53 protein-coding genes, 1 tRNA gene and 4 pseudogenes (1 of these 58 cut by a window edge) are annotated in these 55632 nt (G+C 71.0%); 35 read left to right on the plus strand and 23 right to left on the minus strand.

The genetic code is table 11. The annotated features are described in order from the left end of the window. Positions 1 to 218 precede the first annotated feature (218 nt). Positions 219 to 2642, plus strand: coding sequence for a non-reducing end alpha-L-arabinofuranosidase family hydrolase (locus tag ACFC8N_RS11615; protein ID WP_376287991.1), 2424 nt, complete (start codon positions 219 to 221; stop codon positions 2640 to 2642). A gap of 126 nt (positions 2643 to 2768) precedes the next feature. Here ACFC8N_RS11615 and ACFC8N_RS11620 read toward each other — a convergent pair whose 3' ends face one another. The 11 genes and pseudogenes from ACFC8N_RS11620 to ACFC8N_RS11670 form a co-directional block, all read right to left on the minus strand. Further along, positions 2769 to 4427, minus strand: a complete 1659-nt coding sequence (locus ACFC8N_RS11620; RefSeq protein WP_376287992.1) for an RICIN domain-containing protein — start codon at positions 4425 to 4427, stop codon at positions 2769 to 2771. Between the two features lie 578 nt (positions 4428 to 5005). Further along, positions 5006 to 5293: an SCO5918 family protein gene (locus tag ACFC8N_RS11625; RefSeq protein WP_376287993.1), complete on the minus strand. Its 288-nt coding sequence runs from the start codon at positions 5291 to 5293 to the stop codon at positions 5006 to 5008. Between the two features lie 34 nt (positions 5294 to 5327). Beyond that, a complete protein-coding gene (locus ACFC8N_RS11630) occupies positions 5328 to 5663 on the minus strand; it encodes a CBS domain-containing protein (RefSeq protein ID WP_356039800.1) in 336 nt (111 codons plus the stop codon). Between the two features lie 151 nt (positions 5664 to 5814). Next, complete coding sequence (locus ACFC8N_RS11635) at positions 5815 to 7293, minus strand: DEAD/DEAH box helicase (RefSeq protein ID WP_376287994.1); 1479 nt, start codon at positions 7291 to 7293, stop codon at positions 5815 to 5817. 218 nt (positions 7294 to 7511) lie between these two features. Further along, a complete protein-coding gene (locus ACFC8N_RS11640) occupies positions 7512 to 7718 on the minus strand; it encodes a cold-shock protein (RefSeq protein WP_020943091.1) in 207 nt (68 codons plus the stop codon). Positions 7719 to 7950: 232 nt separating this feature from the next. After that, the gene (locus ACFC8N_RS11645) at positions 7951 to 8289 is read right to left on the minus strand and encodes a MerR family transcriptional regulator (protein WP_356039786.1); all 339 of its coding nucleotides are present in this window, start codon (positions 8287 to 8289) and stop codon (positions 7951 to 7953) included. 306 nt (positions 8290 to 8595) lie between these two features. Then, positions 8596 to 8733, minus strand: a pseudogene (locus tag ACFC8N_RS11650) (DUF5994 family protein); the annotation flags it as partial. A gap of 110 nt (positions 8734 to 8843) precedes the next feature. Next, positions 8844 to 9233, minus strand: a complete 390-nt coding sequence (locus ACFC8N_RS11655; RefSeq protein WP_376287995.1) for an STAS domain-containing protein — start codon at positions 9231 to 9233, stop codon at positions 8844 to 8846. 70 nt (positions 9234 to 9303) lie between these two features. After that, a complete protein-coding gene (locus ACFC8N_RS11660; protein WP_376287996.1) occupies positions 9304 to 9798 on the minus strand; it encodes a DUF5994 family protein in 495 nt (164 codons plus the stop codon). 133 nt (positions 9799 to 9931) lie between these two features. Beyond that, positions 9932 to 10246: a hypothetical protein gene (locus tag ACFC8N_RS11665; RefSeq protein ID WP_356039774.1), complete on the minus strand. Its 315-nt coding sequence runs from the start codon at positions 10244 to 10246 to the stop codon at positions 9932 to 9934. Positions 10247 to 10324: 78 nt separating this feature from the next. After that, on the minus strand, positions 10325 to 10585 hold the full coding sequence (locus ACFC8N_RS11670) for a hypothetical protein (protein ID WP_376287997.1): 261 nt from the start codon (positions 10583 to 10585) through the stop codon (positions 10325 to 10327). 288 nt (positions 10586 to 10873) lie between these two features. On the opposite strand from ACFC8N_RS11670, the gene ACFC8N_RS11675 reads away from it, so the two are divergent. After that, positions 10874 to 11575 (plus strand): hypothetical protein, encoded by a 702-nt coding sequence (locus ACFC8N_RS11675; protein ID WP_376287998.1) that lies wholly within the window; start codon positions 10874 to 10876, stop codon positions 11573 to 11575. 11 nt (positions 11576 to 11586) lie between these two features. After that, positions 11587 to 11820, plus strand: a pseudogene (locus ACFC8N_RS11680) (VapC toxin family PIN domain ribonuclease); the annotation flags it as partial. A 296-nt stretch (positions 11821 to 12116) separates the two neighbouring features. Here ACFC8N_RS11680 and ACFC8N_RS11685 read toward each other — a convergent pair. Beyond that, the gene (locus ACFC8N_RS11685) at positions 12117 to 12506 is read right to left on the minus strand and encodes a hypothetical protein (protein WP_356029850.1); all 390 of its coding nucleotides are present in this window, start codon (positions 12504 to 12506) and stop codon (positions 12117 to 12119) included. Positions 12507 to 12545: 39 nt separating this feature from the next. Further along, a complete protein-coding gene (locus ACFC8N_RS11690; protein ID WP_356029849.1) occupies positions 12546 to 13232 on the minus strand; it encodes a TNT domain-containing protein in 687 nt (228 codons plus the stop codon). Between the two features lie 341 nt (positions 13233 to 13573). Here ACFC8N_RS11690 and ACFC8N_RS11695 point away from each other — a divergent pair, with 341 nt between their 5' ends. From ACFC8N_RS11695 to ACFC8N_RS11710, 4 genes and pseudogenes are all read left to right on the plus strand, one after another. After that, positions 13574 to 14512, plus strand: coding sequence for a DPP IV N-terminal domain-containing protein (locus ACFC8N_RS11695; protein ID WP_362822382.1), 939 nt, complete (start codon positions 13574 to 13576; stop codon positions 14510 to 14512). A gap of 296 nt (positions 14513 to 14808) precedes the next feature. Next, positions 14809 to 15258, plus strand: coding sequence for a replication initiator (locus ACFC8N_RS11700; protein WP_376288042.1), 450 nt, complete (start codon positions 14809 to 14811; stop codon positions 15256 to 15258). After that, positions 15162 to 15371, plus strand: a complete 210-nt coding sequence (locus tag ACFC8N_RS11705; RefSeq protein WP_376288043.1) for an excisionase family DNA-binding protein — start codon at positions 15162 to 15164, stop codon at positions 15369 to 15371. The genes ACFC8N_RS11700 and ACFC8N_RS11705 overlap by 97 nt, the downstream gene beginning before the upstream one ends. Then, a pseudogene (locus tag ACFC8N_RS11710) lies at positions 15371 to 16469 on the plus strand (tyrosine-type recombinase/integrase). The gene ACFC8N_RS11705 and the pseudogene ACFC8N_RS11710 overlap by 1 nt, the downstream one beginning before the upstream one ends. A gap of 68 nt (positions 16470 to 16537) precedes the next feature. Here ACFC8N_RS11710 and ACFC8N_RS11715 read toward each other — a convergent pair. Continuing rightward, positions 16538 to 16611: transfer RNA gene (locus ACFC8N_RS11715), tRNA-Gly, on the minus strand. 562 nt (positions 16612 to 17173) lie between these two features. Between ACFC8N_RS11715 and dcd the strand changes: the two genes are divergently transcribed. Next, positions 17174 to 17749 carry a dCTP deaminase gene (gene dcd / locus ACFC8N_RS11720; protein ID WP_071375215.1) on the plus strand — a complete coding sequence of 192 codons (576 nt, stop codon included), beginning with the start codon at positions 17174 to 17176 and terminating at the stop codon, positions 17747 to 17749. Between the two features lie 13 nt (positions 17750 to 17762). Next, a complete protein-coding gene (locus tag ACFC8N_RS11725) occupies positions 17763 to 18284 on the plus strand; it encodes a phosphoribosyltransferase (RefSeq protein WP_356029846.1) in 522 nt (173 codons plus the stop codon). A 75-nt stretch (positions 18285 to 18359) separates the two neighbouring features. Here the strand turns inward: ACFC8N_RS11725 and ACFC8N_RS11730 are convergent, their stop codons facing one another. Next, positions 18360 to 19397, minus strand: coding sequence for a YIP1 family protein (locus tag ACFC8N_RS11730; protein WP_356029845.1), 1038 nt, complete (start codon positions 19395 to 19397; stop codon positions 18360 to 18362). 151 nt (positions 19398 to 19548) lie between these two features. Here ACFC8N_RS11730 and ACFC8N_RS11735 point away from each other — a divergent pair, with 151 nt between their 5' ends. Further along, a complete protein-coding gene (locus tag ACFC8N_RS11735; protein WP_356029843.1) occupies positions 19549 to 19875 on the plus strand; it encodes an antibiotic biosynthesis monooxygenase in 327 nt (108 codons plus the stop codon). A 54-nt stretch (positions 19876 to 19929) separates the two neighbouring features. Here the strand turns inward: ACFC8N_RS11735 and ACFC8N_RS11740 are convergent, their stop codons facing one another. Together ACFC8N_RS11740 and ACFC8N_RS11745 are read right to left on the minus strand one after the other, a co-directional pair. Beyond that, positions 19930 to 20673 carry an SDR family NAD(P)-dependent oxidoreductase gene (locus tag ACFC8N_RS11740; protein WP_356029841.1) on the minus strand — a complete coding sequence of 248 codons (744 nt, stop codon included), beginning with the start codon at positions 20671 to 20673 and terminating at the stop codon, positions 19930 to 19932. 47 nt (positions 20674 to 20720) lie between these two features. Further along, entirely contained in the window at positions 20721 to 21440 is a 720-nt protein-coding gene (locus tag ACFC8N_RS11745) for a VC0807 family protein (protein WP_376287999.1), read from the minus strand. Positions 21441 to 21611: 171 nt separating this feature from the next. On the opposite strand from ACFC8N_RS11745, the gene ACFC8N_RS11750 reads away from it, so the two are divergent. Together ACFC8N_RS11750 and ACFC8N_RS11755 are read left to right on the plus strand one after the other, a co-directional pair. Further along, entirely contained in the window at positions 21612 to 22913 is a 1302-nt protein-coding gene (locus ACFC8N_RS11750; RefSeq protein WP_356029838.1) for a sensor histidine kinase, read from the plus strand. Continuing rightward, complete coding sequence (locus tag ACFC8N_RS11755; protein ID WP_376288000.1) at positions 22877 to 23533, plus strand: LuxR C-terminal-related transcriptional regulator; 657 nt, start codon at positions 22877 to 22879, stop codon at positions 23531 to 23533. Before ACFC8N_RS11750 ends, ACFC8N_RS11755 begins: the two co-directional genes overlap by 37 nt. A gap of 56 nt (positions 23534 to 23589) precedes the next feature. Here the strand turns inward: ACFC8N_RS11755 and ACFC8N_RS11760 are convergent, their stop codons facing one another. Beyond that, on the minus strand, positions 23590 to 25872 hold the full coding sequence (locus tag ACFC8N_RS11760; protein ID WP_376288001.1) for a (Fe-S)-binding protein: 2283 nt from the start codon (positions 25870 to 25872) through the stop codon (positions 23590 to 23592). A 185-nt stretch (positions 25873 to 26057) separates the two neighbouring features. On the opposite strand from ACFC8N_RS11760, the gene ACFC8N_RS11765 reads away from it, so the two are divergent. From ACFC8N_RS11765 to ACFC8N_RS11795, 7 genes are all read left to right on the plus strand, one after another. Continuing rightward, a complete protein-coding gene (locus tag ACFC8N_RS11765) occupies positions 26058 to 27077 on the plus strand; it encodes an MraY family glycosyltransferase (protein ID WP_356029834.1) in 1020 nt (339 codons plus the stop codon). 94 nt (positions 27078 to 27171) lie between these two features. Beyond that, positions 27172 to 29013, plus strand: coding sequence for a molecular chaperone DnaK (dnaK, locus tag ACFC8N_RS11770; protein ID WP_356029833.1), 1842 nt, complete (start codon positions 27172 to 27174; stop codon positions 29011 to 29013). Next, positions 29013 to 29684, plus strand: coding sequence for a nucleotide exchange factor GrpE (grpE, locus tag ACFC8N_RS11775; RefSeq protein ID WP_356029831.1), 672 nt, complete (start codon positions 29013 to 29015; stop codon positions 29682 to 29684). The genes dnaK and grpE overlap by 1 nt, the downstream gene beginning before the upstream one ends. A 36-nt stretch (positions 29685 to 29720) precedes the next feature. Next, entirely contained in the window at positions 29721 to 30896 is a 1176-nt protein-coding gene (gene dnaJ / locus ACFC8N_RS11780; RefSeq protein WP_362822378.1) for a molecular chaperone DnaJ, read from the plus strand. 5 nt (positions 30897 to 30901) lie between these two features. Beyond that, complete coding sequence (locus ACFC8N_RS11785) at positions 30902 to 31351, plus strand: heat shock protein transcriptional repressor HspR (RefSeq protein WP_362822377.1); 450 nt, start codon at positions 30902 to 30904, stop codon at positions 31349 to 31351. Positions 31352 to 31591: 240 nt separating this feature from the next. Continuing rightward, positions 31592 to 32698: a substrate-binding domain-containing protein gene (locus ACFC8N_RS11790; protein ID WP_356029827.1), complete on the plus strand. Its 1107-nt coding sequence runs from the start codon at positions 31592 to 31594 to the stop codon at positions 32696 to 32698. A 220-nt stretch (positions 32699 to 32918) separates the two neighbouring features. Continuing rightward, entirely contained in the window at positions 32919 to 33968 is a 1050-nt protein-coding gene (locus tag ACFC8N_RS11795) for a LuxR C-terminal-related transcriptional regulator (protein ID WP_376288002.1), read from the plus strand. Positions 33969 to 33996: 28 nt separating this feature from the next. On the opposite strand, the gene ACFC8N_RS11800 is transcribed toward ACFC8N_RS11795, so the two are convergent. Then, on the minus strand, positions 33997 to 35007 hold the full coding sequence (locus ACFC8N_RS11800) for a helix-turn-helix transcriptional regulator (RefSeq protein WP_356029825.1): 1011 nt from the start codon (positions 35005 to 35007) through the stop codon (positions 33997 to 33999). Between the two features lie 321 nt (positions 35008 to 35328). On the opposite strand from ACFC8N_RS11800, the gene ACFC8N_RS11805 reads away from it, so the two are divergent. Next, complete coding sequence (locus ACFC8N_RS11805; protein WP_079172852.1) at positions 35329 to 35664, plus strand: hypothetical protein; 336 nt, start codon at positions 35329 to 35331, stop codon at positions 35662 to 35664. A 216-nt stretch (positions 35665 to 35880) separates the two neighbouring features. Here the strand turns inward: ACFC8N_RS11805 and ACFC8N_RS11810 are convergent, their stop codons facing one another. Then, entirely contained in the window at positions 35881 to 36273 is a 393-nt protein-coding gene (locus ACFC8N_RS11810; RefSeq protein WP_356029823.1) for a PPOX class F420-dependent oxidoreductase, read from the minus strand. Between the two features lie 120 nt (positions 36274 to 36393). Here ACFC8N_RS11810 and clpB point away from each other — a divergent pair, with 120 nt between their 5' ends. Then, positions 36394 to 38994 (plus strand): ATP-dependent chaperone ClpB, encoded by a 2601-nt coding sequence (gene clpB / locus ACFC8N_RS11815; protein WP_376288003.1) that lies wholly within the window; start codon positions 36394 to 36396, stop codon positions 38992 to 38994. A gap of 100 nt (positions 38995 to 39094) precedes the next feature. Next, positions 39095 to 39634 (plus strand): YbjN domain-containing protein, encoded by a 540-nt coding sequence (locus ACFC8N_RS11820; RefSeq protein WP_376288004.1) that lies wholly within the window; start codon positions 39095 to 39097, stop codon positions 39632 to 39634. Positions 39635 to 39648: 14 nt separating this feature from the next. Here the strand turns inward: ACFC8N_RS11820 and ACFC8N_RS11825 are convergent, their stop codons facing one another. After that, the gene (locus tag ACFC8N_RS11825) at positions 39649 to 40779 is read right to left on the minus strand and encodes a hypothetical protein (protein WP_356029869.1); all 1131 of its coding nucleotides are present in this window, start codon (positions 40777 to 40779) and stop codon (positions 39649 to 39651) included. Positions 40780 to 40944: 165 nt separating this feature from the next. Beyond that, the gene (locus tag ACFC8N_RS11830; protein ID WP_362822375.1) at positions 40945 to 42129 is read right to left on the minus strand and encodes a pyridoxal phosphate-dependent aminotransferase; all 1185 of its coding nucleotides are present in this window, start codon (positions 42127 to 42129) and stop codon (positions 40945 to 40947) included. Between the two features lie 135 nt (positions 42130 to 42264). Here ACFC8N_RS11830 and ACFC8N_RS11835 point away from each other — a divergent pair, with 135 nt between their 5' ends. The 9 genes and pseudogenes from ACFC8N_RS11835 to ACFC8N_RS11875 form a co-directional block, all read left to right on the plus strand. Continuing rightward, positions 42265 to 42603 (plus strand): hypothetical protein, encoded by a 339-nt coding sequence (locus ACFC8N_RS11835; RefSeq protein ID WP_356029817.1) that lies wholly within the window; start codon positions 42265 to 42267, stop codon positions 42601 to 42603. Positions 42604 to 42957: 354 nt separating this feature from the next. After that, positions 42958 to 43479, plus strand: a complete 522-nt coding sequence (locus ACFC8N_RS11840; protein ID WP_362822374.1) for a DUF2617 family protein — start codon at positions 42958 to 42960, stop codon at positions 43477 to 43479. Positions 43480 to 43567: 88 nt separating this feature from the next. Further along, a complete protein-coding gene (locus tag ACFC8N_RS11845; RefSeq protein WP_376288005.1) occupies positions 43568 to 45211 on the plus strand; it encodes a polyamine aminopropyltransferase in 1644 nt (547 codons plus the stop codon). Positions 45212 to 45278: 67 nt separating this feature from the next. Next, the gene (locus tag ACFC8N_RS11850) at positions 45279 to 46073 is read left to right on the plus strand and encodes an SRPBCC domain-containing protein (protein WP_362822373.1); all 795 of its coding nucleotides are present in this window, start codon (positions 45279 to 45281) and stop codon (positions 46071 to 46073) included. A 40-nt stretch (positions 46074 to 46113) separates the two neighbouring features. Next, entirely contained in the window at positions 46114 to 46920 is an 807-nt protein-coding gene (locus ACFC8N_RS11855; protein ID WP_356029811.1) for an aldose 1-epimerase, read from the plus strand. A 10-nt stretch (positions 46921 to 46930) separates the two neighbouring features. Continuing rightward, on the plus strand, positions 46931 to 47479 hold the full coding sequence (pyrE, locus tag ACFC8N_RS11860) for an orotate phosphoribosyltransferase (RefSeq protein WP_356029809.1): 549 nt from the start codon (positions 46931 to 46933) through the stop codon (positions 47477 to 47479). A 144-nt stretch (positions 47480 to 47623) separates the two neighbouring features. Beyond that, a complete protein-coding gene (gene fbaA, locus ACFC8N_RS11865) occupies positions 47624 to 48646 on the plus strand; it encodes a class II fructose-bisphosphate aldolase (protein ID WP_356029807.1) in 1023 nt (340 codons plus the stop codon). Between the two features lie 63 nt (positions 48647 to 48709). After that, a complete protein-coding gene (locus tag ACFC8N_RS11870) occupies positions 48710 to 50158 on the plus strand; it encodes an MFS transporter (RefSeq protein ID WP_356029806.1) in 1449 nt (482 codons plus the stop codon). A 103-nt stretch (positions 50159 to 50261) separates the two neighbouring features. Continuing rightward, positions 50262 to 50357 (plus strand): annotated as a pseudogene (locus tag ACFC8N_RS11875) (DUF3151 domain-containing protein); the annotation flags it as partial. A gap of 62 nt (positions 50358 to 50419) precedes the next feature. Here the strand turns inward: ACFC8N_RS11875 and ACFC8N_RS11880 are convergent. Beyond that, positions 50420 to 50839, minus strand: a complete 420-nt coding sequence (locus tag ACFC8N_RS11880) for a DUF3151 domain-containing protein (protein WP_376288006.1) — start codon at positions 50837 to 50839, stop codon at positions 50420 to 50422. 90 nt (positions 50840 to 50929) lie between these two features. Here ACFC8N_RS11880 and ACFC8N_RS11885 point away from each other — a divergent pair, with 90 nt between their 5' ends. The 4 genes from ACFC8N_RS11885 to ACFC8N_RS11900 all read left to right on the plus strand — a co-directional run. Further along, complete coding sequence (locus tag ACFC8N_RS11885) at positions 50930 to 51811, plus strand: recombinase family protein (RefSeq protein WP_376288007.1); 882 nt, start codon at positions 50930 to 50932, stop codon at positions 51809 to 51811. Positions 51812 to 52582: 771 nt separating this feature from the next. Further along, positions 52583 to 53428, plus strand: coding sequence for a tryptophan 2,3-dioxygenase family protein (locus ACFC8N_RS11890; protein WP_356029801.1), 846 nt, complete (start codon positions 52583 to 52585; stop codon positions 53426 to 53428). Beyond that, a complete protein-coding gene (gene kynU / locus ACFC8N_RS11895) occupies positions 53421 to 54641 on the plus strand; it encodes a kynureninase (protein ID WP_356029800.1) in 1221 nt (406 codons plus the stop codon). Before ACFC8N_RS11890 ends, kynU begins: the two co-directional genes overlap by 8 nt. Before the next feature lie 224 nt (positions 54642 to 54865). Beyond that, positions 54866 to 55632, plus strand: the 5' portion of a protein-coding gene (locus ACFC8N_RS11900; RefSeq protein WP_356029798.1) for an alpha/beta hydrolase. Its footprint extends 151 nt past the window's final position; only the first 767 of its 918 coding nucleotides appear in the window; the start codon lies at positions 54866 to 54868; the stop codon falls past the right edge of the window.

The following is a 55632-nucleotide window of genomic DNA, read 5'->3' on the forward strand; positions in this document are numbered from 1 at the left end:
CGGGGGGGGGGGGGGGGGGGGGGGGGGGGGGGGGGGGGGGGGGGGGGGGGGGGGGGGCCGCTGGGGGGGCCCGGGGGGGGGGGGGGGGGGGCCCCCCCCCCCCCCCCCCACCGCTCGATGCCGTGAAAATTCTTCCCCCGATCGCGGCAACCTTTGTGTGCGTGGCGGCAACTGGCGGGTAACCAAGGCCGGATCAAGGCCCGTTGTGCCAGAAGGGCATGCCGTTGTCAGATCAGAACCGCTCCCATCGCCGCCGTCCGGCTACCCGCCGCGTGCTCGCCGCCGCCGTGGTCCTCGCCGCCGCGGGTGCTGCCGTACCCCTGGTCGCCCAGGCCGCACACACGCCGAACGCCCGCACGCCGACCCTGGCCGGTGCGGCGGCCGGCAGTGGCCGCTACTTCGGTACGGCAGTGTCCTCGGGCAGGCTCGGCGACTCGACGTACTCCAGCGTTCTCGACCGGGAATTCAACATGATCACCCCGGAGAACGAGATGAAGTGGGACACCACCGAACCCTCCCGCGGGTCGTTCAACTTCGCCCCCGCCGACTCGATCGTCGGCCACGCCACCGGGCACGGGCAGCGCATGCGTGGCCACACCCTGGTCTGGCACTCCCAACTGCCCGGCTGGGTCAAGTCCATCACCGACGCCAACACCCTGCGCAGCGTGATGGACCACCACATCACCACCGAGATGACCCACTACAAGGGCAAGATCTACGCCTGGGACGTGGTCAACGAGGCGTTCGCCGACGGCGGCAGCGGTCAGCACCGCAGCTCGGTCTTCCAGGACGTGCTGGGCAACGGCTTCATCGAGGAGGCGTTCCGCACGGCCCGGGCCGCCGACCCCTCGGCCAAGCTCTGCTACAACGACTACAACATCGAGAACTGGACCGACGCCAAGACGCAGGGCGTCTACGCGATGGTCAAGGACTTCAAGTCCCGCGGCGTGCCCATCGACTGCGTCGGTTTCCAGAGCCACTTCGGCGCCGGCGGCCCGCCGGCCGGCTTCCAGACCACTCTGTCCAAGTTCGCCGCGCTCGGCGTGGACGTCCAGATCACCGAGCTCGACATCGCCCAGGCGTCCGCCGCCGCGTACACCAACGCCGTCAAGGCGTGCATGAACGTCGCCCGCTGCACGGGCATCACGGTGTGGGGCATCCGCGACAGCGACTCCTGGCGCACCGGTGAGAACCCGCTGCTGTTCGACGGGAGCGGCAACAAGAAGCCCGCCTACAGCGCGGTACTCACCGCCCTGGGCGGCACCAGTGGCAGCACGCCGGGCGGGGGCATCACCTCCGGCACGGTCTACACGCTCTCCGACGTGGCCGCCGGACGCGTTCTCGACGAGCCCGCGGGATACAACGGCAATGGCACCCCGCTCCAGGTGTGGGACGCCAGCGGTGCCTCCAACCAGCAGTGGCGGGCCGGCCGGAACAGCGACGGCTCCTACACGCTGACCAACGTCGCCAGCGGCCGGGTGCTGGACGAGCCGGGCAACCAGACGGGCAACGGGACGAGGACGCAGGTCTGGGACTCGGGCGGCGGCGCCAACCAGCACTGGCGGGCCGGCCGGAACGGCGACGGGTCCTACACGCTGACCAACGTCGCCAGCGGCCGCGCGCTGGAGATCCCCGGTGGTCAGACCGTCAACGGCACTCCCGTCCAGATCCGGGACTCGGGCGGCGGCGCCAACCAGCACTGGAACTTGAGGACTTCGGCGCCCGCGCCGACGGGCAGCACGTGTGCTCTTCCGTCGACATACCGGTGGACGTCGACGGGTGCGCTGGCGCAGCCGGCGAACGGGTGGGACGCGGTGAAGGACTTCACCGACGTGGTGTACAACGGCAAGCACCTGGTGTACGCGTCGAGCGTGTCGGGCTCGTCGTACGGCTCGATGATGTTCAAGCCCTTCACGAACTGGTCGGACATGGCGTCGGCCGGCCAGACCGGGATGCGCCAGTCCGCGGTGGCGCCCACGCTGTTCTACTTCGCGCCCAAGAAGATCTGGGTGCTGGCGTCCCAGTGGGGTGCGTCGCCCTTCGTCTACCGTACGTCGAGCGACCCCACCAACCCCGACGGCTGGTCCGCGCCGCAGACGCTGTTCACCGGCAGCATCCCCGGCGCCGCCCCGATCGACCAGACCCTGATCGCCGACGACCAGAACATGTACCTGTTCTTCGCCGGTGACAACGGCAAGATCTACCGGGCGAGCATGCCGATCGGGAACTTCCCGGGCAGCTTCGGCTCGTCGTACACGACGGTCATGAGCGACACGGTGAAGAACCTGTTCGAGGCGCCGCAGGTCTACAAGGTGCAGGGCCAGAACCAGTACCTCATGATCGTCGAGGCTCGGGGCGCGAACGAGCAGCGGTACTTCCGCTCGTTCACCGCCACCAGCCTGAGTGGTTCCTGGACCCCGCAGGCCGCCGGCGAGAGCAACCCCTTCGCCGGCAAGGCCAACAGCGGTGCCACCTGGACCAACGACATCAGCCACGGTGACCTGGTCCGCAACAACCCCGACCAGACCATGACCGTCGACCCCTGCCACCTGCAGCTCCTCTACCAGGGCAAGTCCCCCGCCGCGAGCGGCCCCTACGACCGACTGCCCTGGCGGCCGGGTCTCCTCACCCTGCAGCGCTGACCTGCCTGATCCACGGTGATCGCGATCGGGTGCGGTGCGCCGGCGCCTGGCCGAGAGGTCCGCAGCCCGACGAAGATGACGAAATGCGCCCCCATCGAAGAGATGGGGGCGCATTCGTACCTCCGCCTACTTGAGCGCTGTACCGCCCGAGTTGTGATAGGCGATCGTCTTGTTGATCAGGTTTCCGCCGTCGGTCTCGGCCGTGGTCTGTTCCTGCTGCCCTGGACCGAACAGCAGCCCGGCGACATGGGCGTTCGCCACCTGGTCCATGTGTCCGAAGAACCAGTCCACCTTGTCGTCCTTGTAATGGTTGAGGGTGTTGTTCTGCGCCATGTTGCCCACGGGGATCTGCCACAGGACCACCGGCTTGCCCGCGGACTCGGCCATCGTCTTGTAGAAGTTCAGCGCGGCGGCGGCCTTCTGGTCGGTCCAGAAGTGGTCACTGCCGCCGTGGGCCGGCTGTGCGTACCAGCCCGCGTCGCGGTCCGACACATCGGTGACCAGGAAGTCGGCGTTCTTCGCCCCGAGGTTCGCGTAGTCCTTGACGCACGCCTGTGTGTTGGTCTGCCAGTCGAAGCAGGAAAGGTGCATCCCCACGGCGGTGTTCGGCGCGTACGTGTGCGCCATCGAGATCAGGCACTGGGCCAGGCCGGTGGCGCTGTTCTCCTGCGATCCGCAGTCCGTCGGATTCGAGGCCGTGACCTGTGCGGGAACCTGGTGCGGATTGCCGAGCGAGCGGACGTAGCCCCAGAAGTCGGGTTCGAGGTCGATCGCGTCGTGCGACGTGCCGATCTTCTGGAGGAAGAAGCGGTAGTCGTTCAGGTACCGGGTGAGCAGGTCGGTCCGGTTGATGGCCTTGACCTCGCCCGGACCGTCGCCCTCGCCTGCCGCATCCCCGAGGTCGCGCAACGAGTACCAGGTCCAGAGCATCTTCTGCGGACGCGGGCTGCCCTTGTACGTCGCCTGGGCCGCCACGGTGTCCCGATAGGTCACGTAGGTGCCGGGCGCCGTGGTGCTGCCGGTCCAGCAGCCCCACCAGCCCGACCACCCGTCGTGGCAGCGGGCTGCCGAGTAGTAGTCCGACGAGGGCGCGGGCTGGCTGTGCACATAGGCGTACCGCACGTCGAACGGTGCGGCGGCCGCCGAGGCGTCGGACACCGAGCCGCCGACGAGCACCGTGCTGCTGCCCATGAAACGTGTCGTCGAACTGCCGCCACCGGCCGCCGGAGACGGAGCCGACGACGGCTGCGTGCCGACGCTCCCGGCCGGGACGAGTTGCCACTGCTGATCGGCGCCGCCCCGGTCGCGGTTCTGGACGACGTCGCCCCCGTCCGCCTTGGCGGCGTTGTGGACATCGACGGCCATGCCACTGAAGCGATTGACCAAACGCACGTAGCCGTCCGGCGACTTGGCCAGTTTGAACTGCTGGTTGGTGCCGTTCAGGTCTTTCCACTGCACGAGGGCGGAGCCGGCGGTCTTCGACCAGCCGAGGTCGTCCAGCACCTTGCCGGAGTTCCGGTTCTGCAGCCGGTAGTACCCGTCACCCGCGTCGATGAACCGCCACTGCTGGTTGGCCCCGCCGTGGCGCGCCCACTGCACCACCGCCGCGCCGTCGTTCGTGGCGTAGGCGCGGTCGTCCAGCACCTTGCCGCTGTTGCGGTTGACCAGCACGTACCACTTCTTCAGGTCCAGGGTTTGCTGGGCCGAAGCCTGGCTGACCACAACGGCGGAGCCGGCCACGACCACCATGACGAGGCCCGCCCAGAAACCCCGACGCGCGAGCAACCGACGGCCACGATGCTTCGGGCGACCACCGCGGGCGTGGCCGTCGGCGCGGGCCGCCACCGATGACGTGGGTGGGCTGGGGACATGTCTGTGCTCTCGTTCAAGGGACATGTCGGTGCTCTCTTTCAGCCGTCGTATCTGACCGGACCACTTGGCCGGACAACACTGAGTGGTCCGAGAGGCCGAAAAGGTTGCCGCGAAGAGCCACAGATTTCTTTTTGCGCCCTGACCGCCCGGCCCGCCGCCTCCCGGCCGCCGCGGAGCGGGGCGCTCAGGGCGCCGGGGCCGGTCCGGATGACGTTCGGCAGCGCGGTCAGGGCGGCGTCGAGGGTGTCCAGCCAGGCCCGCCCGTCCAGGAACCCGAGGATCATGAGCGTGCCGCTGCCGAGCCGTCCGGGCCGGTGAGGCAGAACCCGCGACCGCTCGGACGCGTTCCCGCCGGCTGGGCCACAACCTGCCTGCCACTCAGGGTGCGCGGAGGGCACGGAGTCATCGGTATGGGCAGTGTGAGGCGCCGGCAAGGCGCGCCGAGGTGCTGTCGGTCCTTCGTGACGCCGCTGCCGTCGAACTGGAAGACGTCACCAGTCGAACGCATGCTCGTCGGCTCGCGCGTCCCGGTCCGGCGTGACCGGACGCGCTTCGTGGCAGGTGAAGCCGAGACGGGTCAGCGCCCGGTGCATCTCGACCGAGGTGAAGTCGCGGCGGTTCTGCCTGGTGATCACTTCCCCGACCTGCATCACGGGGTAGACGCGGCGTTCGATGGTCACGCACACGCCGGTGGCGGGTTCGGGAGTGATGCCGCTCATCGAGTGCTCGACCTCGAACTTGGTCAGGTCGAAGGGGAACCGGGCGATGACACAGCGCATGGATGCCTCCACAGGGCGGTCAGGGAGTGATGGCTCAGGACGTGAGGGCGAGGATGCCCAGGGCGTAGCCGTGTTCGTCGATCACGGGGGACACGTCCAGGGTCCGGTCCCGCATGGCGGCCTCCGCCTCGCCGAGTGCGGCGACGGACGAGGTGAACGGTCCGCGGTCGAGCGGGATGTCCCGCAGCCGGGTCCGGTCGCTGTACCACGAGCCGCCGCGGTGCGCGGCGAGCTGGGCCCGGGTGACCAGTCCCGCGCACCGCCCGTCCTCGTCCCGGAGGAGCAGGTGCGGGACGCGGGCACCGATGAGCACGGACAGGGCCACGTCGACCGTCATGTGGTCGTCGACCTGGGGCCCGGGAGCGTGCATGGCGTCGCAGGCGGTCAGACCGACGCCGTCGGCGCTGCCGGCCTGCTGTGTTCGGGACGGGTACTGCGTCAAGGGCTTCTCCTCTTCGTCGGGGCGGGCGGGACGGGCGACGGATCTGCCTGACTGCTGGGAGTGCATCCCCGTACGGGGGCTACGGGGTGTTCCCCGGGGCGGGGCGACGGGCGCGGGCGGCGGCCCGGCCCCTGCGATTCCGGCCGGCGGATCCCTTGCCCTCGCGCCCGCCCCCGGTTCGTCCGTCGACCGGGGCGGTGAGGGTGACGGGCGTGCCGGAGGGGGTCCGGGCGCCGGTGATGCGCTGCAGTTCGGCCTCGCCGGGACGGATCCGGGCGGTGCCCGGAGTGATGCCGGCGTCGGCCATGAGACGGTCCACGGCGCGCCGCTGGTGCGGCAGGACGAGGGTGACGACGGTGCCGGACTCGCCGGCGCGTGCCGTACGGCCGCCGCGGTGCAGGTAGTCCTTGTGGTCGCCGGGAGGGTCGACGTTCACGACGAGGTCGAGGCCCGCGACGTGGATGCCGCGGGCGGCGACGTTGGTGGCCACCAGGGCCGTGACGTGGCCGTCCTTGAACTGGGCGAGCGTCCGGTTGCGCTGCTGCTGGGACTTGCCGCCGTGCAGGGCGGAGGCGCGCACCCCGACGGACAGCAGGTGCGTGGCGAGCCGGTCCACCGCGTGCTTGGTGTCCAGGAACATGATCACGCGCCCGTCGCGGGCGGCGATCTCGGTCGCGGCGGTGTCCTTGTCGGCGTCGCGCACGTGCAGCAGATGGTGCTCCATGGTGGTGACGGCTCCCGCGGACGGGTCGACCGAGTGCACGACGGGGTCGTGGAGGTAGCGGCGTACCAGGAGGTCGATGTTGCGGTCCAGGGTGGCCGAGAACAGCAACCGCTGGCCGCGGGCGGGGACTTGGCCGAGCAGCGCGGTCACCTGCGGCATGAAGCCCATGTCGGCCATCTGGTCGGCCTCGTCCAGGACGGTGACGGCGACCTGGTCCAGCCGGCAGGCTCCTCGCTCGATGAGGTCCTTGAGGCGGCCGGGCGTGGCGACGACGACCTCGGCGCCGCCGCGCAGCGCACTCGCCTGCCGGCCGATCGGCATGCCGCCCACCACGGTGGCGAGCCGCAGGCGCAGCGCACGGGCGTACGGGGTGAGCGCGTCGGTGACCTGCTGGGCCAGTTCCCGGGTGGGGACGAGGACGAGGGCGAGCGGCTGTTTGGGCTGGGCCCGCTGCCCGTCGAGGCGGGCCAGGACCGGCAGGCCGAAGGCGAGCGTCTTGCCCGAGCCCGTCCGGCCCCGGCCCAGGACGTCCCGGCCCGCCAGCGCGTTCGGCAGGGTGGCCGCCTGGATCGGGAAGGGAACGGTCACGCCCTCGGCGCGGAGTGCGGCCAGCAGCCGTACGGGCATGTCCAGTTCGGCGAACGACTCGACCGCGGGGAGCGGCTCGGTGAGGGTGACCGGCAGGGCGAACTCCTGTCGGCGTGCGGTGGGGCGTGCTCGTTGACCGTTCTTGTGCCGGGGGCCGGGACCGGAATTTCGACGGTGCGGTTCCTGCGCCCGGAAGCGGCTGGAACGACTGGAGCTACTGGAACGAGCGGAACGGGTTCGGTCCACGACGGGGCCTTCCTCGATGCGGCACGTATCGAGGAATTCCTTGAGGAGGAATCACAGGACTGAGCCGAGTGAAATCCGAAGACCTTGGGTTGACGTTCCTTACGTTCCTTACGGCCTTGCGGGAGCAGAAAAGAAATGGGCTGGGGCCCGCACCCCGAGAGCGCGGGCCCCAGCCACATGATGCGCGAACCAGTGGCTCGCGACGGTTCGCGTCAGCGTCAGGCGGGAACGATGTTCTCGGCCTGCGGGCCCTTCTGGCCCTGCGTGACGTCGAAGCTGACCTTCTGGCCTTCCTGAAGCTCGCGGAAGCCACCGTTGCTGATGATGTTCGAGTAGTGGGCGAACACGTCAGCGCCGCCACCCTCCTGCTCGATGAAGCCGAAGCCCTTTTCCGCGTTGAACCACTTCACGGTGCCAGATGCCATATTGAATCTCCTTTGGAGGGGCAGTGTCGGACTCCGCACTTTGCGGAGCCGAGTCGCCGCGATGATCACACCTCCGGAAAGATCCCGGAAAGCTCTGCAAAGAAAAAATCTCTGGCAACCAAAACCGCAACAGCTATCACGTTAACACAGAGCGAGTGGCAGCAGCCATGAGTTTTCGGACCGGTCCGGTAATTGTCGTCCCGCTGGAGTGTGCATTTCTATATCGGCGGGACTAGGTATCCGCACCGGGCTCGTCCAGCTTCCGGCGCATTTCCCGGTTCAGCCGGAGGGCGTCGTCGAGCTGGTCCTCCAGGGTGATGATGCGGCACGCGGCCTCGACGGGGGTGCCCTGGCCGACCAGTTCCCGGGCGCGGGCGGCGATGCGCAACTGGCGGCGGGAGTACCGGCGGTGGCCGCCTTCCGAACGCAGCGGGGTGATCAGCCCGGCTTCGCCGACGGCCCGGAGGAAGGCGGGGGTGGTGCCGAGAACATCGGCGGCCCGCCCCATGGTGTAGGCGGGATAGTCGTCGTCGTCGAGGTTGCCGGCGACAGGGGTGTTCTCAGCGGGCATGGCACCTTCGTTTCGGGGGCGCGGCGAGGGACCCGGGCGTGCGTGGCACCCCGTGCTGCGAAGGATTCGGCGCCATCCGCCCTCGCGCCATCCGCCTCGTGCGACAACCCTAACTCCGGCGGGCACGGACATGTGGTCCCGCCGTAACAGACATCCCCTCGGGACGACCAGCAGGTTCCTGCGCCCCTGGCCGGGTGCCATCAGGACGACGGTGCTCGGCGCGTGCGCCGTGGTGGCCCCGCGCAGCCGGACGACCTGGCCGCGGACGAGATGAGGCCCGGTGCCCCGGTCACCGGAGAGCAGCGGCGGAAGTTCCGCCGGGAGATCGAAGGTACGCGGCCACCAGGCCCCGTCGATACGGCGTGGCACGGTGCTCTCGGGCGCGAGGTACAGGCGCAGGAGAGGCGGGGCGGGCGGCGGGGGCCGTAGCCGGTCGCTCGTCATGAGGTGTCCTGTCGAGTGGTTCGGCGCGGTACGTCGGGTCCCGGCCGGACGCTGTGCCTCGGCCGCCGGGAGAGGGCAGGCGGAGGACGCAGTGGCCCGGATCGCCGCGGTCAGCTGTGCCGTCCGGGTGCCTGTGGCGCGCCGGTGCCGGCCGTGCGGCCCTCCCAGGCGTCCTGCGCGCTGGCGTAGGCGGGGAAGCGGTCGAGGAGACCGGTGCAGCGGAAGACCAGGTCGGTTGTGTGGTTGTCGTAGACGACGCGTATCCAGCCGCCCCGGCCACGGCAGTCGGACCACGCCTCGCACAGAGGCGCCAGGATGCTGCCGTCGGAGAAAGTCACCCGGCTCAGGTCCACGATGAGGCGGAGCCGTCCGGGCCGGGCGGCGCGGGCCTCGGCCAGGGCGCGGACCAGCGGCGCCACGGTCTGCGCGTCCAGCTCGCCGTGGGCGCGGACGATACGGCACTCCTCGAAGAGCTCGGGCACTTCGCCCTGCCTGGTCAACGGCTCACGGAGGACGGCACGTGAGGCCGGCCGACGTTCGCTGCCCAAGGTGCCCACGGGGAGGCGTGCCTCATGGTGTCTCCCCTGTCGTGCGCCCGAGGAGCCCGGTCTCGGCGAGCGTCAGCATGCGCCCGGCGGTCAGCGGGTTCTCGGGATCGGCTGCCGCGGCCGGCAGCCGGGCGGCTGTTCCGGCGGGCTCCTCGGGCGGGACGACCAGCAGCACCCGGCGCCCCACGGTGCCGCAGTCCAGGGTGATGACGTGCGCGGCACTTCCGGCGCCGGCCGGCTCCACGGCGATCTCCCGGCCGGGTGACATGACCGTGCGCGGCGCGTCGGGCCATTCGGCGGGGTCCACGGTGACCCGCACCGTGGTGTCCGGGTCCGGCTCCAACGAGCCGACCAACGAGGGCAGTTCGAGTTCCAGCGCGGCGCAGCGCGGCCACCAGGCCCCGTCCAGCGGGCCGTGGCCGGCCTCCGGGGTGAGGGCCAGGCGCGGCGGGGGCATACGGTACGTGTGCGCGCCGGCCGCGGGCGCGCCTCCGGCCGGCGTACTGCTCGGTTCCATCGTGCGGTCCCGTCCCGGGAGCCGTGGGGCGACTGCCCGTCTGGTCACTCGCCGGGAACGGCACCGCCGGAAGCGCTGCGCGAAGAGCTCTCGGTACGGTCAGGCTACTCCTGGCCGACGAGAGGCGGCCGGGTCAGTCGCCCGACTGCGACCGCTCTGTCCTCTCCCGGTCGTCCTGCTCCTCCTGCTCCTCCTCCAGCTCTTCCATCAGGCAGACGCCGACGTGTGTCAGCGAGACGGCGGCCGGGGTCCGGTGCGAGGTCCACTCCACGTTGATCAGGCCCTCGTCCGCCAGGTAGACGCACGCGGCGGAGAGGTCCTCGTCGGGCAGGTCCAGCTCGGCACGGAGCACCGATCCGCTGACCTCGGGGCGATTGTGTTCGACGGCCCCGTACAGGGATTCCAGGATCGTCTTCCGGATGTTCTTGCGTTCGCGGAGTTTCGTCATGGCTGTCGTTCTCCGAGGTGTTGACGGCCGCGCGGGGACGGACGCGACGGTGGATCTGCGTGGCCTCAGGGACCCGGATCACACCTCGTCGACGTGTGCTTGTGCCTGCTGCGTCGATGTACTGGTCGAGAGCCAGGACCGTGCGGGTTCCGCGGCGTTCGCGGTGTCGAGGGTGAGGTGGAGCCGGGTCCCTCCTTCGCGGCCGGCGGGGTAGCTGCGCTGCTCGGTCGAGGCGAAGCAACGGCGGAGGACGTCGGCCACGCGCCGGGCGACCTCCGGGGTCGCGGCCACGATGCGGACCTCGGCGTGACTCTCGGAGGGCAAGGACTCGTGATTCATACGGACCTCCTGGCGGGCGACGGGTACACACCAAGAACGCGGTCGCTGCCCGAGCCGCCGAGCGGCGGTGACGGGGTGACGGGGCTGCGCCGTGTTTCCGTGGCACCCCTCTTCTGAAGGGTATGCCGGGCAAGGGCGGCCGTGCGTACCGCGCCCGACCGGCGGTCCGGCCGGGAGTACGGTGGAGAGACCGAGGGCAATCCGCGCACCGGCTCCGACACCGGCGCCGCCCTCGGTGATCGACGACACGGGGGCGGTCCTCGTCCGCGCCCGGAGCAGGGTCGCCCCATGACCGCGCACATGTTCGCCCCGACGACCCCGACGCCGTGGAACGTCCCCGCGGCCCGGCCCGCACCGGCCAAGCCGCACCCGCACCCGTACTCGCGCACGCCGGGCCGACCGCGGTGGGAGCGGGGAGCCTCACCGTACGAGGGAGAACGCCTCCGCCCGCTGACCCGCGGGCAGGTCGAGGATCGCCTGCAAGAGCTGGGCGATCTGTACGCGAAGGTGTCCGGTGACGGCCCATGGGCGTGGAACCAGGCGCGCGGCGCCTTCCTGCGGCATCTCGCGGCCGACGTGCGACGACCGGGGTTCTCGCTGCTGATCGCGGAGACCACCGCCCTGACCGGATGCGCCTACGGCTTTCCCGCGGGCGGTGCCGGTCCGTGGCGGGAGGGCTTCGACGGACATCTGCCAGAGAGCCTGTTCCGCCGCGCCGCCTCCGGGCGGCTCTTCGTCGTCTCCGGGATCGTCGTCCCTCCCCGTGTGCGCCGGGAGCAGCCGGACCGTGCCTGGAATCTCGCCCGGCGCTTCCAGCGGCGACTGCTCGCCGACCACGGCGCCGTACTCGGCGTCACGCTGGTGGACGCCCGGGACCACAGGGCGGTCGAGGCGTTGCGGTCCTGGGGGTGGCGGAGCGCCGGGGACGACACCCTCACGGCTGTGCCGCCCGGCCCGTTCCGGGTTCTGGTGCTGGTTCCGGGGACGTGAGCACCGTACTCGTCGCTTCGGCTTCGGCTTCGGCTTCGGACAGGCGCAGCGCGATCGACGGCCTCCGCCGCCGGATGAGCCGGCGGCGCGTCGCCGTGCCGGAGATCACGGAGGGCCATCTGGGCGCTGCGCAGCCCGTCCGTATCCGATACAGCGGTCGAGACCTGGACCGGCGCGACTTCCGGGCCGCGCGCCCCCTGGGCCGCTACAAGGCGTTCCGGGAACTGCCCACCGGTCTGCCGCTTCGACGCGAACGTCCGGTCGCTGAAGTCGCCAGCCGTAGAAGGGACCTGGGCAGCCGTAGCCTTCAGGTGGAGGGGCACGTGACTCGGCTTGACAGGCCAGAGGCGCGTTTCGGTGGAGCGGGTGACGAGAATCGAACTCGCGCTCTCAGCTTGGGAGGCTCAGGTGATCCGGGGCCGATCGCTCTGCTGACCTGGGGTGGAGCGGTGTCGGTGTCCGGCCTCTCCGGCAGGTCCATCATGGAAGCCCGCCAGCCGGGCCGTGGCTCGTGCTGAGCCGCTTCTCGACGGCTCAGGATTCAACCGTCGTCAGCTGCCCCACGGTGACGATCGAAGTCTTCCCACGCCTGCCGCTGGATCTCTTCGGAGTTCGCAAGGAGTTCCTCCAGGGGCTGCGCCGGCCCGGAGGGGGGAGGCGGCAACTGGACGAGCGTGTCGTAGAGGTACGCGCATGCCTCGGTCTCGGTGGCGAAACTCCGCATGACGCTGTCCTGTGAGCGTTGGCGCAGCCCCACGGTCCAGCCATCGACCTCACGACACAGGAAGTAGTAGGCATCCAGCTGGATGGGCACGTCGTGGACACCGGGGATGTCGTAGAACGCCTCTGGAACGTCAGCCTCGCGGAGCCTTTCAACGAGTTCTGCGCTGTCCATCAGGTCCGTCCCATCGTCTGCCTCAGAGGTGGCCACCGACCGGGTAGATCCGCGGCCACCCCGGGCCTGGTCTCGTCAGGTCACATGCAGTTCTTCCAGTTTGTACGCGTTGATGAGCATGGGGATGGTCGGCTTCGTCACGTACTGGAGGCCCAGGCCGGGCTGGCCGAACCAGGGCCTGATCGGGCCGGCGTCGACGGTGAACGGCTGGAGGACCTTGTAGAGGTGGTAGCTGAACGGGTACGTGTTGACGTAGGTGTCGAGATTGCTTGGCGGGATCGCGCGCTTGGCGTACGGCGTGCCTGCGGGGGCGAGAAAGTTGCCGAAGCCGCTGCCGAAGAGGTCGACCAGCTGGCCCTTGCGCAGCGTCACGGAGTGCTTCACCGGCTTGCCGTTCTTCAGCACGAACCCGTTGTTGTCGGGATACCACCAGCCCGACTTCCCTGTCTGGGGATCCGTCTGCCAGTAGCATCCGAGGAACCAGTAGGCGGAGGTGCCGTCCGTGCGGTGATAGCCCCTCAGCATCTTGCCGAGGGCGCCTGTCCGGGGGAGGTAAGTCGGCCCCAGCCGCCAGTCGTTGAGGTAGTAGCGCTGGTACGCCGTCGTCGGCGCGGAGTTGTTCCCGCGGCTCCGGTGCGTCGTCGGGCAGTGGGATTCGTTCCCCGCCCGGAGGTGGTCTGCGTGGGCCGTGGCCGGTGAGATGCCGACCAGCAGGAGGAGCGAAGCGAGGACGCTCCCCACGAAAGCGCGCAGTACGCGCATCCGGTCTCCCTTTCTCTTCCGGCGCCGACAGGCGCCGCGTGGGGGCGGTCGGTCGGCTGTGGTGACCGGCTGACCGCCTCATCGTGTTACAGGGCTCAGTTCACGCGCGGCATATGCCTGAGAGGTGAAGGAGCCGCAGATAGTCACCCGAACCGATGAGCCGAATTCCTCGGATGGTCGAAGACCGGGGGCGATGCAACGGGTAGGCAGGGTGGGTCGGAGCGGCGGCCTGTGCGAATGGTGTGACGTCAGCGAGTCCCGTCGCGCTCATCGTATGAGAGTTCGAAACATCGGCCCTCCAGACCCGGAGGCCTCCGGGCCTCTTCAGAGAAAGAGCGCACATGCGGCTTTCACGCCCTGGGCTGTCGATCAGCCTGGCAATCGCTCTGAGCCTGCCCGTCATCGGCAGCGCATCGGCGGCAACGCTCGACTCGACAACCAACGGCAGTCTCATCGTGTCGGCCGGACAGACGACCGTCGCGATCAACCCCGCCGGCGGTTCGGTGACCGGCACCGTGGCGAACGGCCAGCAAGCCGTCTACTCCTCCGACGGCAAACAGATCGCCTACCTCTACGACAACGGCCCATGCGTCCAGCAGCCCGAAGGCGGCTGCGTGTGGCAACCCGATCTGATGACATCCAACGCGGACGGCACCAACCAGCAGCTCCTGGTCCACGCAATCCAGGGCGAGGGCGACGCCACAGACGACTACGTCATCCATCCGGACTGGTCGCCGAACGGCAAGCAGATCATCTTCGACTCCCCTCACGGCCTCGGCATGGTCAACACCGACGGCACCGGACTCCAGACGCTGACCGACGGCGGGGATGGAAAATTCTCGCCCGCCGGCGGTGAGATCGCGTTCATCCGCGACACCTCGTACGTGGCAGCGGACGGCAGCACGCAGTACGGCCCCGACGTGTACGTCATGGACCTGGCCACCCGGGCCGTCGTCCAGGTCACCACCGATCACCAGGCATGGTCGACACCGCTCACCTGGTCCCCGGACGGTACGCGCATCGTGTACGCCACGCAGAACGGCCTGAACGCCATCGACGTCGCCACCGGACAGGTGACGAACCTCGTCGACCCCACAACCTGGCCCACCGGGCTCACGGACGTCCAGACCCCCGTCTTCTCCCCGGACGGCAGCCAGATCGCCTTCTCCGGCTACGACCCGAACGCCGGTGTACAGGGCATCTACGCGGTCAACGCGGATGGCAGCAACTTCCGGACGGTCGCCGCGACCGGCGGGACCCTGACGGAGTGGACGGAGTAGCCGCGCAGAACTCCGCGTCGCCCCCCTAGCCCACCACGCCCCCCGGCTCCCATCCCGTACGCCACTACGGACACGGCCGCGTGCGACCCCAGCGTGACGGAGCGGACTTCGGGCAAGGGGTAGGCGGCGGCCCAGCACTGATACGAGCCGTACTGCCCGCCCGCAGGTAGGCCCTCAGCAAGGGCCGACGTCAGCATGGCCGTCCCTCTGGGCCCGGCTGCGCAAAGAGTTCCGCGGTGACCGTGTGGCCGCCGTCGCTGTCGTGGACCACGACCCGGTGAGCGATCGTGCTGACCATGCTCATCAAGGCCGCTGCCGCCAAGGTTCACGTCGAGGGCCCGGTGATCGACAGCCGACCCCGCACCTTCGCCTTCGGCCGCCAACTCGACTTCCGTACCATCCGGTCCGCCGAGTTCAGCGACGGCCAGGAGCTGACCGCGCGAGCCGTGGCGGCGTACATCGCCAAGTACGCCAGAAAGGGTTCCGAGACCGCGACGGGCGCTCTCGATCGCCCGCTGAAGTTCGCCGCCGAACTCGCCCAGCTCGACATCAGCGACCACGCCCGCCGCCTCATCCGAACCGCGTGGACCCTGGGCGCCCGCAAGGACCTCGAACACCTCCGCCTGCGCGCCTGGGCCCACATGCTCGGATTCCGCGGCCACTTCTCCACCAAGTCCAGCCCTACTCCACCACCCTCGGCGCCCTCCACGACGCCCGTATCGAGGAGCGGCGCATCCGGTACGTGAAGGTCGGCCGGCACGTGCGCATCCCGGAGAGCGCCTTCGAGGAGTACATCCGGGCTCGCACTGTCGAGCCGATCAGAGTCCGCCACCGCACCGGATTGCGGAGGGCTGCCTGATGGCCGACAAGAAGGGCAACCGCCGCGGCTTCGGTGCGGTCCGGCAGTACCGCTCCGGCCGCTGGACGGCTTCGTACCCCGGCCCCGAAGGTGAACGCATCCGCGCGGACGAGACTTTCGAGACCACGAAGGATGCCGAGATCTGGCTGTCCCAGGTCGAAGCGGATCTCACTCGTGGGGACTGGCGCGCCCCGGACGCGGACGCCGTCAACTTTCGCGTGTACGCCGAAAAGCTGGTCGAGGAGCGGGAGTTGTCCGTCCGTACGGTCGACCTGTACGAAGACCTCCTCCGCCTGTATATCTTCCAGGCCCTCGGCGCCCTCGACCTGGACGAGATCACGGCTCCCCGCGTCCGTGAATGGCGTGCCGAGCGACTCCGCACTACGAAGGCCAGGACGACGGTCGCCAAGGCGTACCGGCTCCTCAAGGCGGTCATGGAGACGGCCGTCGGTGACGAGTTGATCAGTCGCAACCCGTGCCGGATCAAGGGCGCGGGCAAGGAGTCGGCTACCGAACGCCGTATCGCCGCCGTCGCCCAGGTTGATGCGCTCGCCGATGCGACCGGGATCCGCCGGCGGCTCATGGCCCACCTCGGCGCGTACGGCCCGATGCGTCCGGAGGAACTGGCGGGCCTCCGCCGTCGGGATGTCGACCTCGACAATCTGGTGATGCGCGTCCGCGGCGCCGAGCCGGAACGCACCAACGGCAAGCGGGCTCCTGGCGAGACCAAGTCCGATGCAGGCGTGCGTACCGTCGTCCTCCCGGCCTTCCTCCACAAGGACGGACGTGAGGCGGCACCTCGACTGGTTCGCTGAGAAGGGACCGGACGGCCTTCTGCTCGTCGGTGAGCAGGGGGCGCCCTTCCGCCGTACCTCCTTCGGACGGAAGTGGCGGCGGGCGCGTCTAGCCGTCGGCCTGCCGGACGGCTTCCGCTTCTACGACCTTCGTCACACCGGACACACGCTCTCGACTCGATCGGGCGCCACCCTGAAAGACACGATCGTCCGCGCCGGCCTCGACGGCATGGTCCGCACCGAGCGTGCGAAGCACCACAAGGGCAACGGCCTGCACCACAAGCCGGAGTCATCGGCGGGCTAATGGTGCAACCCCCGCCCACCGGTCTGGACAACAAAGAACCCCCGGGTCTCTGACCTGGGGGTTTTGCGTGGAGCGGGTGACGAGAATCGAACTCGCGCTCTCAGCTTGGGAAGCTGATGTTCTACCATTAAACTACACCCGCGTAAGTACGGACGGGTCGGCTCGGGGAGTCGAGGTCCGGACGATGCTCACTGTACAACATCGCAGACCCCTGGTGCCCGGGCCCAGGGGTCTGAGTCTGTTTCAGGGGTGGGATCCGGCTGCGGGTGGCCGGAGTTGGGGCGTACCGTGGAGGCTTGGAGGAGGGCGCGGGCGGGGCCGGAGCGCCGCCTGGAGAGTCGTCTCTTTGATCCCGTAATGTGCCTTTTGTCGTCGGGTCGGTCACGCCCGACGGGGCTCTTGGGGAAGGGACTTAAGGGACTTGATGGAACGCACCGTCGTCCGTTGTGCGGACGGGCACGTCTTCAGCGCCGCTTCGTTCCCGATGCAGCAGGCCGAGCGGCTCGGCCCCGGTCGGCTCATGAGGTGTCCCCGGTGCACCCGGCTCCGCAGTGTGGTGCCGGTCGCCCTGGAGAAGCAGCGGTAGCGAAGGAAAGCGACAGAAGAGGCAGGGGCGCCGTCGTGGAGGCGGCGCGGGCGGTAACCCTGGCGCGCGGAGTCGTCACGATTGTCACGGCTCCGCGCGCCTTGCGTATCCTCGCTACGTGCTTCTCTCAGACAAGGACATCCGGGCCGAGATCGACGCCGGGCGGGTACGGATCGATCCCTACGACCAATCCATGGTGCAGCCGTCGAGCGTTGACGTGCGGCTGGACCGGTACTTCCGGGTGTTCGAGAACCACCGGTACCCGCACATCGACCCCTCGGTCGAGCAGCCCGATCTGACCCGGCTGGTCGAGCCGGAGGGCGACGAGCCGTTCATCCTGCATCCCGGGGAGTTCGTGCTCGCCTCGACGTACGAGGTCATCTCCCTGCCCGACGATCTCGCGTCGCGACTTGAGGGGAAGTCCTCGCTGGGGCGGCTCGGGCTGGTCACGCACTCCACCGCCGGGTTCATCGACCCCGGCTTCAGCGGTCACGTCACGCTTGAGCTCTCCAACCTCGCCACGCTGCCGATCAAGCTCTGGCCGGGGATGAAGATCGGCCAGCTGTGCATGTTCCGGCTGACCTCGCCCGCCGAGTTCCCGTACGGCAGCGAGCGCTACGGCTCCCGCTACCAGGGGCAGCGCGGGCCGACCGCCTCGCGGTCCTACGTCAATTTCCATCGGACCCAGGTGTGAGGGCAGCAGAAGCATGAGTGAGACGCAGGGCGTGGAGACCCGGGGCGTGCGGGAGAACCTGACGTACGACGCGTTCGGCGGCGCCGTGCGCGAACTGGCGCAGACCATCGCCGACGACGGGTACGAGCCCGACATCGTGCTCAGCATCGCCCGGGGCGGGGTGTTCGTCGCCGGTGGGCTGGCCTACGCGCTCGACTGCAAGAACATCCACCTCGTGAACGTGGAGTTCTACACCGGGGTGGGGACCACCCTGGAAATGCCGGTCATGCTCGCGCCCGTCCCCAACGTGATCGACTTCTCCGACAAGAAGGTGCTGATCACCGACGACGTCGCGGACACCGGCAAGACCCTGAAGCTCGTGCGCGACTTCTGCCTCGACACCGTCGCCGAGGTGCGCTCCGCGGTGATCTATGAGAAGTCCCACTCCCTCGTGAAGTGCGAGTACGTGTGGAAGCGGACGGATGACTGGATCAACTTCCCGTGGAGTGTCCTGCCGCCCGTCGTGAAGCGGGCCGGGCAGGTTCTCGACGCCTGACCCGTTCGGTTCCGGGTACGGAAAAGGGCCTCCGGCGGCAGTGCCGGGGGCCCTTTCGCATGCCGTTCCCGGGATCTAGAACGTGCCCAGCTTCACGATCGACAGCAGGGCGATCAGCTGGATCGCCGACGCGCCCAGTGCCTTCGGCCAGGGCAGGTCGTGGGAGCGGGAGACCATCAGGGTCAGCAGGGCGCCCGCGCCGATCCAGGTGGCCCAGCCGAGGAGTTGGACGAAGCTCGCGTCGCCGCCGACGAACATCGCGACCAGCAGGCGGGGCGCGTCCGTGACGGCCGTGATCAGCATGGACAGGCCGACCGTCGGCTGCCAGGCGCCGTCGCCGCCGAGCTGGCGGGCCAGGGTGTGGGTGACCACGCCCAGGACGAACAGGCCCAGCACCATCACGACCGCCGTGATCAGGACGATCGGCACCGTGGTGGAGAACGGGGAGTCGATCGCGTCCTTGCGGGCGGTGTCGAAGCCGAAGACGGCGAGCAGGCCGTAGAGGAACGTCGTGATGAGGGCCGGCGCCCACATCGTGTAGTCCCGCATGCGCAGGAAGGTCTGGTTGGGGGAGGTGATGATCCCCTTCAGCAGTTCCTTCCAGTGCAGGGGCGGGCCGAGCGGGGCCGCGGGCGCGGCGGCCGAGCCGGCCTGGTAGGTCGAGCCCCGGGTGTAGTCGGCGGCCTCGTCGACCGAGAACGCCTGGGTGTGGCCCGGGTTGTCGGCCGCGTACGGATCGTGCGGCGCCCTGCGGCCGGCACCGGGCGGGCTCTGGTAGCCGCCGTCGCCGAAGTACTCCGGGCCGTCCTCGCCCGGGCCGGCGTAGCCGTGGGACGGGCCCGGGCGGCCGTACTGCTGCGCCTGCGGGTACGGCGGCTGCGGCGCCGACGGGTAGCCGTACGACGGCCCCGACGGCTGCCCGTACCGCGGTCCCGGGCGGCCGTGCGGCGCCCCCTGCGGTGCCTGCGGTACCTGCTGTCCTTGGGGGGTGCGGTTGTCCCGGCCCCCGCGTCCGATCCTGAATCCAGCCACGTCATCGAACGTACCTGGTCCCGGAGAGTGACGTGCCCGGCCCGGGCGTCCGGGCCCGCCTTTGCGGCCGACCTGTGACATCCCCTAAGGGGCCGTCAGCGGACCGGTCCCGGGGTTCATCAGGGGTTCCCCCGGTTTTGCCCGGCCCCGGACCGCCGCGGGGCGGGCCGGCGGGGGCCGAGAAGGGCGCCCCGGCCGGGCCGGGCGGGGCGGACTGGGCCAGGATGGTGCCATGAGCGTAGTGAAGATCAACGTGCTGACCGTGCCCGCCGAGCAGCGGGAGGTGCTGGAGAAGCGGTTCGCCTCGCGCGCCCACGCGGTGGAGAACTCCGACGGCTTCGAGTGGTTCGAGCTGCTGCGGCCCGTCGAGGGCACCGACACCTACCTCGTGTACACGCGCTGGCGGGACGACGCGTCGTTCCAGGCCTGGATGGAGGGGCCGATGAAGGCCGCGCACCAGGGCGGCGGCGAGGGCGCCGAGCGGCCCCGGCCGGCTGCTTCCGGTTCCACCCTGTGGTCCTTCGAGGTGGTGCAGCAGGCGGGGCCCAAGCAGGACTAGCCGCACGCGACCAGTCGTAAGCGACAGGCCGTAAGCGACCGGCCGGGGCCCGGGTCAGTCGTCGGCGCGTGCCAGCTCCAGCTTCGGGAAGGTCACCGGCTCGGGAGACCGGCCCGCTTGCAGGACGTAGGCCCGTCCCGTCTCCTCGCCCGCCGTGATCCCGGCGACCGACGCCGCGATCTCGGCGGGCTCGGCCAGGGCGAGACCCTGGCCGGTGACGTATGCGACGGCCTCCGGACGCAGGATCGGCGTGCGGACCAGGCCCGGGCAGATCGCGTTGATCCGCACGCCCCTGTCCTGCCAGGCCGGGGCGAGCGAGCGCACCAGCCCGATCACGCCGTACTTGGTCGCCGCGTAGACCGGGTCGAAGGGTGCCGCCCCGAGCCCGGCCATGCTGGAGGTCACCAGCAGCGAGCCCCCGCCGTGCGCGGCCAGCGCGGGCAGCGCCGCGTGCAGGCCGTACATCACGCCGTGCAGGTTGACCGCCAGCACCCGGTGCTGGCGTGCCGGGTCGTAGTCGTCCTCGCCGAAACCGCCGCCGTCGCCGATCCCGGCGTTCAGGTGCACCAGGTCCAGCCCGCCGTAGGCCGCCACGGCGGCGTCGATCAGCGCGAGGTTGTCGGCCTCCCGCGTGGTGTCGGTGCGGACGAACAGGCCGTCCACCTCACGAGCCACGGCCCTGCCGCCCGCCTCGTCGACGTCCGCGACGACCACGCGCGCGCCCAGCCCGCCGAAGTGCCGGGCGACCGCCGCGCCGATCCCGCTCGCCGCCCCGGTGACCACCACCACCTGTGCCATGTCCGCGGACCTCTCTCGTCGGTTGCCGCTCACGCCGCTCACCCCGCTCACGCCGCTGCCGCCGTGGCGGCCTCGTCGCGGATGGCGGCGATGCGGGACGGTGCCCGGCCGTAGCGCCTGCTGAAGATCTCCAGCCCCACGAACAGCGCCACGTACTGGAGCGTGGTGACCAGCATCACCGAGTCGATCGGCAGGGTGTAGGCGAGCGCCACCCGGACGACGGAGTCCAGCAGCAGGCCCACGCCCCAGACCGCCGTCAGTCGCCGCATCAGACGGCGGAAGGTCGGCGACGTCCGCCAGTTGCGTTCCAGCTCGGCGCGCCGGTCCCCGCGTGCCACGGATGACAGGAGCCGGAAGATGACCGGCTGTCCGCGCAGCAGCGTGCCCAGGAACACCAGCCCGACGACGCCCGTCATCCAGCCGTCCTTCGCGAACATGAACCGCGGGCTTCCCGTCACCGCCGACAGCACCGCGCCCAGGGCCACCATGCTGAGCACCAGGATGCCCAGCATCCCCACGCGCCGCTCGCGCGCCACGGTCAGCAGCGCCTCCGCCGTGGGCGGTACGGCGCTCGCCACCACCGCCCACCACAGGCCGACGCCGGCCGCGCGCAGGCCGTAGAACAGGGCGAGCGGCGCGGCGACGTTCAGCAGCAGACTCTGCACCAGCAGCCTGTTCGGCGACCCCGCACCGATGGACCCCGCCCCCGTGGAACCCGCGTGCTCGTTCACCGCCGCCTCCGCCGCGTTCATGTCCGTCGCGCTCATGTCCTTCCCCTCTCCTGCGAGTTCCGCGTTCGCGTTTTGATGTCTTCGACGCTACGGAGCAGGAGGCGCGCGGACCTTGTGTCCAACTGCCGAACGGGGGTGGGGCCAGGCCCACCCCCCGCTGGGCCCGGGCACACCCCGTCCGCCCGCCGGGCACGCCACACTGGGCCCATGACCACCACAGCCGGACGCGTCGGTGCCGCCGCTCTGCGCCGCCTCGGCGGACGTCACCGGCAGCTCGGGTACTGCTGGACGATCGGCTGGTGCGGCCTGGCGGCCCTCGCGGTGGCCTGTGTCGCCCTGCCGGTCCGGCTCCTCGGCGGAGACGACCCGGAGCGCGGGCCGCTGCGCGCCGTGCGCAAGCTCACCGTCAACTACCGCAGGATGCCCGGACGGTGGGGCGGTACGGCGGTGCCGAGCCCCTATCTCCCCGGCCGCCCGCCGCGCGAGGACCCCGCGAACCGCCGCGACCTGGTCTTCCTCGCGCTGGAGCCCTGGGTCGCGCTGGTGCTGCTGCTCGTGCCCTCCGCGATGGCCTGGTACGGCCTGTTCGGCCTGCTCGCCCCGGGCATCGCCGCGCTCTTCGACAGCCATCGCGGCCTGTTCGACGGGCCCGTGCCCAGCCGGCCGGCCGTGGGGATCCCCGGCGGCCTGCTGCTGTACTACGCGGCGCTGCGGCTGTCCGGTCCGGCCTCCCGGCTGCACGCGGACCGCTGGCTGCCCGTGCTGCTCGGCCCGGCCCCCTCCGTCGCCGCCGAGGTCGCCGCCGAGGCGGAACGGCGCCGGCTGGCCGAGCGGGTCGCGGAGCTGACCGAGACCCGGCTGGCCGCCGTGGACAGCCGCGAGGCCGAACTGCGCCGTATCGAACGGGACTTGCACGACGGCGCACAGGCCCGGCTGGTCGCGATGGGCCTCGCCCTCGGCGCGCTGGAGACGCTGATGGAGACCGATCCGGAGCGGGCGCGCGAGCTGGTGCGGCAGACGCGCGAGAGCTCGGCGCGCGCCCTCACGGAACTCCGTGCGCTGGTACGGGGCATCCATCCGCCGGTGCTGGCCGAGCGCGGGCTGGTCGACGCGCTGCGGGCGCTCGCCCTGGACGCCCCGCTGGCGGCCGAGGTGGACGCCGACGGGCTGCCGGGGCGCCCGGAGGGGCCGATCGAGGCGGCGCTGTACTTCGCCGTCGCCGAACTGCTCACGAACGCCGCACGGCACGGGGACGCGACGCACGCGCGCGTGGAACTCGCCCACACCGGCGGGGTGTTGCGCTGCACGGTGTGGGACGACGGGAGCGGGGGCGCGCACGAGGAGGACGGGCCCGTGCTCGGGGCGGGCGGCAGCGGGCTGCGGGGCATCCGCCGCCGGTTGTCGGCCTTCGACGGTACGCTCGGCATCGACAGCCCGGACGGAGGGCCCACCCTGGTGACGATGGAGCTGCCGTGCGTGTTGTCCTCGCGGAAGACCTCTTCCTCCTGAGGGAAGGGCTCTGCACCCTCCTGACGGCCCATGGGTTCACCGTCGCCGCCGCCGTGGCCAGCGGGCCGGAGCTGCGGCGGGCGCTGGCCGAGGAGGAGCCGGACGTCGCGGTGGTGGACGTACGCCTGCCGCCCACCTTCACCGACGAGGGTCTCCAGGCCGCGCTGGAGGCCCGGCGCAGCCGCCCGGGGCTGCCCGTCCTCGTGCTGTCGCAGCACGTGGAGCAGTTGTACGCGCGCGAGTTGCTGGCGGACGGCACCGGCGGGGTCGGCTATCTGCTCAAGGACCGGGTGCTCGGCGCCGCCGAGTTCGTGGAGGCCGTACGGCGCGTCGCGGACGGTGGTACGGCGATGGACCCGGAGGTCGTGGCCAAGCTGCTGGGCGGCCGGCGCCGCGACGATCCGCTGGCCACACTCACCCCGCGCGAGCGGGAGGTGCTGGCGCTGATGGCCGAGGGCTACTCCAACGCGGCCGTCGCCGCCCGGCTGTTCGTCAGCGAGAGTGCCGTCGGCAAGCACTCGGCGAGCATCTTCGCCAAGCTCGGCATCACCGCCTCGGACGAGACCAACCGCCGGGTGCTGGCCGTCCTGGCCTACCTGAACGGCACACCGCGCGAGTGAAACAGGGCGCCCCCTGCCCGTGCGGGCAGGGGGCGCCGTACGTCAGCGAGCCGCTGTTACTTGACCGGCTCGGGCTCCGGCTCGTTCTCGCTCTCCGGCTCGCCCGCCGGGTCGCCCGGCGTCCTGACGGAGTCGAGGAGGAGCTGGGCGACGTCCACGACCTGGATGGACTCCTTGGCCTTGCCCTCGTTCTTCTTGCCGTTGACCGAGTCGGTCAGCATGACGAGGCAGAACGGGCAGGCGGTGGAGACGATGTCCGGGTTGAGGGAGAGGGCCTCGTCGACGCGCTCGTTGTTGATGCGCTTGCCGATGCGCTCCTCCATCCACATCCGGGCGCCGCCGGCGCCGCAGCAGAAGCCGCGCTCCTTGTGGCGGTGCATCTCCTCGTTCCGCAGGCCCGGGACCTTGCCGATGATCTCGCGCGGGGGCGTGTAGATCTTGTTGTGGCGGCCCAGGTAGCAGGGGTCGTGGTAGGTGATGATGCCCTCGACCGGGGTGACGGGGACGAGCTTGCCCTCGTCGACCAGGTGCTGGAGCAGCTGGGTGTGGTGGATGACCTCGTAGTCGCCGCCGAGCTGCGGGTACTCGTTGCCGATGGTGTTCAGGCAGTGCGGGCAGGTGGCGACGATCTTCTTCGCCGACTTCGGCTTCCTCGACTCGGCCGTGACCTTGCCCTCGTCGTCCAGCTCCTCGCCGAACGCGGTGTTGAGGGCCATCACGTTCTCCATGCCGAGCTCCTGGAAGAGGGGCTCGTTGCCGAGGCGGCGGGCGGAGTCACCGGTGCACTTCTCGTCCCCGCCCATGATCGCGAACTTGACGCCCGCGATGTGCAGCAGCTCGGCGAAGGCCTTGGTGGTCTTCTTCGCGCGGTCCTCCAGGGCACCGGCGCAGCCGACCCAGTACAGGTACTCGACCTCGGTGAGGTCCTCGATGTCCTTGCCGACGACCGGGATCTCGAAGTCGACCTCCTTGGTCCACTCCAGGCGCTGCTTCTTCGCCAGGCCCCAGGGGTTGCCCTTCTTCTCCAGGTTCTTGAGCATCGTGCCCGCCTCGGACGGGAACGCGGACTCGATCATGACCTGGTAGCGGCGCATGTCGACGATGTGGTCGACGTGCTCGATGTCGACGGGGCACTGCTCGACGCAGGCGCCGCAGGTGGTGCAGGACCACAGGACGTCCGGGTCGATGACGCCGTTCTCCTCGGCGGTGCCGATCAGCGGGCGCTCGGCCTCGGCGAGCGCCGACGCGGGGACGTCCTTGAGCTGCTCCTCGGACGCCTTCTCCTCGCCCTCCGCGTTCTTGCCGCCGCCGGCCAGCAGGTACGGCGCCTTGGCGTGGGCGTGGTCCCGCAGGGACATGATCAGCAGCTTGGGGGAGAGCGGCTTGCCGGTGTTCCAGGCGGGGCACTGCGACTGGCAGCGGCCGCACTCGGTGCAGGTGGAGAAGTCCAGCAGGCCCTTCCAGGAGAAGTGCTCTATCTGGGAGACGCCGAAGACGTCGTCCTCGCCCGGGTCCTCGAAGTTGATCGGCTTGCCGCCGGAGGTCATCGGGAGCAGGGCGCCCAGCGAGGTCTCGCCGGTGGCGTTGCGCTTGAACCAGATGTTCGGGAACGCGAGGAAGCGGTGCCAGGCGACACCCATGTCGGTCTTCAGGCCGACCACGATCATCCAGATGAAGGAGGTCGCGATCTTCAGGCCGGCGAAGAAGTAGGTGAGGTTCTGGAGCGTGGCGGCGTCCATGCCCTTCAGCCACGCCACGACCGGGTACGAGACGAAGAAGGAGGCCTCGTAGCCGTCGACGTGGTGCTGGGCGCCTTCGAGGGCGTGCAGCATGAAGATGCAGACGCCCACGATGAGGATGACGGTCTCGACGAAGTACGCCTGGCCGGTGTTGGAGCCGGCGAAGCGGGACTTGCGGCCCGGCTTGTTCGCCTTGCTCAGCTGGCGGACCACGACCAGGATCGCGATGCCGAGGATCGTCGTCGTGCCGATGAACTCGACGAAGACGTTGTACGGCGCCCAGTCGCCGATGACCGGCAGGATCCAGTCGGCCTTGAAGAGCTGGCCGATGGCGTTGACGATCGTCAGCAGCAGCGTGTAGAAGCCGATCGCCACGAACCAGTGCGCCACGCCGATGACGCCCCAGCGGTTCATCCGGGTGTGGCCGACGAACTCCCGGGCCACGGTGAGGGTGCGCTGAGCGGGGTCGTCGGTCCGCGTCCCGGCCGGTACCGGCTGGCCGAGCCGCATGAAGTTGTAGATCTGGAGGAGGGCGCGGCCGAACAGTGCCACGCCGACCACGATCAGGACCAGCGACACGATGATCGCGGCGAGTTGCATTGGGGCTCCTGAGGCGGCCTGAGTCAGCTGGGCAACATTACTAAGCGGTAACTTATGGAGTCCGTCCGAGACTACCTCCATCTTCCGCCGGGATGCAGTACAGCACGGGGTGATCTGGGTCGCCGAGCAGCAATCGGATCGTGTTATTCATACCGATTTGATACTTTCGCCCCTACCGTGGTGCAGTGCTCTACGGGATCGCCGCCGCCACCGCCGCCCTCCTGCTGACCGCCGTGCTCACGGCGCTGCTGCGGGGGGTCGCGCTGCGGGCGGGCATTGTCGACCGGCGTATGCAGCGCCGGATGCCGCTGCTCGGCGGGCTCGCCGTGGTGACCGTCACGTGTCTCGTCGCCTGGGTCGGGGAGTCGACCCGGATCGCCCCGCTCGGGGACGGGGTCGGCCGGCTGCTGGTCGTCGCCGCCGCGCTCGCCGCGCTCGGCCTGTTCGCCGACGTGTGGCGGCTACGCGCGCGCGTGCTCGTCGCCGGTACGGCCGTGGCGGCGGTCTGTGTCGTGCCGTACGAGGAGACGGGCGCGGCGGGCGGGCTCCTCGCCATCGGCTGGATCGTCGCCGCCTCCCTCGCCTTCAAGGGCCTCGACCACGTGGACGGGCTGGCGGGGACCGTCGGGGTCATCACCGCCTTCGGGGCCGGGGCCTGTGCCGCCGCCGAGGTGCTGGACGGGCTCGCCGCGCTGCTGAGCGTGTTCGCCGCCGCCCTGACCGGCTTCCTGATGCACAACTGGCCGCCCGCGCGGATCGGGCTCGGCTCCTGCGGTGCGCTGTTCACCGGCTTCCTGCTGGCGTCGTCGCTCGTCCTCACGCGCGCGGGCTACGGCCTCGCGGCGAGCTCGGCCGTGACGGCGTGCTTCGGCGCCGTCGCCGTCGCCGACGCGCTGCTCGTCGCGCTCGCCCGGCTGCTGGCCCGCCGGCCGCTGCTGCGGCGCGGCCCCGACCATCTCGCACACCGGCTGCGCCGGCTCGGGCTCACCCCGGCGGGCTCCGTCGTGCTGCTGGGCGCCGGCTCCTTCTCCACGGTGCTCGTGGGGGTGCTCGTGCACACCGGGTGGACGGGGGAGGAGGCCGCGCTGTGGGTGGCCGGAGGGGCGTTGCTCGTCGTCGGCGTACTCCTTCGTATCCCTGTCCAGCGGTCCCGGGGGACGGAAACCATGCAGGTCAGCGGCCAGTTGCGTGTAAGGAACGGATAAGACTTGAGCCCTCTCGACTCAGGTCTGTTGACCGTGCGCGGGGAGTCGTGCACACTTGAGTCCGTTCCACTCAAGTCAGCTGGAGGAATCAACCATGGCACGTGCGGTCGGCATCGACCTGGGCACGACTAACTCCGTCGTCAGCGTTCTGGAGGGCGGCGAGCCCACCGTCATCACCAACGCCGAGGGCGCCAGGACCACGCCGTCCGTCGTCGCCTTCGCCAAGAACGGCGAGGTGCTCGTCGGCGAGGTCGCCAAGCGCCAGGCGGTCACGAACGTGGACCGGACCATCCGCTCCGTGAAGCGCCACATGGGCACGGACTGGAAGATCGAGCTCGACGGCAAGCAGTTCAACCCGCAGCAGATGAGCGCCTTCATCCTGCAGAAGCTGAAGCGCGACGCCGAGGCCTACCTGGGCGAGAAGGTGACCGACGCGGTCATCACTGTCCCGGCGTACTTCAACGACTCCGAGCGTCAGGCGACCAAGGAGGCCGGCGAGATCGCGGGCCTGAACGTCCTGCGCATCGTCAACGAGCCGACCGCCGCCGCGCTGGCGTACGGCCTCGACAAGGACGACCAGACGATCCTCGTCTTCGACCTCGGCGGCGGCACCTTCGACGTGTCCCTGCTGGAGATCGGCGACGGCGTCGTCGAGGTGAAGGCCACCAACGGCGACAACCACCTCGGTGGTGACGACTGGGACCAGCGCGTCGTCGACTACCTGGTCAAGCAGTTCCAGTCCGGCCACGGCGTGGACCTGTCCAAGGACAAGATGGCCCTCCAGCGCCTGCGTGAGGCCGCCGAGAAGGCCAAGATCGAGCTGTCCTCGTCCACCGAGACCTCGATCAACCTGCCCTACATCACGGCGTCCGCCGAGGGCCCGCTGCACCTGGACGAGAAGCTCACCCGCGCCCAGTTCCAGCAGCTGACGGCCGACCTGCTGGAGCGCTGCAAGACGCCGTTCCACAACGTCATCAAGGACGCCGGCATCTCCATCAACGAGATCGACCACGTCGTCCTCGTCGGTGGCTCCACCCGTATGCCCGCCGTCGCCGAGCTCGTCAAGGAGCTGACCGGCGGCAAGGAGGCCAACAAGGGTGTGAACCCGGACGAGGTCGTCGCCATCGGCGCCTCGCTCCAGGCCGGTGTCCTCAAGGGTGAGGTCAAGGACGTCCTGCTCCTCGACGTGACCCCGCTGTCCCTCGGCATCGAGACCAAGGGCGGCATCATGACCAAGCTGATCGAGCGCAACACCACGATCCCGACGAAGCGTTCGGAGATCTTCACGACGGCCGAGGACAACCAGCCGTCGGTGCAGATCCAGGTCTACCAGGGCGAGCGCGAGATCGCGGCGTACAACAAGAAGCTCGGCATGTTCGAGCTGACCGGTCTGCCGCCGGCCCCGCGCGGTGTCCCGCAGATCGAGGTGTCCTTCGACATCGACGCCAACGGGATCATGCACGTGACCGCCAAGGACCTGGGCACGGGCAAGGAGCAGAAGATGACCGTCACCGGCGGCTCCTCGCTGCCGAAGGACGAGGTCGACCGGATGCGCCAGGAGGCCGAGCAGTACGCGGAGGAGGACCACCGCCGCCGCGAGGCCGCCGAGTCCCGCAACCAGGGCGAGCAGCTCGTCTACCAGACCGAGAAGTTCCTCAAGGACAACGAGGACAAGGTCCCGGGCGAGATCAAGACCGAGGTCGAGGCCGCCGTCGCCGAGCTGAAGGAGAAGCTCAAGGGCGACGACACCGCCGAGATCCGCACGGCCACCGAGAAGGTCGCGGCCGTCTCGCAGAAGCTGGGCCAGGCCATGTACGCCGACGCCCAGGCCGCGCAGGGCGCTGCGGGTGCCGAGGGCGCCCAGCAGGCCAAGGCCGAGGACGATGTCGTCGACGCCGAGATCGTGGACGACGAGAAGCCGAAGGGTGCCGCGTGATGTCGGAGGAGACCCCGGGCTTCGAGGAGAAGCCCGACGTCCCCTCCGGCGCGACCCCCGACGACGCCGAGCCGAAGGCCGCCCCCGAGAAGGGGGCGGCCCCGGCCGGGGACGGAACCGCAGACGTGGGCCTGGTGGCCCAGCTGGACCAGGTGCGCACGGCGCTCGGCGAGCGCACGGCGGACCTCCAGCGCCTCCAGGCCGAGTACCAGAACTACCGCCGCCGGGTCGAGCGGGACCGGATCACGGTCAAGGAGATCGCCGTCGCGAACCTCCTGACCGAGCTTCTGCCCGTGCTCGACGACATTGGCCGCGCGCGGGAACACGGCGAACTGGTCGGCGGCTTCAAGTCGGTCGGCGAGTCGCTGGAGACCGTGGCGGCCAAGCTGGGCCTCCAGCAGTTCGGCAAGGAGGGCGAGCCCTTCGACCCGACGATCCACGAGGCCCTGATGCACTCCTACGCGCCGGACGTCACCGAGACGACCTGCGTCGCGATTCTCCAGCCCGGGTATCGCATCGGCGAGCGCACCATCCGCCCCGCGCGGGTGGCCGTCGCCGAGCCGCAGCCCGGCGCGCAGACCGTCAAGGCCGACGGAGCCGAGGACACGTCCGAGGCGAAGAAGGCCGGTGCCGGCGACGACAAGGAGAACGGTGGCCCGGAGGAGGGCTGACGTCATCACCGCAGACAGGAAGGAGGGACGTCGGGGATGAGCACCAAGGACTTCATCGAGAAGGACTTCTACAAGGTCCTCGGCGTCCCCAAGGACGCCACCGAGGCCGAGATCAAGAAGGCGTACCGGAAGCTCGCCCGCGAGTTCCACCCGGACGCCAACAAGGGCAACGCCAAGGCCGAGGAGCGCTTCAAGGAGATCTCCGAGGCGAACGACGTGCTCGGCGACCCGAAGAAGCGCAAGGAGTACGACGACGCGCGCGCCCTGTTCGGCAACGGCGGCTTCCGCCCCGGGCCGGGCGCCGGCGGCTCCTTCAACTTCGACCTGGGCGACCTCTTCGGAGGCGCGGGCAGCACCACCACCCAGGGCGGAGGCTTCGGCGGCGGGCTCGGTGACGTCTTCGGGGGCCTGTTCAACCGCGGCGGCACCGGTGCGACCCGCACTCAGCCGCGCCGCGGCCAGGACATCGACACCGAGGTGACGCTCAGCTTCACGGAGGCCATCGAGGGCGCCACGGTGCCGCTGCGGATGTCCTCCCAGGCGCCCTGCAAGGCCTGTTCGGGCACCGGCGACAAGAACGGCACACCGCGCGTGTGCCCGACCTGCGTCGGCACCGGCCAGGTCGCGCGGGGCTCGGGCGGCGGCTTCTCGCTCACCGACCCCTGCCCCGACTGCAAGGGCCGCGGTCTGATCGCCGAGCACCCCTGCGCGGATTGCAAGGGCAGCGGGCGGGCGAAGTCGTCCCGCACGATGCAGGTCCGCATCCCGGCGGGTGTCACCGACGGGCAGCGGATCCGGCTGCGCGGCAAGGGCGCGCCCGGCGAGCGGGGCGGACCGGCGGGCGACCTCTACGTGGTCGTGCACGTCGGCGAGCACCCGGTGTTCGGGCGCAGGGACGACAACCTCACGGTCACCGTGCCGGTCACGTTCGCCGAGGCCGCCCTCGGCGGCGAGGTCCGGGTGCCGACCCTCGGCGGCCCGGCCGTCACCCTGAAACTGCCGCCCGGCACGCCCAACGGCCGGACGATGCGCGCCCGCGGCAAGGGCGCGGTCCGCAAGGACGGCACCCGCGGCGATCTGCTGGTCACCGTCGAGGTGCGTGTCCCGAAGGACGTGTCGGGGAAGGCTCGTGATGCGCTGGAGGCGTATCGCGAGGCGACCGCGGGCGAGGATCCGCGGGCGGAGCTGTTCGAGGCGGCGAAGGGAGACTGAGAGAGATGGACGGCCGTCGACGTAACCCGTATGAACTGACCGAGGAGACCCCGGTCTACGTCATCTCGGTGGCGGCCCAGCTCTCCGGACTCCACCCGCAGACGCTGCGCCAGTACGACCGGCTCGGCCTGGTCTCCCCGGACCGCACCGCGGGCCGGGGCCGCCGCTACTCGGCCCGCGACATCGAACTGCTCCGCCAGGTGCAGGCGTTGTCGCAGGACGAGGGCATCAACCTGGCCGGAATCAAGCGCATCATCGAACTGGAGAACCAGGTCGTCGCGCTCCAGTCCCGCGTCGCGGAGCTGGAGGCGGCCCTGGACGGCGCGGCGGCCGCGATGCAGCAGCGCGAGGCCGCCGTCCACGCCTCCTACCGCCGCGACCTGGTGCCGTACCAGGAGGTGCAGCAGACCAGCGCGCTGGTGGTGTGGCGGCCGAAGCGGCAGCGCAACGACTGACGCGTCCGCACGCAGACATCTCCGAAAGGGGCCCGGATTCCGGGCCCCTTTCTTTGCCCTCTCATGAACTCCCCTTGGATGGAGGGTCCGTAAAGGGCGTTTGAAGGTGATTCCGCTGCTCCTTCACAGGTGCAGCGGAGCGTGGTGTTGCGCACTCGTTAAGTAGTTCTTCTTGACGCCGGGTATGCCCTCCGCGTTGTCTTTTCAGACACCTCAAACGCACCTGAAGTGAGCCCTCGCATGCGCCGTATCGCCATAACCGTGGCCGCGTCCACGATGACCCTCTCGCTTGCCGGCTGCGGCATGCTGAACGCGACGGGGGGCGGGGCGAGCGCGAGCCCGAGCAAGGGCAACGACCTGACCGTGGGCCTGCTGCTGCCGGAGACGACGAACACCCGCTACGACAAGTTCGACTACCCCATCATCAAGTCCCAGGTCGCCGAGCTCACCAACAAGCGGGGCAAGGTCGAGTACGCCAACGCCGGCGCGGACGCGTCCAGACAGGCCCAGCAGCTCCAGACGATGATCGACGACAAGGTCGACGTCGTCCTGCTCGACGCGGTCGACGCGCACGCGATCGCTCCCGAGGTGCAGAAGGCCAAGGACGCGGGCATCCCGGTCATCGCCTACGACCGGCTCGCCGAGGGCCCGATCGAGGCGTACGTCTCCTTCGACAACGAACTGGTCGGCGAGGTGCAGGGCCGCAGCCTGCTGGAGGCGCTGGGCTCGCACGCCGACACCTCCGACAAGATCGTCATGGTGAACGGCTCGCCCACCGACCCGAACGCCAAGCAGTTCAAGCAGGGCGCGCTCTCCGAGCTCAACGGCAAGGTGACGATCGCCGCGTCGTACGACACCACCGACTGGAAGCCGGAGAACGCCGAGGCCAACATGGCCAAGGCGATCGGCCAGATCGGCAAGAACAACATCGCCGCGGTCTACTCCGCCAACGACGACATGGCCGGCGGCGTCATCAAGGCCCTGGAGGCGGCCGGCGTCACCTCCCTGCCGCCGATCACCGGCCAGGACGCCTCGCTGGAGGGCGTCCAGCGGGTCGTGGCCGGCGAGCAGTACATGAGCGTCTACAAGTCCTACCCGGACGAGGCCCAGGCCGCGGCCCAGATGGCCGTCGCCAAGGTCCAGGGCAAGGACATCCAGTTCGACGCCCTCACCCAGGACAAGGCCGACAGTCCCACCACCAAGAACATCCCGGCCAAGCTGATCCAGCCGATCGCGCTGACCAAGAGCAACATCAAGTCCACGGTCATCTCGGACGGCATCTACACCGTGGGCGACATCTGCACGGTGAAGTTCAAGGCGGCGTGCACGGCGATCGGTCTGAAGTAGCGGGCACCGCGCCGGCGTTCACCTTCAGCCCGTTCGCCTTCCGCCCGTTCATCGTCCGCCCGTTCGTCTTCCTGCGCAGGCGAGAGCCGGAGCCCGGTCGATATCCGGGCATAACGTCCGTTTATGGCAGCCCTGTCGGAGAGAGCCGTGTTGCGGACCCGGTCGGCGCCGCGCATAGTTGCGCTGCGGAAGTGGCAGCACACCGGGGGTGAAATGGGCGATGGCCGGGCGCGGGGCGGAGGAGCATCCACACGGCGCCGACCGACTGTGCGCGGCCGGCGACCGGTTGTATTCCCGGGCCGTACGCCGTGGGCGGGTGCCCCGCGGTGACGTCGAGACGGTGCCCTGCCTGCTGGAGCTGGCCCTGCTGCACCCGGACCCCGACGACATGGACTGGCTGGTGCCGACCTCCCCGCAGGAGGTCATGACCCGGCTGCTGCGCGGGGTCTACGACGAGGTCAGCGCGAGCCAGCGCCGGATGGGCTCGGCGGTGGCCGCGTTCGAGTGGTACGCCGGGCTGGGCCGTCAGTTGCACGCGCTGAGGGGCCCCGCCGAGGGCAGTGCGATCCGCGTGCTGGACGGCCTCTCCCGGATCCAGGCGGCGATGGACGAGGCGACCGAGGCGTGCACGGCCGAGGTGCTCACCGTGCAGCCCGGCGGCATCCGCCGTGAGGCGGAACTGACGGAGGGCCTGCACCGCGCCCTGGCCCTGCGCGGCCGGGGCGTGCGCATGCGCGACCTCTACACCCACGTGGCCCGCCACGGCCAGGGCCTGCTCAACTACCTGGAGCTGATGGGCGACACGGTGGAGGCCCGCACCCTGGACGAGGTCATCGACCGGCTGATCCTCTTCGACCGCACGGTGGCCTTCATCCCCGCCAACGCAGACCGCACGATGGCCCTGGAGCTGCGTCATCCCGCGCTGGTGGAATACCTGGTCACGGTCTTCGAACGGCTGTGGCGCCTCGCCATCCCCCTGACGGCCCCGCTCCCCGACACCGGCATCGAGGGCATCTCCCACCGCGAGCAGTCCATCGCGGCCCTGCTGGCGGAGGGGCACCAGGACGCGGTGATCGCCGAACGCCTCGGCATCAGCGTCCGCACCTGCCGCGCCCACATCGCCCGCCTCTCGGAGACCCTGGGCGCGGCCAGCCGGACCCAGCTGGGCGTGCGCATCGCCCAGGTGGGCCTGGACGTCCACCGGCCCGGCCCGCCGTCGGCGCCCGCGGCCTTCACGACTCCCGACCAGGAATCCCCGACCGTGCACTGAGCGGGCCGGGTCGCGCTCCTGCCGGCCGTCACCGCTCCCGGTCGAGGATGCCGGACTGGGCGATGAGATAGCCGAGTTGGGCGCGGCTGCCGCTGCCGAGGGCCTGTGCGAGCTTGGCGATGTGGGCCCGGCAGGTGCGGACGTTCATGCCCAGGCGGCGGGCGATGGCCTCGTCCACGTGCCCCTCCACGAGGAGTTTGGCGATGGAGTGCTGGATCTCGGTGATGCCGTCGGGCGCCGTCTCGTAGCGGCCGCCGGCGCTCAGCGGGACCGCCCGGTCCCACATGAACTCGAACACCTTGATGAGGTAGCGGACCAGGCCCGGATGGCGCAGCTCCAGCGCGACCTGCTGGTCGTCCCGGGTCGGGATGAAGGCGACCGTCTCGTCGCAGATGATCAGGCGTTCCACCAGCTCGTCGATGGAGCGGTACTCCACCTTGCCGTCGGCGAGCTCCGCCGCGTAGGCCAGCTTCTCCGGGCTGTAGCGGGCCGTGTGCTGATACAGCGTCCGGATCCGCACGCCCCGCTCTATGAGCGGCCTGTCGCGTTCCAGCCCGCGCAGCACGCTGCGCTCGGAGACGCGGTCGCTCGGCTGGACGGTGAGCATCTCCGTGTGGCACTGGGCCGTGGCCAGGTTGAGCGCGGTGTTGATGCGCTCGCCGCCCTCCAGCACCGTGATCGAGCCGCCGCCCGGCGCCGACTGGCCGTTGATGGACATGAACGGCTCGAAGGCGGTGGAGATGTCGGTGGCCAGCTGGCGGCGCTCGGTGATCTCGCGTTCGAGGGGGTTGAGACGCTGGGCGAGGGCGAGGGCCGGCGGCACGGGGCGCAGCCAGTCCGGATCGTCCGGATCGGGATGCAGCAGGGCGAAGTCCATCAGGCAGGGAGCGGGCTCCGCTTCCGTGCGCGCGATCCGTCCCGCCCGCAGCGCGGCCGCATACAGGCGACTGCCTTCCTCACACAGCTCGTTCACGGGGTGGGGATGTGTCGCTTTTGAGTGATTCGTTGTCAAATCTCCACCCCCCAGGGTCCTGAACATGCAGGAACATGATGCACCGATTGTGTGGCCATGACGTGCCCGAATGAGCCATCGTCGTACGTGACGGGGGAAAAGGGGACCTTCAAGTGAGGACGAAGCCGATTATGCGTAACAGACTGCTTCGCTCGGTGCTTGTCGCCGCCTTCTCCGCCGTTGCAGCCCTCGGTGCGCTGAGTGGCTTCGCCGCCGCAGGAAAGAGCGAGGTTCGAGCGAACAGCACCTGGCCCGCGGTGGTTGCGGACCCCGCGAACAGCACGTGGCCCGTCGCGAGCTCCGCGACCAGCAGTACCGATTCCGCGACCGATGGAGCCGGGAGCTGACGTGACCACTCCACCCGACGACCGATCCTTTCGCCGCGAGATGGCCACGGCCTACCGCTCCGGCTGGCACTTCATCGACCTGGTCACCGCCATCCCCCACAGTGGTGACTCGTTGATGGTGACGGTGTTCGGAGAACCGGTGGTCGTGACGCGCGACGAGGACGGGGATCTGCGGGCGTACCGGTGCCTGCGCAAGCCGCGTGGCGCGCCCCAGCCGGTGCGCTGTGCCATCCGGTACGGAATGATCTTTGTGAACCTGGACCAGCGGGACCACCGGCTTGCCGAGCCGGCGGAACCTGACCTGCGAACCATCTCGGCCACCCCCCGCAGTGCCTGACGCGATTCCCCCGTCGTAAAAGATCGCTCAGGTGCTTCCCCCCGCAGCGGCGTCACCGTGACCTGAACACGGTGACGCCGCTGTAGTTTTTGGGGACATTTCGGGGTATGGGCGCGCTTCCACGGTGGCTGAAAATGCTCGGTCATCTCGCCCATTCCGTCCGAGCCCCGCGTCCGGCCGTCAAAGCCCCGCCGCTCACCGCCGGGGTCCCGCGTCTCACCCGTGCCCCAGCGCCCGCTCGATCTCGATCTCGATCACCACGCGCGCCGGATTCGGCCCCGGGGTCCGCTCGTAGCGCTCGGCGTAGCGCCGTACCGCCTCCGCGACCCGCTCCGGCTCCGTCCGGACCCGGGCCCGCCCCTCCAGGGTGGCCCAGCGCCGGCCGTCCACCTGGCACACCGCCACCCGGGCGCCCGCCGTGCCGGCCGCGCGCACATGCCGCACCTTCGCGCTGGTCCCGTTGGTGATGATCCGGGCCAGCCCGGCCTCCGCGTCGTACGTGACACCGACCGGCACCACGTGCGGGCTGCCGTCGGGCCGGAGCGTGGTCAGGGTGCACAGGTGGCGTTCCCGCCAGAACGTCAGGTACTCCTCAGAGTGCTTCGCCATGCCCCGCAACCTAGTCCCCGCACGGTCTCCCCGTGCACCTTGAGCGGAATAGACTCAACTTTGTGTACGCTGACTAAGTCAGCACTGGAGAGAAGAGTCGCGCAGGAGGAGAACGGACACGTGGACGCCGAGCTGACCAACAGGAGCCGGGACGCGATCAACGCGGCGAGCAAGCGGGCCGTGACCGAAGGACACCCGGACCTCACCCCTGGCCATCTGCTGCTGGCGCTGCTCCAGGGCCAGGACAACGAGAACATCGTCGATCTGCTCGCGGCCGTCGACGCCGACCAGGCCGCCGTGCGCTCCGGGACCGAGAAGATCCTCGCCTCGCTGCCGAGTGTGGCCGGATCCACCGTTGCGCCGCCGCAGCCCGACCGTGAACTGCTGGCCGTGCTCGCCGACGCCGGCGAGCGCGCCAAGGAGCTCGGCGACGAGTACCTGTCCACCGAGCACCTGCTCATCGGCATCGCCGCCAGGGGCGGCCGGGTGGCCGAGGTGCTCCGGGCGCAGGGCGCCGAGGCGAAGAAGCTGCTGGAGGCCTTCAGGAAGGCCAGGGGAGGACGCCGCGTGACCACCGCCGATCCCGAGGGCCAGTACAAGGCCCTGGAGAAGTTCGGCACCGACTTCACCGCCGCCGCCCGCGAGGGGCGGCTGGACCCGGTGATCGGCCGGGACCAGGAGATCCGGCGGGTCGTGCAGGTGCTCAGCCGCCGTACGAAGAACAACCCCGTCCTCATCGGCGAGCCCGGCGTCGGCAAGACCGCCGTGGTCGAGGGCCTCGCCCAGCGCATCGTCAAGGGCGACGTCCCCGAGTCCCTCAAGGACAAGCGGCTGGTCTCCCTCGACCTCGGCGCGATGGTCGCCGGCGCCAAGTACCGGGGCGAGTTCGAGGAGCGGCTGAAGTCCGTGCTCGCCGAGATCAAGGACTCCGACGGGCAGATCATCACCTTCATCGACGAGCTGCACACGGTGGTCGGCGCGGGCGCCGGCGGCGATTCGGCCATGGACGCGGGCAACATGCTCAAGCCCATGCTCGCCCGGGGTGAGCTGCGCATGGTCGGCGCCACGACGCTGGACGAGTACCGCGAGCGGATCGAGAAGGACCCGGCGCTGGAGCGCCGCTTCCAGCAGGTGCTGGTGGCGGAGCCGACCGTCGAGGACACCATCGCCATCCTGCGCGGCCTGAAGGGCCGTTACGAGGCCCACCACAAGGTGCAGATCGCGGACAGCGCGCTGGTGGCCGCCGCGACCCTCTCCGACCGCTACATCACCTCCCGCTTCCTGCCCGACAAGGCCATCGACCTCGTCGACGAGGCCGCCTCGCGCCTGCGCATGGAGATCGACTCGTCCCCCGTCGAGATCGACGAACTCCAGCGCGCCGTCGACCGGTTGAAGATGGAGGAGCTGGCGATCGCCAAGGAGACCGACCCGGCCTCCGTCGCCCGCCTGGACAAGCTGCGCCGCGACCTCGCCGACAAGGAGGAGGAACTGCGCGGCCTGACCGCCCGCTGGGAGAAGGAGAAGCAGTCCCTCAACCGGGTCGGCGAGCTGAAGGAGAAGCTGGACGACCTGCGCGGCCAGGCCGAACGCGCCCAGCGCGACGGCGACTTCGACCGCGCGGCCAAGCTGCTGTACGGCGAGATCCCGACGCTGGAGAAGGAGCTGGAGGAGGCTTCCGAGGCCGAGGAGGAAGCCGCCAGGGACACCATGGTCAAGGAGGAGGTCGGCTCCGACGACATCGCGGACGTCGTCGCCGCCTGGACCGGCATCCCGGCCGGCCGCCTGCTGGAGGGCGAGACGCAGAAGCTGCTGCGCATGGAGGACGAGATCGGCAAGCGCCTCATCGGCCAGAGCGAGGCCGTCCGCGCGGTCTCCGACGCCGTACGGCGCTCCCGCGCGGGCATCGCCGACCCGGACCGCCCCACCGGCTCCTTCCTCTTCCTCGGCCCGACGGGCGTGGGCAAGACGGAGCTCGCGAAGGCCCTCGCCGACTTCCTCTTCGACGACGAGCGGGCCATGGTCCGCATCGACATGTCGGAGTACGGCGAGAAGCACAGCGTGGCCCGCCTGGTCGGCGCGCCCCCCGGCTACGTCGGCTACGAGGAGGGCGGCCAGCTCACCGAGGCCGTCCGCCGCCGCCCGTACACCGTCGTCCTGCTGGACGAGGTGGAGAAGGCCCACCCCGAGGTCTTCGACATCCTGCTCCAGGTCCTGGACGACGGCCGGCTCACCGACGGGCAGGGCCGCACGGTCGACTTCCGCAACGCCCTCCTGGTGCTCACCTCCAACCTGGGCAGCCAGTACCTGGTCGAGCCGACGACGAGCGAGCAGGTGAAGAAGGAGCAGGTCCTGGAGGCCGTCCGGGCCTCCTTCAAGCCCGAGTTCCTCAACCGGCTGGACGACCTGGTGGTCTTCTCCGCGCTCGACAAGTCCGAGCTGGAGCGGATCGCACAGCTCCAGATCGACCGCCTCGGCCGGCGGCTGGCCGAGCGCCGGCTCACCCTGGACGTCACGCCCGAGGCGCTGGCCTGGCTCGCGGAGGAGGGCAACGACCCGGCGTACGGCGCCCGGCCGCTGCGCCGCCTGGTCCAGAGCGCCATCGGCGACCGGCTCGCCCGCGAGATCCTGTCCGGCGAGGTCAAGGACGGTGACACGGTGCGGGTGGACCGCTTCGGCGAGGGCCTGCTGGTGGGCCCGGCCACCGGCAAGACGCTCCAGTGAGGTGGATTGTCGGCCCTGGGCTGACACGGGGTCGCCGGGGCTTGCCTCCCCCCTCCCCGGATGGGGGAGGATGGCGGAATCCAATGAAGGGAAATTCACGGTGAGCATCGACCCGTCCTCGATTCCGAACTTCGGGGGCCAGCCCGAACCGCAGCCCCAGGGACCGGCGGGCCCCGTCCTCCCGGATCAGGACCTCGTGAAGCAGCTCCTCGACCAGATGGAGCTGAAGTACGTCGTCGACGAGGAGGGCGACCTCGCGGCCCCGTGGGAGCAGTTCCGCACGTACTTCATGTTCCGCGGGGAGGCCGACCAGGCCGTCTTCTCGGTGCGGACCTTCTACGACCGCCCGCACAAGATCGACGAGAAGGCCCAGCTGCTGGAGTCCGTCGACGACTGGAACCGCCGCACCCTGTGGCCCAAGGTCTACACCCACACCCACGACGACGGCACCGTCCGCCTCATCGGCGAGGCGCAGATGCTGATCGGCACGGGCGTCGACATCAACCACTTCGTCTCCTCGACGGTCAGCTGGGTGCGGGCCGCGATCGAGTTCGACAAGTGGCTCGTCGAGCAGCTCGGCCTGGAGCCGGACGCCGGCCAGGCGGACCAGGGCGAGACGCCCGAGGGCGACGCGGAGTAGTCCTCCGGCGGGTCCTACAGCGGCGCGTCCGCGTACACCAGCAGGTACGCGCCGTAGAGACAGCTGAACCCGGCCAGGGTCGCGACCAGCACGGTCGCGTGCCAGGGCCGGGTTTTCGCCATCTGTGCCAGGCCCCGGGCGAGCGGCAGCAGCAGCGGGAACGCCGGCAGCAGGAACCGCGGCTTGGACTCGAAGAAGCCCGACCCGCCGAGCGCGACCAGCAGCAGCGCCCCGCTGAGCACGAGCAGCGGCAGCGGGGCGCGGTCCAGCAGGAGCAGGGCGTACAGCACCGCCGCGGCCGCCACGGTCAGCAGCGCCGTCGTGAACTCGAACCGGCTGCCGTGCGTGAGCATCACATGCACGGAGTGCAGCGAGCCCCGCCCGAAGTCGAACGTCGAGCCCCACGCCCGCTGCACCTCGAAGTAGCCGCCCGGCAGGTCGCCCTCGCACCGGCCGACCCACAGCACGTACGCCGTCCAGCCCAGCGGGGCGAGCGCCGCGCCCGTCCACAGCCTGTGGGAAACCCGGGGGAGCTCACCGCGCCGCCGCCACACCTGGCAGCCGGCGGTGGCGAGGACGGCGGCGGCGACCGCGAACCCGTTCGGCCGGGCCAGCCCCGCGAGCGCCGCCAGGGCGCCCGCCCACAGCCAGTTCCCGGCCAGCAGGGCGTACAGCGCCCAGGCCGCGAGCGCGGTCAGCACCGGCTCGGTGTACGCCATCGACAGCACCACCGAGTGCGGCAGCAGGCCCCACAGCAGCACCAGCGCGATCCCGGTCGCCCGGCCGTACAGCCGCGCGCCGACCGCGTGGATCCCGGCGGCGGCCACCATGGCCGAGGCCCACGAGATCACCAGCCCGGCGGCGCCCCCGCTCAGCGGCAGCACCGCGGTCAGCGCCCGCACCAGCGCCGGGTACAGCGGGAAGAACGCGCGGTCGCTGTGCACCCCCGGCGCCGGGGAGGGCAGGTCGTGGCCGTAGCCGTGCCCGGCGATGCCCAGGTACCAGACCGAGTCCCAGGACCGCCCGAGCAGCGCGAGCGGGTGCCGGCCGGCGTGCTGGGCGACGAGCGTGAGCACGGCCGCGCCGACCAGCCGGGCACCGAGGAAGAGGCCTACGGCGACGAGACGCTGCGCCTGCCTGGGCATGGCGAGGACGGTGCTGACGGTGCGGACGGGACTGGCGGTGGTCACATCTGAGCACCCTGCGCGACAGTGCCGTTCGGCCGTGCGGTGACGCGCCGAGGGTCCACCCGCCGTCGCCCGTCTGCGGGCCCGCCGTGGCGTGCCGCGCGGCTGCCCGGGCCGGGCTGCTCACATCGCGCGCAGGCGTTCCGCCGCCTGCCGCAGCACGTCCTCCCGCTTGCAGAACGCGAACCGTACGAACGGTGCCCCGGCGTCCCGGTCGTCGTAGAAGACCGCGTTCGGGATGGCCACCACGCCGGCCCGTTCGGGCAGGGCGCGGCAGAAGGCGAAGCCGTCCTTCTCGCCGAGGGGGCGGATGTCGGTGGTGATGAAGTACGTGCCGGCCGGGGCGAAGACCCGGAAGCCGGCCGCCGTGAGGCCCTCGGCGAGGAGGTCGCGGCGGGTCTGCATGGAGCGGCGGAAGTCCTCGAAGTAGGAGTCCGGGAGGGCGAGGGCCTCGGCGACCGCGTACTGGAAGGGGCCCGAGGAGACGTACGTCAGGAACTGCTTCACCGAGCGCACGGCGGTGACCAGTTCGGGCGAGCCCGTCACCCAGCCGACCTTCCAGCCGGTGAAGGAGAACGTCTTGCCGGCCGAGCCGATGGTGACCGTGCGCTCGCGCATCCCCGGGAACGTGGCGAGCGGCAGGTGCTCGGCGCCGTCGAAGACCAGGTGCTCGTAGACCTCGTCCGTCACCACCAGCAGATCCCGCTCGACCGCCAGCTCGGCGATCGCGGTCAGCTCCGGGCGCGTGAGGACCGTGCCGGTCGGGTTGTGCGGGGTGTTGATCAGCAGCAGGCGGGTGCGGTCGGTGACGGCGGCGCGGAGTTCGTCCAGGTCGAGGCGGAAGCCGGTGTCGTCCGGGCGCAGGGTCACCGGGACGCGGCGGCCGCCCGCCATGGCGATGGAGGCCGCGTAGGAGTCGTAGTACGGCTCCAGGGCCACGACCTCGTCGCCCGGCTCCAGCAGCGCCAGCATCGAGGCCGCGACGGCCTCCGTCGCGCCGGCCGTGACCAGCACCTCGGTGTCGGGATCGAAGGACAGCCCGTAGCGGCGCTGCTGGTGTGCGGCGATCGCGGTGCGCAGCTCGGGGATGCCCGGACCCGGCGGGTACTGGTTGCCCCGGCCCTCGCGCAGCGCCCGTACGGCGGCCTCGCGGACCTCCTCGGGGCCGTCCGTGTCGGGGAAGCCCTGGCCCAGGTTGATCGCGCCGGTCGCGGTGGCGAGCGCGGACATCTCGGCGAAGATCGTCGTCCCGAACTCGGCGAGGCGGCGATTGAGGTGGGGGCGCGCGGTGGAGGTCATGCCGGTCATCCTGCGCCCAAGCTCTGGAGTTCCTCAACTCTGCTTTGAGCCCCCGGGCGGCCGGGCATCCCCCGTTCACCGCGGTCCACGGGGGCCTGCGCGGGGCAACGGAAAATCCGGGGGAACGGAAAGAAGGTGACGCCCATGGGCATCGTCATCGTGGTCGTGCTGGCAGTCGTCGGGTTCATGACCATCGGGGCGCTGCGGAGCCGGGGCAGGAGCCGGCGGGCGCAGGTGTCGTTGAGCAAGCGCGGCGGCCGGTCCCGGTCGATCCGCTCGTCGGCGTCGTCGTCCTCGGCCGGGTACGCGGGCGGCGGCGCGAGCTGGTGGGCCGGTGACTCGGGCTCGTCGTCCTCGGGAGGTCACGGGGGACACCACGGTGGCCACCACTCGTGCGGCGGCGGCCACCACTCCTGCGGGGGCGGGCATTCCTGCGGCGGGGGCTCCTCGTGCGGCGGGGGCGGATGCGGGGGAGGCAGCTGACACGGGGCAGCTGAGCTTCCCGGGGGGATCGGGGGGCCGGGGGGGGGATCGGGGGACGGGCCGCATCAGGGGCGCCCGTCGGCGAAGGCGGCCGGCGGGCGCCCGGCCGTTGTTCGTGCGCGCCAGGCGTACGCCATGGTTGAACAGTTGAGCAGTGGAGCCCTCTGAGGGATGGAAAGCCCACGAAGTTGGGTAAAAACGCTGTGGCGGCTGCTCTGTTCATGATTCCCTCTAAATCGCCAACGCAGCCCCTCGGACGTCCCGCAGAACCCCTCCTCCGGCCGGGACGGCCGGGGCGCCGACCTGTCTGCCATGGCTGATCTCCCCCTCATCGTGTGTTAGCGGAGCCGATCCATGCTCACGACCCTGAACACCTCCTACACCGATACGCGCGCCGCCGACCTCGCCTGGGCCCTGGGGCGCGAGCCACTGCCCGCCCTGGCCACGCTCGACCTCGAACTGACCGGTGCACAGCTCCAGTTGAGACTGCTCGGCGCGTCCCACCAAGTGCTGCTGGAGGAGAAGCACGGCAGTTGCTCGGAGACGGTCGCGTGCATCCCCGGTTCCAGCACCCCGCTGCCGCTCGGCGTCGCCAAACGCGTCGGCGACTGGGAGTACGAGTTCGCCGCCCGCGTCGAACTGCTCACGCCGGGCTCGTTCGCGGGCCGCGCCCAGGAGTTGCTCGCTCTCGTCTCGGACCATCCGCACGGCCTCGCGGGCGTCTTCCCGGGCAGCCCGCACGCCTTCACCGCGATGCTCGCCCAGCGGCACGAGGGCCAGGTGCACTGGCGGACCTGGCACGCCTACCCGCAGGACGGCCAGTTGGTGGCCACCCGCACCCGCGTGGGCGTGCGGGTGTCGACGCCGACCGCGTGAGGCGGATAAACATGATCGGCCCCAACTCGCCCCAGATCCACACGTGTGGGTGACGAAGCGTGCCGAGCGCGTGACGTAACGTCGCACCGTGATCGAACCGCACGCCCCCGCGCCCCCGGGCGCCCCGCCCCACTGGACAGGCCCCGCCCGGCTGCCCGTGCGGCCCGGGACCGGGCGGTTCCTGGTCCTCCTGTGCGTCTTCGTCTGCGCGGCCTGCGGACTCGTGTACGAACTCGAACTCGTCGCGTTCGCCTCGTACTTGATCGGTGACTCGGTCACCCAGTCCTCCGTCGTGCTGTCCGTCATGGTGTTCGCGATGGGCATCGGCTCGCTCGCCGCCAAGCGGCTGCGCTGGCACGCGGCCGCCGGCTTCGGCGCGATCGAGATCGCCCTCGCGCTCGTCGGCGGCTGCAGCGCGATGACGCTGTACGCCGTCTTCGCCTGGACCGGCGGCTGGGGCGGGATGTGGGCCGACGGCCCCCGCTTCCTGCTGGTCGCCTTCTCCCTCGCCATCGGCCTGCTCATCGGCGCCGAGGTCCCGCTGCTGATGGAGCTGATCCAGCGCATCCGGCGCCAGGACGCGGGCGGCGCGGTCGCCGACCTGTTCGCCGCGGACTACGTCGGCGCGCTGGTCGGCGGTCTGGCCTTCCCCTTCCTCCTGCTGCCCTTCCTCGGCCAGCTGACCGGCGCGCTCGTCACCGGCACGGTCAACGTGGTCGCGGGCGGCGCCCTCGTCCTCGGCCTCTTCCGGCGAGACCTGTCCCGCCGGGCCCGCTGGACCCTGCTCCTCGTCGGCCTCACCGTCCTCGGCGTCCTCGCCTCCGCCGCCGCCCTCACCGGCGACTTCGACCGCGCCGCCCGGCACGCCGTCTACGGCGAGGACGTCCGGGTCGCCGTGCGCACCGGCGTCCAGGAGGTCGTCCTGGCCGGCGGCACCGACGGCAGGCCCCTCGACCTCTTCCTCGACGGCCGGCTCCGCGCCGGCGGCCGTGACGCACGCCGCTACCACGAGGCCCTCGTCCATCCCGCCCTGTCCGGCGGCGCCCACGCGCGCGTGCTCATCCTCGGCGGCGGCGACGGCCTGGCCGCCCGCGAGGCGCTGGACGAGCGCGGGGTGCGCCGGGTCGACCTCGTCGAGATCGACCCCGGCCTGGTCCGGCTGGCCCGCCACGACCCCGGCCTCGCCGCGGCCAACGGCCACGCCTACGACGACCCGCGCGTCCACGTCGTCACGGCCGACGCCTTCGACTGGCTGCGCGGGGCGCCCACGGCGGCGTACGACGTCGTGATCGCCGACCTGCCCGACCCCGGCATCACCGCCAGCACCAAGCTGTACTCCCAGGAGTTCTACGGCCTCGCCCGCCGCGTCCTCGCCCCCGGCGGCCGGCTCGTCGTCCACGCCGGAGCGGTCAGCACCCGCCCCCGCGGCTTCTGGACGGTCGCCGCGACGCTGCGCGCGGCCGGCTTCGCCACCTCCGCCTACCGGGTCCTCGGCCGCGACTCCGGCTTCGCGGCCGGCCCCGACCGCTCGGCCGCCGGTGCCTCCCGCGCTCCGCACGACTGGGCCTTCCTGCTGGCCGCCCCGGCCCCCGCCGCCCCGCCGCCGCTGCGCCTGGACCCCGGCCCGCCGCACACCCTGACCCAGGCCGGTCTCACGGCGGACGCGGCGGCGGCCGGGCGCACCCGGATCCCCGGACTGCCGGCGTCGACGCTGGTCCATCCGCGCTACTGACGGTGGGGCGGGCGGGGACCGCGATGCGAGGGTACGTTCCGGCCACGCGTGGGTAGGCTCAGCCGACATGGAGCACCAGGTCTTCGTTCCGGTCCCCGCCGAGCGACTGCGGGCCGCGCTGGCCGACCCCGCGCGCGTCGCCCGCGCGATCCCCGGCCTTCAGCAGGACGCCGGTGCCGAACCCGTCGCCGGCCGCCTGAAACTGCGCGTCGGCGGTCACTCCGTCACCTACCGGGGGACGGTCCGGATCACGCCTCGCGAGGACGGCGGGTACGACGTGACGGGCGACGCCACCGAGGCCCGCGGCACCGGCACCGTCCAACTCGCCCTCACCCTGCGCCTCGCGGACACCGAGGGCGGTACGACGGTCACGGCCGAGGGCACGGCGGACGCGGCCGGCCGGATCGCGGAACTCCCCGCGGACGCGGTGAGTTCGGCGGCCGTGCGCCTGCTCGGCCGCTTCGTGGAGAACCTGGGAGCGGAGCCGTCGCCGGAAAAGCCGGAACCGGAGCCGGCGGAAACAGGGGAGCCGGCGGAGTCAGGGGAGTCAGGGGACGAGGCGCACACCTCGGTCTTCGACACCGAGGTGCCGCCGCCGTCCCTGGACCCCGAGGCGGACCGGCTCGCGGAGGACTTCGCCGACACCGGCGAACCCCCCGCCGAGGCCGCGCACGCCCGTCGCACGATGATCGGCCGCAGCGCCGAGGAGGTCGACCACGCCCCGCCGCGCGGCCGCTACGCCCCGGTCCCGGCCCCCCAGACGGTCGCGGGCAGCCAGGCCCTGCGCTGGGCGGCCCCGGCGGCGGCGCTGGCCGTGGCGTCGGCGATCGTCGTCACCCGGGCACTGCGCAAACGCCGGTGAGCCCGGAAGACCCCGGGGCGGCGCCCAGTACTGTCATCCCGTGAGTAACGAAGACATCACGCTGACAGCGGGCGACGCACAGGTACGCGTCAGCCCTGCCAACGGCGGCCGGATCAGCGGCCTCAAGGTCGGTTCCACGGAACTGCTCCGCCAGGGGGACCGCTTCGGCTGCTTCCCGATGGTCCCCTGGTGCGGCCGGATCAGGGAGGGCCGCTTCCTGGACGGCGGGACCGTCCACCAGATGCCGCTCAACTCCCCGCCGCACGCCATCCACGGCACCGCCCGCGACGGCGCCTGGAGCGTCGCCAAGGTCACGCAGGACACGGCGGCGATCACGTACGACCTGGTCGCCCCCTGGCCCTACCCCGGCCGGGTCACCCAGCTCGTGGAGATCGCCGAGGACAGCCTGACCCTGACGATGGGCGTCGAGGCGACGGCGGACTCCTTCCCGGCGCAGATCGGCTGGCACCCCTGGTTCAACCGGACCCTCACGGGCGAGGACGGTGCGGTCGGCGCGGGCGCGACGCTCGCCTTCGAGCCCGCCTGGCAGGAGGAGCGCGGCGCGGACCACCTGCCCACCGGCAAGCGCATCGACCCCGCGCCCGGCCCCTGGGACGACTGCTTCGGCATGCCCGGCGGCGTCGACGTGACCCTCACCTGGCCCGGACAGCTGGAGCTGAGGGTGACCAGCCGCGAGGAGTGGGTCGTCGTCTACGACGAGCAGGCCGAGGCCGTGTGCGTGGAGCCGCAGACCGGCCCGCCCAACGGCCTGAACACCGCCGCACGCCTGGTCACCCCCGTGGACCCGCTGGAGGCGTCGACGACCTGGAGCTGGCGGCGCCTCTAAGCTGGTCGGCATGACGGACGTACGCGGCGCGCTGCTGCAGCAGATCAAGGACAAGGCCGTGGTGCACGGCAAGGTGACGCTCTCCTCGGGGCTGCAGGCCGACTACTACGTCGACCTGCGCCGCGTCACCCTCGACGGCGAGGCCGCCCCGCTGGTCGGGCAGGTGCTGCTGGATCTGACGGCCGACCTGGAGTTCGACGCGGTCGGCGGCCTGACCATGGGCGCCGACCCGGTCGCGGCGGCCATGCTGCACGCCGCCGCCGCGCGCGGGAAGCGGCTCGACGCCTTCGTCGTCCGCAAGGCGGCCAAGGCGCACGGCATGCAGCGCCGGGTCGAGGGCCCGGACATCACCGGCCGCCGCGTGCTCGTGGTCGAGGACACCTCCACCACCGGCGGCTCCCCGCTCACCGCCGTCGAGGCCGTGCGCGAGGCGGGCGCGGAGGTCGTCGCCGTCGCCACGATCGTGGACCGGGCGACCGGCGCTGCCGAGAAGATCGAGGCCGGCGCGGGCGTTCCGTACCGGTTCGCCTTCTCGAAGGATGAACTGGGTCTGGACTGAACGGGCGGTTCGACCTGGACTTGACCGGTGCGCCGACGACGGCGCCAGGTCTGGAAAGATGGGGCCGACGACGGCGTCGAACCCCCCAGGTCTAGGTCAGGGCCTTAACGCACAACGCCAACCCGCAACACAAGGAGCGGACAGATGCCCATCGCAACCCCCGAGGTCTACAACGAGATGCTCGACCGGGCGAAGGCAGGCAAGTTCGCCTACCCGGCCATCAACGTCACCTCGAGCCAGACCCTGAACGCGGCGCTGCGCGGCTTCGCGGAGGCGGAGAGCGACGGCATCGTCCAGATCTCGACCGGCGGTGCCGAGTTCCTCGGCGGTCAGTACAGCAAGGACATGGTGACCGGCGCGGTCGCGCTCGCCGAGTACGCGCACATCCTCGCCGAGAAGTACCCGGTCAACATCGCGCTGCACACGGACCACTGCCCGAAGGACAAGCTCGACGGGTACGTACGTCCGCTGATCGCGATCTCCGAGGAGCGCGTGAAGGCCGGCCGCAACCCGCTCTTCCAGTCGCACATGTGGGACGGCTCGGCCGAGACCCTCGCCGACAACCTCGCCATCGCCCAGGAACTGCTGGCCCGCACCCAGGCCGCCAAGATCATCCTGGAGGTGGAGATCACCCCGACCGGCGGTGAGGAGGACGGTGTCTCGCACGAGATCAACGACGAGCTCTACACCACGGTCGACGACGCGATCCGCACGGCGGAGGCCCTGGGCCTCGGCGAGAAGGGCCGCTACCTGCTGGCCGCGTCCTTCGGCAACGTGCACGGCGTCTACAAGCCGGGCAACGTCGTGCTCCGCCCCGAGCTGCTGAAGGAGCTGAACGACGGCGTCGCCGCCAAGTTCGGCAAGCAGTCCCCGTTCGACTTCGTCTTCCACGGCGGCTCCGGCTCCACCGAGCAGGAGATCGCCACCGCGCTGGAGAACGGCGTCGTGAAGATGAACCTCGACACGGACACCCAGTACGCCTTCACCCGTCCCGTCGCGGGCCACATGTTCGCCAACTACGACGGCGTCCTGAAGGTCGACGGCGAGGTCGGCAACAAGAAGGCCTACGACCCGCGCACCTGGGGCAAGCTGGCCGAGGCGTCGATGGCCGCGCGTGTCGTCGAGGCGACGCAGAACCTGCGCTCGGCGGGCAACAAGATCAAGTAAGCGGCACCTTTCGGTGGGCCCGGCGGCTGTCTACGGCGCCGGGCCCGCTGTATACCTGAGGACATGCCCGATGTCCGGCTGGCCTCGACCCGCGGCAAGTGGATCCTGCTCACCACGGTCCTCGGCTCCAGCATGGCCCTGCTGGACTCGACCGTCGTCAACGTCGCGCTGCCGCGCATCGGCCGCGACCTGGGCGCGAGCCTCGCCGCACTCCAGTGGACGGTCAACGCGTACATGGTCACGCTGGCCGGCCTGATCCTGCTGGGCGGCTCGCTCGGCGACCACTACGGGCGCCGGAAGATCTTCGTGCTGGGCGTGGTCTGGTTCGCCGCCGCGTCCCTGCTGTGCGGCCTGGCGCCGAACTCCGCCGTGCTGATCGCCTCCCGGGCCCTGCAGGGCATCGGCGGGGCGCTCCTCACGCCCGGCTCCCTGGCGCTGATCCAGGCCTCCTTCCACCCCGACGACCGAAGCCGGGCGGTCGGGCTGTGGTCGGGCTTCGGGGGCATCGGCGCGGCCATCGGCCCGTTCCTGGGCGGCTGGCTGGTCACCGGCCCCGGCTGGCGCTGGGTGTTCCTGCTCAACGTCCCGCTGGCCCTGCTGTGCGTACCGGTCGCCCTCCGGCACGTCCCCGAGTCCCGGGACAGCGCCGAGCACGGCCGCTTCGACGTCCTCGGCGCGGTGCTGGGCGCCCTGGCCCTGGCCCTGCTGACGTACGCGCTGATCGAGGCGCGGGCGGGCTCGGCGGTGGTGGCGGTGAGCGCGGCGGCCGGGCTGGCCGCGGCGGTGGCCTTCGGGTACGTCGAACGGCACCGTCCGGACCCGATGCTCCCGCCGGACATGTTCGCCTCGCGCCAGTTCACGGCGGTCAACCTGGTCACCCTGTGCGTGTACGCCGCGTTCGGCGGGTTCTTCTTCCTGACGGCGCTCCAGCTCCAGGTGGTGGCGGGCTACTCCCCGCTCGCGGCCGGTACGGCGATGCTCCCGACGACGGCCCTGATGCTGCTCTTCTCGGCCCGCTCCGGCGCCCTCGCCGACCACACGGGCCCCCGGCTGCCCCTGACGGTCGGTCCGCTCCTGTGCGCGGCGGCGATGCTGCTGATGCTGCGGGTGGGGCCGCACGCCGACTACCTGACGGACGTCCTGCCCGCCCTGCTGGTGATGGGCGCCGGCATGGTCACCCTGGTGGCCCCCCTGACGGCGACGGTCCTCGCCTCGGTGGACACCGCCCGCGCGGGCCTGGCCAGCGGCATCAACAACGCGGCGGCGCGGGCCGCCGGCCTGATCGCGGTGGCGGCGCTGCCGCTGCTGGCGGGGATGGGCCCGGAGGCGTACCGGCTGCCGTCGGCGTTCGACGCGGCGTTCCGGCGCGCCATGCCGATCTGCGCGGGCACGCTGCTGCTGGGCTCGGCGTTGGCTTTCGCGCTGGTCCGCCGACCGGGTCCGGGGTGTGCGCGACCGGAATGCCGGACCTATGGGAGTGTGACGGTGCCGCCGCTGGAGGGGGAGCGGTGACCGGGCCCGGTCTTCCGGGTGCGGGTCGAGGCGGCGCGCTCGCGCAGTGCACCGCGCCCCTTCAGTGCGCCACGGCGCCGCCCGGTGAGCCACACCGGACTCCATGACGATTCACGAGAACCTCCTCGGCGGCCCGCCCCCGACGCACCTCCCCGACGAGGCGTTCGCGCGCGGCGCGGTCGTGGAGTCGTACGCCTACGTGCATCCCGTGCCGCCGTCTCCTGTTGAGGGACGGCGGCACAGTCCTTTCTGCCGTGGTGACTACCGCTTCAGCTCGGCGTACGCCTCGGTGCTGCTGTCCTTGAGGAACTGCCAGCAACGCTCCGTCTCGTCCTTCTCGTTGATCTCGCCGGCGGCGCGGGCGAGGGCGGCGAGGCAGCGAAGGAACCCGCGGTTGGCCCGGTGGTCCCAAGGGATGGGGCCATGCCCCTTCCAGCCGGCCCGACGCAACGCGTCCAGACCGCGGTGATAGCCCGTGCGCGCGTACGCGTACGACTCGACCACCCGCCCCGCCTCGAAGGCGTCGTCCGCGAGCATCGCCCAGGCGAGCAAGAACGTGGGGTACTTCGCCGCGACCTCGGTCGGCGGCTGGGACTCCTCGCCCAGCAGGCGGTACGCCTCTTCGTTCTCCGGGAGGTACGTCGGCTCCGGGCCGCCGAGCAGGTTCTTGTGCGTCGTCATGGAAGCAGTCTGCCACCTGTGGCCGGGGCTTCGGGATCTGCGACGATCCGGCGCAGGGCGGCACGACGGGAGTCCTCCGGGGCCATTCAGGTGGGCATCCACACCCGGATCGGCAAGGACGACGAGGCGGAGGGGCTCGGCGTCGCACGGCAGGAGGAGGACTGCCGACGGCACTGTGCCGCCCGGGGGTGGGAGGTCGCCGAGGTCTACGAGGACAACGACCTCTCCGCGTACAAGCGCAGGACGGTACGCCCCGAGTTCCGGCAGATGCCGGAGGACTTGAAGGCCGGGCGGATCGACGGGGTCGTCGCCTGGGACATCGGCCGTTTCTCGCGTCAGCCGCGCGAACTGGAGGCGTGGATCGACGAGTACGAAGAGGCCGAGCGCCGAGGCCGTCGGCTCGTCTTCGACTCCGTGTCCGCGTCGGACATCGACCTGCCCACGGAGAACGGCCGGTTCATCGCGAGGATCGAGGTCACCATCGCCGACAAGTCCTCGGCGGACACTTCACGGCGTACGCAGCGCAAGCACCTGGAACTGGCGGCGCAGGGCAAGCTCCCCGGCGGCCGGGCACCGTACGGATGGAACCGCGAGGACCGCAGGACGCTGGCGCCGGAGGAGGCCGAGCACCTCCGTAAGGCGGTGAAGGACTTCCTGGACGAGCGTGGTGAGCCCGTTGTCGGAGACTGGGAGCCGATCATCACCCCGGAGGAGTGGTATCTGCTCACGGCGAAGGTCCGGCGGGAGACAGCCCGGTGCGGGCGGTGCGGTACGAAGATGCGGGCCTTGGTGATGCGCAACGAGACGGTTCCGTCCACTTCTGTCGACGCCGTCACCGTTCCGTCCACCACCCCCGGGATCATCGAGGGCGTCGTCATGCCGTGGCCTCCTCGGACGGGGGCGCGGCGCCGGATGCCTGGGCGGAGCGGGGCCGGAACACGGCGGCCCGAAGGCGGCCGCCGTACAGGCTGACCACCAGCCCGGCGATGATCAGCAGACCCCACCACCTACCGCCGCCATGTCTCGGAGCTCCTGGCCGAACTGGGCGCCCAGAGCCGCTTCCAGGCGGGCAGCTACGCCCGGCGGGCCGGCCGGCTGGACGACTGACGACAGCCTGCGGCCCGGCCGGCCAACGACGCCTCCCTCCGGTCCGCACCAGCTCGGAATCCAGCACCACTGACCTACTGACCAGCAGCCCCTCGGGACCAAGCCACAAAGGCCCCCGCTCAGAATGGAGACCTCGTATCGGACTGGCCGGCAGTTCGTTCCGACAGCGGCTCGCCGCCCGTGAAGGCGGTGAGACACCAAAGCCCCCCGGTCGCCGGTGTGACGAGTGAGATCACCACGCCGACCACGAGAGGCTCTGTCACCTCACCCGCCTGGCGCAGCGAGGTGGTCTTGCCTACGGCACCGACGGTCTGCGACGAGCCACACCGCTCTCGCAGCGAGCCGGTCTCCGAACCGGAGACCGACCCTCGTACCGAGGTCGGGCAGGTCGGCGCGGCTCTGAACCGCATGCTCGACCACATCCACGCCGCCCTGCACGCAGTTCCTGAAGGACTCCTCGCCGGCGGCCGCCCAGACCCTGGGCCGACCTCCCGGACGGGGCCGGTGTGGCCCGTCCCGCAATGGACGGGCCTTGCCGTACAGGAGCCGATTACAGAGGATGCGGGTGGGGACCGGGGCCCCCGTGCCGGAATCGGCAGGGGCGGACCGCTACCCGGAGTACAACAGGAGACAGCGATGTCCCAACAGGCTCGCCCCCACGAGGCCGCTGAGCCCGAGACCCCGCATCTCGATTTCCAGGGCACCACGCCGTACGAGGACTACGTCCGCGCGGACGTCCTCACGCACCTCCAGCACACCCTCTCCGACGATCCCGGAGAGATGGTCTTCCTGGTCACGACCCAGGTCATGGAGCTGTGGTTCACGGTGATCGTGCACGAGTGGGAGACCGCCGCCAAGGCCCTGCGCGCCGACGACGTCCCGACCGCGATCGCCGCCCTGAAGCGTTCCGTGCGGGAACTGGCGGCCCTGAACGCCTCCTGGACCCCGCTCGCCCAGCTCACCCCCGCCCAGTTCAACTCCTACCGCTCCGCCCTCGGCGAGGGCTCCGGCTTCCAGTCGGCGATGTACCGGCGCATGGAGTTCCTGCTCGGCGAGAAGTCCGCGTCCATGCTCGTACCGCACCGCGGCGCCCCGCGCGCCCACGCGGAGCTGGAGAAGGCGCTGCACGAGCCGAGCCTGTACGACGAGGTGCTGCGCCTGCTGGCCCGGCACGGCCACCCCGTCCCGGCCACCGTCCTGCACCGGGACGTCTCCCAGCGCTACGAGCCCTCCGACCAGGTCGAAAAGGTCTGGGCGGCGGTCTACTCCGACGATCCGGACACCGAACTCGCGCGTCTGGGCGAGGCGTTGACCGACGTGGCCGAACTGGTGTGGCGCTGGCGCAACGACCACCTGGTCGCCACCCGCCGCGCGATGGGCGCCAAGCCCGGCACGGGCGGCTCGGCCGGTGTGGCCTGGCTGGAGAAGCGCGCCCGCAAGAACGTGTTCCCGGAGCTGTGGACGGCGAGGTCCCATGTCTGAGCTTGCGCTGGAGGCGGAGAAACTGGACGCGGCGGACGAGCTGGCGCCGCTGCGGGACCGCTTCGTCCTCGACACCGTGTCCGATCACGCGGCTGACGCCGCGGGCGTGTACCTGGACGGGAACTCGCTCGGCGCGCTCCCGGCCCACGTCCCCGACCGGGTGGCGGACGTCGTGCGCCGGCAGTGGGGCGAGCTGCGCATCCGCTCCTGGGACGAGAGCGGCTGGTGGACCGCGCCCGAGCGGATCGGCGACCGGATCGCCCCGCTGGTCGGCGCGGCCCCCGGCCAGATCGTCGTGGGCGACTCCACAAGTGTCAACGTATTCAAGGCACTTGTGGCGGCGGCACGGATGGCGGACGAGGCGGGCGGGGGCCGCAGCGAGATCCTCGTCGACGCGACGACGTTCCCCACGGACGGCTACATCGCCGAGTCGGCGGCCCGCCTGACCGGCCGCACCCTGCGCCCGGTGACCCCGGCGGAGGTGCCGGGGGCGTTGAGCACCCGTACGGCGGCGGTCCTGCTGAACCACGTCGACTACCGCACGGGCCGGCTGCACGACCTGCCCGGCCTGACGGCCGCGATCCACGCCGTGGGCGCCCTCGCCGTCTGGGACCTGTGCCACAGCGCGGGCGCGCTGCCGGTGGGGCTGGACGAGCACGGTGTCGACCTGGCGGTCGGCTGCACGTACAAGTACCTGAACGGCGGCCCGGGTTCACCGGCGTACCTCTACGTCCGCCGGGAGCTCCAGCCCCGCTTCGACTCCCCGCTGCCCGGCTGGAACTCCCATGCCGAACCCTTCGGCATGAGCCCGTCCTACACACCGGCACCGGGCGCGCTGCGCGGCCGGGTGGGCACCCCGGACATCCTCTCCATGCTCGCCCTGGAGGCGGCCCTGGAGGTCTGGGACGACGTCTCCGTCCCCGCGGTCCGCGCGAAGTCCCTCGCCCTGACGGACTTCTTCCTGCGCTGCGTGCGGGCGTACACGGAGCCGGGCCGCGTCGAGTCCGTGACGCCCGAGCGCCACGAGGAGCGCGGCAGCCAGGTCGCGCTGCGCTGCGCGGACGCAGGCGAGGTGATGAAACGCCTGATCAGCAGGGGTGTCGTGGGTGACTTCCGGCACCCTGACGTGCTCCGCTTCGGCTTCACCCCGCTGTACGTCGGGTTCGCCGACGCGGAGCGGGCGGCGCGGATCCTGGGGGAGGAGCTGGCGTAGGCGACGGCCCCGGGAAAGGGGTCCGGGGGAGGGGTCCGGGACGGCCGGTCCCTCCCCCTGGGGGCCGTGGGGCACCGTGCGGACCGCTCCGCCCTCACCCTGCGTGACAACCCCATGTCCGCGCACGTCACCGGCCTGATACCGTCCCCGCCAACGGTGGACGCGGAGTTCCCCCCTCTGGTCCGCCACACGCCAAAAACGTTCCATCGCTGAGAGGTTGGAGCATGCCGGACGACGCAGCAGCAGCCCGCGCCGCCGCCGAAGAGGAGTCGGCCTTCTCGCACCCCCCGGTCGACCCCGACATCAGCTCCGCGTACGGCGACCACCCCGACCAGGTGATCGACTTCTACGCCCCCCGGTCCACCGCCCCGGACTCCCCGTCCCCGCTGGTGGTGGTCCTGCACGGCGGCGCCTGGCGGGCCCGCTACGACCGCCGGCACATCACCCCCTTCGCGGACTACCTGGCCCGTAGGGGTTTCGCGGTGGCGAACGTCGAGTACCGCCGGGGCGGGGAGCCTCCCCTGATCCCGGGGCAGGGCACGGCGGCGGACGGAGGCGCCGGGGACGGCGCCACCCCTTCGGCGGGCCGCTGGCCGGAGACCTTCGACGACGTGGCGGCGGCCCTGGACGCCCTGCCGGACCTCGTCCGCACGGCGCTGCCGCAGGCCGACCCGCGCCGCACGGTGCTGACGGGCCACTCGGCGGGCGGCCACCTGGCGCTGTGGGCGGCGGCCCGGCACGTCCTGCCCGCGGACGCCCCGTGGCGCACCACCGGCCCGGCCCTGCTCCGCGGCGTCGTCGCCCTCGCCCCGATCGCGGACTTCGAGGTGGCGGAGAAGCTGGACGTCTGCGGCAACGCAAGCCTGCAACTCCTCGGCGGCCACGAGGGGTTCGCCGCGCGCCGCCCGTACGCCGACCCCGTGCTCCTCCTCCCGACGGGCATCGCGACGACGCTCGTCCAGGGGCGTACGGACCTGGTGGTGCCGCAGGC

Source organism: Streptomyces sp. NPDC055966 (assembly GCF_042269865.1).
Classification (GTDB): domain Bacteria; phylum Actinomycetota; class Actinomycetes; order Streptomycetales; family Streptomycetaceae; genus Streptomyces.

Bases quoted from the DNA above. Each gene is read 5' to 3' on its own strand.
- ACFC8N_RS11615 (WP_376287991.1), top strand. From the start codon at position 219: ATGCCGTTGTCAGATCAGAACCGCTCCCATCGCCGCCGTCCGGCTACC.
- ACFC8N_RS11625 (WP_376287993.1), bottom strand. From the start codon at position 5,293: ATGCGCTGTGTCATCGCCCGGTTCCCCTTCGACCTGACCAAGTTCGAG.
- ACFC8N_RS11630 (WP_356039800.1), bottom strand. From the start codon at position 5,663: ATGCACGCTCCCGGGCCCCAGGTCGACGACCACATGACGGTCGACGTG.
- ACFC8N_RS11640 (WP_020943091.1), bottom strand. From the start codon at position 7,718: ATGGCATCTGGCACCGTGAAGTGGTTCAACGCGGAAAAGGGCTTCGGC.
- ACFC8N_RS11645 (WP_356039786.1), bottom strand. From the start codon at position 8,289: ATGCCCGCTGAGAACACCCCTGTCGCCGGCAACCTCGACGACGACGAC.
- ACFC8N_RS11660 (WP_376287996.1), bottom strand. From the start codon at position 9,798: ATGGAACCGAGCAGTACGCCGGCCGGAGGCGCGCCCGCGGCCGGCGCG.
- ACFC8N_RS11665 (WP_356039774.1), bottom strand. From the start codon at position 10,246: ATGACGAAACTCCGCGAACGCAAGAACATCCGGAAGACGATCCTGGAA.
- ACFC8N_RS11670 (WP_376287997.1), bottom strand. From the start codon at position 10,585: ATGAATCACGAGTCCTTGCCCTCCGAGAGTCACGCCGAGGTCCGCATC.
- ACFC8N_RS11675 (WP_376287998.1), top strand. From the start codon at position 10,874: ATGACCGCGCACATGTTCGCCCCGACGACCCCGACGCCGTGGAACGTC.
- ACFC8N_RS11690 (WP_356029849.1), bottom strand. From the start codon at position 13,232: ATGCGCGTACTGCGCGCTTTCGTGGGGAGCGTCCTCGCTTCGCTCCTC.
- ACFC8N_RS11695 (WP_362822382.1), top strand. From the start codon at position 13,574: ATGCGGCTTTCACGCCCTGGGCTGTCGATCAGCCTGGCAATCGCTCTG.
- ACFC8N_RS11700 (WP_376288042.1), top strand. From the start codon at position 14,809: ATGCTCATCAAGGCCGCTGCCGCCAAGGTTCACGTCGAGGGCCCGGTG.
- ACFC8N_RS11725 (WP_356029846.1), top strand. From the start codon at position 17,763: ATGAGTGAGACGCAGGGCGTGGAGACCCGGGGCGTGCGGGAGAACCTG.
- ACFC8N_RS11730 (WP_356029845.1), bottom strand. From the start codon at position 19,397: ATGTCACAGGTCGGCCGCAAAGGCGGGCCCGGACGCCCGGGCCGGGCA.
- ACFC8N_RS11735 (WP_356029843.1), top strand. From the start codon at position 19,549: ATGAGCGTAGTGAAGATCAACGTGCTGACCGTGCCCGCCGAGCAGCGG.
- ACFC8N_RS11740 (WP_356029841.1), bottom strand. From the start codon at position 20,673: ATGGCACAGGTGGTGGTGGTCACCGGGGCGGCGAGCGGGATCGGCGCG.
- ACFC8N_RS11745 (WP_376287999.1), bottom strand. From the start codon at position 21,440: ATGAGCGCGACGGACATGAACGCGGCGGAGGCGGCGGTGAACGAGCAC.
- ACFC8N_RS11750 (WP_356029838.1), top strand. From the start codon at position 21,612: ATGACCACCACAGCCGGACGCGTCGGTGCCGCCGCTCTGCGCCGCCTC.
- ACFC8N_RS11760 (WP_376288001.1), bottom strand. From the start codon at position 25,872: ATGCAACTCGCCGCGATCATCGTGTCGCTGGTCCTGATCGTGGTCGGC.
- dnaK (WP_356029833.1), top strand. From the start codon at position 27,172: ATGGCACGTGCGGTCGGCATCGACCTGGGCACGACTAACTCCGTCGTC.
- grpE (WP_356029831.1), top strand. From the start codon at position 29,013: ATGTCGGAGGAGACCCCGGGCTTCGAGGAGAAGCCCGACGTCCCCTCC.
- dnaJ (WP_362822378.1), top strand. From the start codon at position 29,721: ATGAGCACCAAGGACTTCATCGAGAAGGACTTCTACAAGGTCCTCGGC.
- ACFC8N_RS11785 (WP_362822377.1), top strand. From the start codon at position 30,902: ATGGACGGCCGTCGACGTAACCCGTATGAACTGACCGAGGAGACCCCG.
- ACFC8N_RS11790 (WP_356029827.1), top strand. From the start codon at position 31,592: ATGCGCCGTATCGCCATAACCGTGGCCGCGTCCACGATGACCCTCTCG.
- ACFC8N_RS11795 (WP_376288002.1), top strand. From the start codon at position 32,919: ATGGCCGGGCGCGGGGCGGAGGAGCATCCACACGGCGCCGACCGACTG.
- ACFC8N_RS11800 (WP_356029825.1), bottom strand. From the start codon at position 35,007: ATGTTCAGGACCCTGGGGGGTGGAGATTTGACAACGAATCACTCAAAA.
- ACFC8N_RS11810 (WP_356029823.1), bottom strand. From the start codon at position 36,273: ATGGCGAAGCACTCTGAGGAGTACCTGACGTTCTGGCGGGAACGCCAC.
- ACFC8N_RS11825 (WP_356029869.1), bottom strand. From the start codon at position 40,779: ATGCCCAGGCAGGCGCAGCGTCTCGTCGCCGTAGGCCTCTTCCTCGGT.
- ACFC8N_RS11830 (WP_362822375.1), bottom strand. From the start codon at position 42,129: ATGACCGGCATGACCTCCACCGCGCGCCCCCACCTCAATCGCCGCCTC.
- ACFC8N_RS11835 (WP_356029817.1), top strand. From the start codon at position 42,265: ATGGGCATCGTCATCGTGGTCGTGCTGGCAGTCGTCGGGTTCATGACC.
- ACFC8N_RS11840 (WP_362822374.1), top strand. From the start codon at position 42,958: ATGCTCACGACCCTGAACACCTCCTACACCGATACGCGCGCCGCCGAC.
- ACFC8N_RS11850 (WP_362822373.1), top strand. From the start codon at position 45,279: ATGGAGCACCAGGTCTTCGTTCCGGTCCCCGCCGAGCGACTGCGGGCC.
- pyrE (WP_356029809.1), top strand. From the start codon at position 46,931: ATGACGGACGTACGCGGCGCGCTGCTGCAGCAGATCAAGGACAAGGCC.
- fbaA (WP_356029807.1), top strand. From the start codon at position 47,624: ATGCCCATCGCAACCCCCGAGGTCTACAACGAGATGCTCGACCGGGCG.
- ACFC8N_RS11870 (WP_356029806.1), top strand. From the start codon at position 48,710: ATGCCCGATGTCCGGCTGGCCTCGACCCGCGGCAAGTGGATCCTGCTC.
- ACFC8N_RS11880 (WP_376288006.1), bottom strand. From the start codon at position 50,839: ATGACGACGCACAAGAACCTGCTCGGCGGCCCGGAGCCGACGTACCTC.
- ACFC8N_RS11890 (WP_356029801.1), top strand. From the start codon at position 52,583: ATGTCCCAACAGGCTCGCCCCCACGAGGCCGCTGAGCCCGAGACCCCG.
- kynU (WP_356029800.1), top strand. From the start codon at position 53,421: ATGTCTGAGCTTGCGCTGGAGGCGGAGAAACTGGACGCGGCGGACGAG.